This is a genomic window from Streptomyces sp. ME19-01-6 (genome assembly GCF_033793745.1).
In the GTDB taxonomy this organism is placed as follows: domain Bacteria; phylum Actinomycetota; class Actinomycetes; order Streptomycetales; family Streptomycetaceae; genus Streptomyces.
The window spans coordinates 166,969-222,062 of sequence record NZ_JARAXF010000017.1 but is presented as its reverse complement, the minus strand read 5'-3'; the positions used below and the strand labels follow the sequence as shown (position 1 = coordinate 222,062).

The window sequence follows — 55,094 nt, the reverse complement described above, 5'->3', positions numbered from 1 at the left end:
GACGCCGGGGCGGGCACCGGCTACTACCTGTCCGCCGTGCTCGACACCGCCCCCGGCGCGGTCGGCCTGGCGCTGGACACCTCCAAGCACGCGCTGCGGCGCGCCGGGCGGGCCCACCCGCGCGCTGGCGCCGCGCGCTGGGACCTCCGGCGGCCGCTGCCCGTACGGACCGGCTCGGTCGATGTGCTGCTCAATGTGTTCGCGCCGCGCAACGGCGGTGAGTTCCGCCGTGTGCTGCGGCCCGGCGGAGCGCTGCTGGTGGTCACCCCTACGGAGCGTCATCTGGCCGAACTCGAGCCCTCCATGGGCATGCTGTCGGTCGACGCGGCCAAGGAGGCCCGGCTCCGCCGTGCGCTGGACGGCCACTTCCGGCTGGAGCGCACCGCGACCTGTGACCGTACGGTCGCGCTGACCGCCGAAGACGCGGAGAACGCCGTCTCCATGGGGCCCTCGGCCTATCACCTCGACGAGGCCGAGGTACGCCGCCGGGCGGCCCGCCTGCCCACCCCGCTGCGGGTGACCACGTCCTTCCGGCTGGCGGTCTACCGGCCGGGCTGACAGGCCGATGCCATCGACCCGCTCCCTCCAGGAGACCGTTACCCCGGGCGAAAGGTTGCGTCCGGCCGACCTTGTGTCCTTTCTTAACGACTTCTTACGGTCAGGTGAATTCTTGACCGCCGCAGGGAAGTTGGACATGCGCACAGACATACCGCCACTCGCCGAAGTGCGCCGTATCACCGAGAAGAAGCGCGACGCGTGGTGGACCGTCATGCTGGTGGACCCGGTCGCCACGCCGCTGGTCCGCTGGACCGCGATGCACACCCGCCTCACCCCGAACCAGCTCACCTGGGGCGCGTTCCTCGTGGGCCTCGGGTCCGCCGCCTGCTTCGCGCAGGGGGACTGGCGCTGGCTGCTGCTCGGCGCCCTGCTCTACCACGTCAGCTTCATCTTCGACTGCATGGACGGCAAGCTGGCCCGGCTGACCGGCACCGGCTCGGTCTTCGGCGCCTGGCTGGACTTCGTCTTCGACCGGATCCGCGTCGTGGTCTGCGCGGTCGCGCTGATGGGCGGCCAGTACGAGCGCACCGGGGAGGTGCTCTACGTCTGGCTCGCGCTGGCCGTGGCGTCCCTGGACGCGCTGCGCTATATCAACTCGCTCGAGACGTTCAAGATCCGGCACGGGATGCGCGAGCAGATCAAGGCCCGGATGGACGCGGCCCGCGAGGCGCACAACGAGGCCGAACTTGCCTTCATGGAGGACCTGCTCCGGGAGAACCCCGAGGCCGACGCGGAGTACGACCGCGCCGTCGCGGCCGAGGCGGCGCGCGGGACGGCGGCGGAGGCGACGGGGGAGGCGGCGACGAAGACCACCGCGGAGGCGACGGCGGAGACGACCGCGCCGGAGACCTCCGACGGGCCCGTGGTCGTCGATCTGCAGCGGGAGTTCCGCCGCCGCTTCCCCTGGTGGACGCGGTGCCGCTCCTTCCTGACGCGGCACCGCGTCCGCGCTCATCTCATCAGCGGCATCGAGTTTCAGATGGGCGTGTTCATCATCGGACCCGCCCTGGACTCGGTGGTGGCGGGGACCGTCGTATCGGGCGTCCTGCTGCTCGTCTTCGAGCTGGCCATCATCTACAAGCTGCTGCTGTCCACCCGGGACTTCACCCGCACCCTCAACTCCTTCGACACGACCGCCTGAGCACCGGTCAGCCCGGCGTGCCGCTCAACTCCTGGAACAGCACCAGCCACTGCCGTGGCGTCGCGTACGCGACCACGGCGTCCCGGCCGAGCCCCGCCCGCCGGAACGCTCGGTCCAGCCGCCGGGTGGGGTGCGCGCGGCGCAGCGACGCGTACAGCGTGCCGCCGACACCGGAGAAGCCGAGCTCGACCATCCGCGCGTACGCGGCCCGCTCGGCCGCGCCCGTCAGCAGTGGCCGGGGGCGCCGCGTCAGCCGCAGGATCCCGCCGTCGACCCGCGGCACCGGCCGGAAGGCGGCGCGCGGAACCCGCCCGCACAGCTGCCAGTCGACGTCCGGCCAGGTCCGTACGGTCAGCAGGCTCCAGCGGCCGAAGCTCCCGGTGCGCTTGCGGGCGTACTCCAGCTGTGTCAGGAAGGTGGCCGAGGTCAGCCGGGGCGCCCGCAGACACCAGTCGACGATCTCGGCGGTGCGGGCGTAGGGCACATTGCCGACCACCGCGAAGGGTTCGAGCGGGGGCCGCGCGGTCAGGAAGTCCTGGTGCACCACGCGCACATGGGACTGCGCGGCCAGGCGCAGCCGCAGTCCGGGGATGAGATGGCGGTCGATCTCGTAGCCGATGAGTTCGCGGCAGTGCGGCGCGAGCGCTTCGGTGAGCGCTCCCTTGCCCATGCCGACCTCGACCAGCAGCCCGTTAGGGCCAGGCCGCGCGGCCCGTACGACACGGGCGACGGCGCCCGGGTCGACCAGGAAGTTCTGCGAGAGCGTACGGCGTGTCAGATCGCGTTCGGAACAGCGCGGGTTTCGGGATGGATATCGCTTGCGGGCCACAGCCGGCGGTCCTTTCGGAGCCGGGCGGGCGGCAGCAGCGCGGAACGGGCCCTGCCGCCCGTCCCGGAGTGAGTGATTCCTGGACTGGCGGGGGCCCTGGCCGAGGGCGTGCGGAAGCGAGCCGTAAGGCGTCAGGTCGGAAAGCCTTCAAAGCCTCAGCGGCGAGCGGTCATCGAGGGGTGTCGAGCGCTCAGTGACGAGCGGTCAACGGCTCGGGAAGGCGCTGGGCGCGTCCGGGCCGGCCAGGGCACCGGGGCCGCGCCGCGGGCGGCGGGTGAGCAGGACAGAAGCGTTCACACACGCAGCCCGGGCGAGACCCCGGGTGTCGCGGATGAACGCGCCGATCAGAGATCCCATCGGTGAGTGCCTTCCGCGCGTGTGCGTGTGCGTGTCGCGTCTGCGAGTTGCGTGTGTCGTACCTGCTGTCCGTGCCGCCAAAACACGAACCGGCCGCGCGGCACGAGGCCACGCGACCGGCTCACCGTAAGGATCCGCCCTACCGGGTCGCAACCGATTTACGCTCCGGCTCCGCCCCGGCGACCGGCGCCGCCGCCGTGGCCGGCTCGTCGTGCGTGAGGTCCGGCAGCCAGTGCAGCCAGCGCGGCAGGTACCAGTTGCGCTCGCCGAGCAGCGACATCACGGCCGGCAGCAGCACCCCGCGGATCACGGTGGCGTCGATGAGCACCGCGGCCGCGAGGCCCACGCCCATCTGCTTCATGCTCTGCATCGACAGCGTTCCGAAGATCGAGAAGACCGCGACCATGATCACGGCGGCGCTGGTGACCACGCCCGCCGTGGTGACCACGCCGTGCACCACCGCGTCCTTGGTGGTCCGCCCGGCCATCCGCGCCTCGCGGATCCGGGAGACCACGAAGACGTGGTAGTCCATGCTCAGCCCGAACAGGATCACGAAGAGGAACAGCGGCAGCCAGGACACGATCGCCCCGACCCCCTCCGCGCCGACCAGGCCGGCGCCCCAGCCGTGCTGGAAGACGGCGGTGAGGACGCCGTACGCGGCACCCACCGACAGCAGGTTGAGCACGATCGAGGTGATGGCGACCGTCAGCGACCTGAAGGACATCAGCATCAGCAGGAAGGCGAAGACGACGACGAAGGCGAAGACCGGTGTCACGGCCGAGCCGAGTTTGTCGTTGAAGTCCTTGGACATGGCCGTGGAGCCGCCGATCGGGGCGTCGACGATGCCGTCCGCCGCCTCGAGCGTGTCCGGGCGCACCGTGTCGCGCAGGATGTTCAGGCTCTTTTCGCTCTTGGCCTCGTCGGAGCCGCCGGTCAGCGGCACCTCGATGACGGCGAGGTTCTCGCGGTCGTGGTACATCACCTTCACCGGGCCCTTGGAGGCGCCCTTGGCGACGGCCTCGGCGCGGAAGTCCTCGATCGCGGCGCGCACCGGTGCGGCGTTGATGTCATCGGCCTTGACGGCCACCTGGGCCGGGGAGGGCCCGCCGGGGAACGCCTCGTCCATGTGCTTGTACGCGGCCACGATCGGCAGCGAGTTGCCGAACTCCTGGTCCATGGTGAGGTTCGCGGTGTTCATGCCCACGGCCGGGACGGCCACGGCGACCAGCACACCGGTCGCGAGCGCCACCGACAGCTTGGGCTTGCGCAGCACCCGCCCCAGCACCGCACGCCAGAAGCGGCTCTCGCCGTTGCTCTTCTGCTTGACGCGCCCCAGGAACGGCAACCGGCCCTTCTCGACCCGCTCGCCCAGCAGCGACAGCAGCGCCGGGAGCACCGTCACCGAGCCGATCATCGCCACGGCCACCACCAGCAGGGTCGCCAGGCCCATCGCCTTGAACTCGGCGATTCCGGTGAAGAGCATGCCCGCCATCGCCACGATGACGGTGAAGCCCGATACGAGGATGGCCCGGCCGGAGGTGGCGGCGGCTATCAGCAGCGCCGTCTGGGCGTCCCTGCCGGCCGCCCGCTCCTCCCGCTCGCGCCGCAGATAGAACAGGCAGTAGTCCACGCCCACCGCGAGACCCACCAACAGCATCACGGAGTTGGCGGTGTCGCTCATGTGCACGGCGTGGCTGACCACCGCCACCAGACCGGTGGTGGCCAGGAACGCGGTCATCGCCAGCAGGACCGGCAGCAGGGCGGCGACCAGCGCGCCGAAGGCGATCAGCAGGATGCCGAGGGCCACGGGCAGCGCGGAGTACTCGGCCTGCTGGAAGTCGTCGCCGAACGCGTCGTCGAACGCCTTCTGACCGCTCGCGTCGCCGAACTGCTCGATCCGCAGGTCCTTATGGGCGCCCTGGGCCTTCTTCACCGCGTCCAGGACGGGCTGGACATGGTCGGTCGCCTTGCCGGGATCGCCGCGCATATCGAACTGGACGAGCGCGGAGCGCCGGTCCGCGGAGATCGTCTTCGTGTCGTACGGCGAGGTGACGCCGGTGACCTGACCCGTGCCCCGCACGGCCTCGATCACCCCGTCGACCGCGGAGCGGAACGCCGGGTCGGTCGCCGTCACGCCCTTGCTCTTCGCCTGGATGAGCACGGTTTCACCGGCCGGGTCCTCAATGCCGACGTCGTCCAGAAGCTTCGAAACACGCCCGGACTCGCCCGGCATGGACTCGCCGTCCGATACATCCACCCGGCCCGCCATCGACCCGACGGCGAGGGCGAGGATGACGAGCAGCACCCACCCCCCGACCGCGGTCCACCGGTGCCGGGCACTCCAACTGCCCATGCGGGCCGCGATTCCATGCGGCCTGTCCAAGCGGCCTGTGTCCGCCACGACGTCCCCTCTTTCCGGTTTTCCCCAGATCTCCCGGTGGCGGACTCGCTGCCGCCGACCTCGCGTCGACGGTACGGGGCCCGGGGGCGCCCTCCCATCCTGCTGTCCGGTGAACCGTCGGGCGGCCTTCTCCACCGAAAGGAGGGGGGATATCCCTACCCCGGGGAATGAGACCCCTTACACGTAAAAAGCCCGTCACCGCCCCCGCCCTGAGTCGCCAACGCCTTCTGCAGCCAGAGAAGTTGCCTACGTCACACGTGGTCGAGGATCTTGAATTGACCGCGTCAATCAGCCAGGGTTTCCAGTCAGGCCGGAGCGGGTCCCCACCGATGCTCCGGCGCCGTTGCAATGCGAACTTTCCCCCCACATCCACACGAGGAGGATCCCTCGTCATGGCAGTTCACAAGCAATTCAACGCGCGTCGACTCACCTTGGCCACCGCCGTCGCGGCCGCCGTCGCGGCCGGTGCCTTCGCAGCCGTCCCGGCCGGTGCGTCCACCGCCTCCCCGGCCGAGGGCAAGGTCTACGGCACCCAGTCCGCGGACGCCGTCAAGGGCAGCTACGTCGTCCTGCTCAAGGGCGGCAAGAGCATCAAGGCGCAGAGCACAGGCAAGGACCTCGCCCAGCGCTACGGCGGCACCCTGCGCCGCAGCTACGACTCCGCGGTCAACGGCTTCTCCGCGAGCGGCCTGACCCGGACCGAGGCCAAGCGGCTCGCCGCCGACCCGGCCGTCGCCAAGGTCGTCCAGAACCACCGCTTCTCGATCGACGCCACCCAGGACGACCCGCCGTCCTGGGGCCTGGACCGCATCGACCAGGCCGACACCGAGGGCGACAAGAAGTACACCTACCCCGACAGCGCGGGCGAGGGCGTCACCGCGTACGTCATCGACACCGGCGTACGCATCAGCCACAAGGACTTCGGGGGCCGCGCCACCTCCGGCTTCGACGCCATCGACAACGACGACGACGCCGACGACGGCCACGGCCACGGCACCCACGTCGCGGGCACCATCGCCGGCACCGACCACGGCGTCGCCAAGAAGGCCAAGATCGTCGCCGTCCGCGTCCTGGACGACCAGGGCTCCGGCACCACGGAGCAGGTCGTCGCCGGCATCGACTGGGTCACCGAGAACCACCAGGGCCCGTCCGTCGCCAACATGAGCCTCGGCGGCACCGTCGACGAGGCCCTCGACGCGGCTGTCCAGAAGGCCATCGACTCCGGCGTCACCTTCGGCGTCGCGGCCGGCAACGAATCCACCGACGCCGGCCAGGGCTCGCCCGCACGCGTCAAGGACGCGATCACCGTCGCCTCCAGCACGGACGCCGACGAGCAGTCCGACTTCTCCAACTTCGGCGACATCGTCGACATCTACGCCCCCGGCTCGGACATCACCTCCGACTGGAACACCGGCGACGACGCCACCAACACCATCTCCGGCACGTCGATGGCCACCCCGCACGTCGTGGGCGCCGCGGCGGTCTACCTCGCCGGACACCCGGACGCCACCCCGGCGGACGTGGCGAAGGCGCTGACGGAGGGCGCGACCCCGGACAAGATCTCCAACCCGAGCGCGGGCACGCCGAACAAGCTCCTGAAGATAGTCGAGTAGCACACGCATGACCCCGTGGCCGCCGCGCTCGTCCCCCATGGAGCGCGGCGGCCTCGTTCTCCGGTCGGAAATGGCCCACCGGGTGAGGCCGGGAATGGCCCAGGGCGCTGGGCCGCCCTACGGCTAAAGTCCCACGCATGAACACACCTTCGAACGCCGCCGCCACCCCCACCAAGGTCGACCTCTACTTCGATCCGATCTGCCCCTTCGCCTGGATCACTTCACGCTGGATCCTCGAGGTCGAGCGCCGGCGCGACCTCGATCTGCGCTTCCGGGTCATGAGTCTGTCCGTCCTGAACGAAGGCCGCGAAGACCTCCCCGAGCGCTACCGCGACCTGCTGGAGGCGGGCTGGGGCCCCGTCCGCGTCTGCGTCGCCGCCGCGCAGCACCACGGCGAGGAAGTCCTGCGCGACCTCTACACCGCGCTCGGCACCCGCATCCACAACCAGGGCAACGAGGACGCCGAGGCCGTCATCCGCGAAGCCCTCGCCGAAGTCGGCCTCCCCGCCGACCTCGCCTCGGCCGCGACCGGCACCGACTATGACGAGGCCCTCCGCAAGAGCCACCACGAGGGCATGGACCCCGTCGGCGAAGACGTCGGCACGCCAACTCTTCACGTCGACGGCGTCGCCTTCTTCGGCCCGGTGCTCTCCTCCATCCCGCGCGGCGAGGACGCCCTGCGCATCTTCGACGGCGCCCGCCTGCTCGCGAGCTACCCGGACTTCTTCGAGCTCAAGCGGACGCGCACGGGGGGCTTGGACTTCAGCTGAGGTGTTCGAGCGCGCCTGCTTTCACGGTGCGTATGAAGGTGCCGAGGTGAGCTGGGGTCGTGCGGATGGCTGCGGTGGGAGTGTCGCTCTCCCGCAGCCAGACCTTGCCGTCCACGACGGCCAGCTCGACGCAGTTGTCTGCCTCGCCGTGCCCGGAGAACGACGACTTTCGCCAAGCGACGGACTTCGTCATGGTGCTGCCCCTTCAAAGCTCTTGAGCGATGCTGTGGATGAAATCGCGCGACTTCGCGGTGGAGAGTGAGAACGTCGCGGCCTTGTCGAGAAGTGCTCGATAGCGCACGAGCTGTGACTCCGCGTCCAGCATGCCAGGGCCGTGTAGCGCGTCGATGTACACGGTATCGAGTCTCGGTACCGGTCCCGCCGCGTAGAGCAGGGAGTTTCCCGCGCCCCCGAACCTGTCGATATCGAAGGGGACCACCCGGATGGTGATGTTCGGCTGCTCGGACTGCGCCAGAAGGTAGTCGAGCTGCTTGCGCGCGGTATCCCGGGTGGAGACGCGTGTGCGCAGCGCGGCCTCATGAATGACCGCGTGGAATTCGGGCGGCGAGCACTGTGTCAGCACCGCGCGTCGCCGCAGGCGGAAGGCGACCAGCGTCTCCAGGTAGCGTGATGACGGCTGAGGGATGCCGTAACTCATCAGATCGCGCGTGTAATCCTCGATCTGCAAGAGCCCGGGGATGTAGACCCCTTCGAATGTGCTCAGTGAACTGGCCCTGTGCTCCAACTCGGCCAAGTCGAGTGCTCGGTGGGCCAGGACTCCGCGGAACTCCTCCCACCATCCCTTGTCGCGGTCCGTGGCCATGGCGGCCAACTCGGCGATCAGCTCACCGTCGAGGCACGCGTACTGAGTCGCCATCTGCCGAACCCGTTCCGCGCTGATGCCCGCACGCCCCGACTCCACGTGGCTCATCTGGGCCGAGGTGGTGCCGACCCGCTCAGCCGCCTCCCGGGCGGTCATGCCCGCCGCCTCACGCATCTTGCGCAGTTCGGCGCCCAGTCGCGCCTGGAACGCGGTGGGCTGACTTCTCAGTGCCATGCGCCCCTTCCCTCCAATCCGAACGAAAGCCTGACAAGCGCTCGTTCCGCCATCCAATCAGACGACTGAGGCAACGCCACAAACTTGTGGTGCACAAAGTTGTGGCGTACCGTGAGTGACGCGCTCATCACACACTGATGACCGGCGTGAGCCGGAAGCGTGCTGCCCCCACATGCCTGCCGCCCCGGCACCGGCATGCCCGAAGCGGGGGCACGGACACCTCTCGGAGGCACACATGGAGACACCGAACCCCAACAACCCACCGAGCCCGAACCACCCCCCGCTCCCGTTCCCGTGGGCGGACACGTCCCCGGAAGCCTTCGACAAAGAGGTGTGCGATCTAGTCGTCAGCGTCGCGCCCCGCTTCTTCGCTGTCGTCCAGGAATACGAGGTGGACGCGGGCGTGAAGGACGGATGCGTCGCGGCCTGGGGCATGGCCTTCGACGACGGGCCCGTGCGCGTGACCACCATCGACGGCACTCGCCAGTTCGTCCTCAATTCGCCCGAGCGCGCCCTCCGATGGTTCACCCGGAGGGGCGGAGAGGACGAGGTGTCGGCCAGGCTGGTCTGGCTCGGCCCGTGCGAGGTCGCCGACTTCGAACGCGCCGAGGCCGCCTGAGAGCGCACCGGGGAGCGGGGCACGCCGCCCCGCTTCCCGGATCGATAGTGTGCGAAGCATCGCCGGCCCGTCGGCAGGAGGCACACAACGGCTCGGGTAAGACGACGGTGCTGCAGGCAGTGTCGTTGGCGCTGCATGGCCGGCTGTCACCCATACACTGCTCAGGGAGCCCGGCGACTGGGCGACGGGTGAGGCGCGTAAGGCGGTCGTCGACGGCGCAGGCGTTCGAGCTGCGGGGAATTCCCTGCTCGTCGACCCCACGGCGGACGAACCGGCGGACCACTTCCGGCCCGCTCTCGCCAGTGGGGAGTGCCACTGCCTGACGGTTGCGACGGATCGTCGACCGGCCCTCGGCCTCCCTGGTGCTCAGAAACGATGCCGCCCTCGAGGCCCTGCACAGCCTGTACGCACCGCTCACGGCCAAGCCCGTGTTCATCCCCAAACAGGCGCGGCACGAGCCGAACTGCCGGTCGTGGAGGATCGCCGAGACCACCGGGCCGAGTGGTGGTGTCGGAGCCCAAAGTTAGTCTCTGTCGCATGTCTGACCTACCGCTGCTGCTCAGCAGCGACATACCTTCCTCGTGCCCGATCACAGACCTCGTCATGGTCGAGGCGGGGGACGGTCCGCTGGTGGTCTGCGCCGACTTCTACGGGGCCGTGTGGACGTGGAATCCGTTGCGGGACGTGTGGCGCAAGCGGCCGCTCACGTATGCCTTCACTGAGGATCCGCTTGCCGCGCAGTATCCCGACGCCGAGAACGAGATCGACGCGGTGGCCGTGGCCGTCTCCGACGGACGCGTCGTGCTGGCCGGTGGCGGCGATGAACAGGCCCCGGCGATATGGGACTTGGAGAGCGGCGAGCTGCTCCGTGGGGCGACCTATGACGCGCCCTACCTCGGTGCCGTCGCCACCGTACGGGGTGAGGGGCCACCGCGGTTCGTGACGGGCTCGCAATATGCTGGCGAAGTCATGGTGCGTGGTGTGTCCGCCGATGTGGCCCCGGTCGAGCTGCCCAGCGAGGAAGATTACGTCACAAGTCTCGCGACCGCATGGATCGGAGGCCGCTCGCTGGTCGCGGTGGGCGGATCGCAGATAGATGTGTGGGATCTGGCCCGGGCGGAGCGGTTGACGGAGCTCTACCCGTACGACGTGGGGGTCCGGGCTGTCGCCCTGTCACGGCTCGATGTGCGCCCGATTGTGGCGGCGGCCTCCCATTCCGGGGAGGTGTACGTATGGGAGCTGTCAGGGGGAGACGATGGCGAGCCGATCCACGAGCCGATCGCCGGCCACGAGGACCGTGTCTGCGCCATGGACACCGTGGAGGTCGGCGGCCGGACTCTCGCGGTGACCGGGGCCAAGGACGAGACGGTGAGGCTCTGGGACCTGGCCGAGGGAGCGGCTGTCGGCGCGCCGCTGATCGGCCACCGAGGCGGTGTCGAAGCTGTGCTCACCGCCACGCTCCGGGGCCGACAGGTCGTCCTCAGCGCGGGTCGGGACGGGACGATACGGGGCTGGGACCTGGCCGCCTTGCTGCGATAAGGCAGTTGCTCAGCCCGTCAGATCACCGAGCAGCCCGGCGACGTCCAGGTCGACACTGAATTCTCCGGCGACCTGGACGGACTCCCGCCCCGTGACCGTGGCCACCTCGCGGTAGGTGTCGACAGCCAGCTCGTGTACGACCACCCGCACATCCGGCTCCAGCTCAACCCGCCAGTAGGCGGGCACCTTCGCCTGGGCGTAGAGCGCGGGCTTGAGGATACGGTCGGTGGACTGGTTGAACGGCGACACGATTTCCACGAGCAGCAGCACCGCTTCGAGCGGCACGGCCAGCGTCCCGCGCTGGACGGCTGCGCGGTCGACGATGGCGATGTCGGGGATGAACAGTCTGGATTCGCCGGTCACATTGACCGCTTCGGCCGAGATGAACGGCGCGCCGGACCGTGACAGGGCGGCCTTGATCTGGCCGTGCAATTCCGAGGACACAATTTGGTGGTCCCAGGAGGGTGCGGGGGACATCATGAGGACACCGTCCACGAGCTCATATCGGGCGCGTGCCGGGTGCTCCGGGAGTGCAAGGACGTCCTCGACCGTCCAAGGGCCTTCGTGATCGTCGACTCGCGCTTTGGCGACGCTCATGACTGCCATCACCGCCTCCTCGTGTTCCTGGACTCCAGCATGGCACGCAGTTCGGACACTCGCCGAGACTTCCAGCCCAGCCGCCGACGCGCGTCGGAAAAGTGCTCATATCACTCCGCCGAGTGAACCGGTCACCTGCGAGGGCTGCGGTTCGACGTGGCCAGATCGCGACCGGCTCTCGGCCGTCAGCCGCTGATGCAGATGAGGGCCGTGCGTTGTGCCCCGACCAGGAGGAGGCAGGAGTCCTCCTCGCCGGACAGGACCGATTCGAGGGGGAAGTTCTTGGCGTAGGCGAGGACGGGCGGGGTTCCGGATGCCCCGGTGGTCTCGGTGACGATCGTTTCGAGGAGGTCCCGGGCGAGCCAGGAGACCAGCTCGTCGCCGGGGATCTCGGGGGTCGTGGAGTCGAACTCCCAAACCAGGGTCTGGGCCCGGGCCGCCGCGACCATGTTCAGCTCGGACTCGGTCAGCGCGGCTTTCAGAGAGGTGGTGTCCAGTGCCCAGAGGACGTCGTCGGTTTCGTCGTCGTCGTCCTCCTCCGCGATCAGCCAGTGTTCGTCTCCGGCCCAGCCCGCGCGGAAGGCGGCGTCGGGGTCGGCGACGTTCAGGTCGATGTCATGAGTTCCGAAGGTCACCTCGAAGGTGACCGCGTCGGTGTTGTTGATCCGGAGGAATTCGCCGAGCAGTGTCGTGACGCAGGCGATCCGGTACTGGGGCGCGTCGTCGGCCTCGGGGGCGACGGAAGCGGGGGCCAGTGCCAGACGCGTTGTCCTGGTGCCGGAGCGCACCAGCAGCTGCAGTTCATCGTCCAGCGCGGGGCCGCCCGGCTCGGCGGCCACTGTGATCCGGAGCAGGTCCGTACCGTCTGCCGACAGGTAACCGGCCAGGTATCCGGCGAGCGCCCGGCCGCGTCGGTCCAGGCCGTCGGGTCCCGACTCCATTGCTTCGGTGAGCAGCTCGAACGCGCGCTCCGCACCGTCGTCCGGCAGGCCCCACGAGGCGTGCAGGGGGCTGTCCGAGGTCTCGTCCGGGTCTTCGATGTCGAACCGCTCGACGGCCACCGGATGGCGCCGCCCGTCGGAGCCGGCGAAGGTCGACGGGAACGCCCCGTAGTCCGATACCTCGGCCAGGGAGGGCGCGTCGGTCCACTCCTCCTCGTAGTCCGGTGGAGCTTCGCCGCCGACGACCGCCAGGCGCCATCGCGGCAGCCACCGCGCGAACAGGTGCTCCATGGCTTCGAACGGGTCGATGTGGCGAAGCTCCGCGTCCGTCAACGTTCATCCCCCGAGGTCCACGCCGGTGATCGCCAGAAGCCTACCGGGGGCGGACCGCGGCCTTAACGGTTCCCGCGGCCCAGCAACCCCGCCAGCAGCCCCGCGATGTTCCACGCGTCGTCCACGCCCCGGTGGTGCGTGCCCTCGAGGGGAAGCCCGGCGTGGCGGAGGGCGTCGGCCATGCCCAGTTCGCGGTCGAGGGAGTGCATCAGCGAGTACAGATTCTTGACGTTGAGGTGGCGGGTGCCGAACGGATAGCGGGTGTCCGTAGCGACACACTGGCGGCTGAACTGGGCGCGGTCGTACTCGCCCCAGCTCGCCCATACGCGCTGTCCGGCGCCGTGCTGTTCGCGCAGGATCTCGCACGCCTCCGCGAAGCCGATGCCGCCCGCCGCCTGTTCGGGGGTGATGGTGGTCAGCTCGGTGCAGAAGAGACTGACGGTGGAGCGCTCGGGGCGGACCATGAGGGAGCGGCGGGCGGAGCGTTCGCCGGTGGTGACGTCCAGTTCGCACAGGCCGATCTCGATGATCTCGGATTCCATGCCCTCGGGGGTCGGGCCGTTCCAGCAGGTCGCTTCGACGTCCACGACGAGGACGCGGTCGAGTCGCAGTCTTGCCATGCGGGATAGCGAATCACGGGGGCGTGGCGGGAGGCACGCGAATTGTGGTCAGGCGCGGCGTCGGGGTGCCGGTCGGTGGGGTGGCGGCCACGCGACGATGGCGCCGGTGATGCCCCCGCCGAGCAGGGCGAGCGCGAGGGTCCAGGCGATCCAGTGGTGGACCGCCAGGTCGAGGACGCCTTGGTCGAGGGCCCCGGCGGGCTGCGCCTCGTAGGGGTTTACCCGGTCGTAGACGACGGTCGTCGCCACGCGGTCCTCGGCGTCGCGGTCGCCGTGCGGGACGTAGAGCGAGCCGTCGATCGCCGTTTCCGGCGCGGAGATGGAATCGCCGTCGGCATCGGTGAAATCGAGCCACACCGATGACGTCTCGCAGCTGATGCCCCGGCCCTGGGAGCAGGTCGTGGACAGGGACGCCTCGGCCCGTGCGTGCAGCCCGTGGGCGCGCAGCGCGGCCAACTCGGCGTGGCCGTCCCACACGTGCTTGATCTGGCCTGCCAGCAGCAGCGCGCCGATCAGCGCAACGGCCACGGCGGCAGCCGTCGTCCACCATCGGCGCAGCAGACTCTTCACGGGGTCACCATACTGGAGGTGGCCGAAAGTCGTGCTGTCGCACCCTCGGACTAAGGTCCTTGCTCATGGCATACGACAGGCTCCGCCAACTCCTCGCCACCGGATTGATCGACCCCCTCGACGCCCGCGACAAGACGCTGTTGGAGCGTCGCGCGCGGATCAAGGCCAGTGGGGAGGAGCCGTTCCCGCTGGAACCGCGCGGATGGTGGTACGCGGTACCCGGTCCGGCGTACGAGGGGGTGTTCGAGGCGCTGGGGTTGCACGACCGGTTTCCGGTCACGCTGGAGGAGGGCGCCGATGTTGAGGACAAGCCGTGGCGCCGGGGCGCGTTGCCGGTGTTCATCACCCCTGAGCTGGACGGCTGGCGGCTGATCTTCGGCAACCTCGTCGATGTGATCGGCTGGGACTGGGACGAGTGGATGGGCGCGGTCGAGCGGCTGAGTGAGCACTGCGGCGAGGCGCAGATGTTCTTCCAGGACGATGCGGCCGGGTCGGACGTCTGGGTAGTGGCGGAGAAGGGGCGGATCCGGCGGAGTTACGCGGCGGAGAGCGACCCCGAGTGGGTCGGCGAGCCGCTGCCGTGGGAGGACCTGCGGATCGATGACGAGGATTTCGACCCGGAGTACGACGAGGCCGAGCCGAACGAGGGCACGGCGAGGGCGGCCTACGCGTGTGGGCGGCTGTCCGTCGATCCCACGGAGATCGGTCCCGGTACGGACATGCGCGGGCACGGCTGGCTGGCCCTCAACGCGCCGGGGATCGGGCACAAGGGGCTGGACCTGCTCGTGTAGGGGCATGCGGTTCGTGGTGAGTATGGGACAGCGACACGCCGACGCGACGGCGTGTCGCTGTCCCATACTCACCACAAAGTCATCTGCGCACCTGGACCGTGTCGCCCACCGGGCGCTCGCCCGCCGCGTCCGAGGGGGTGTTGACGAGCCTGCCGTCGACGGCCATGGTGCTGGAGCCACCGCCGTCCAGGTTCAGCGCCTGCTCCGCGCCCAGGGAGCGCATGAATTCCGCGCCTTCCGCGAGGGTGAAGCCCTCGCTGACGCCGGGCTGCCGGCCGTCCACGGTGACCAGGAGCAGGCGGCCGCGCTTGTCGATGCCGGCCATGGTGCGGGGCTGCCGTCCGTTGGACCAGGCGTAGCCGAAGGACAGGTCGCGGGGGTCGAGCATGCCCTCGGTGGCGGCGTCGATGGCGGTCCGGCCGTCCTCCACCAGGGTGGGCGCCGCGCTGACGATGCTGTCGTCGGGGCCGAGCTCGACCCGTTGGCCGGCGGTGTCGCGGACGACGTCCTGTACGGCGATCTCTGCGCCCGGGCGGCCGTGGGCCGTCAGCCAGTCGGCGGCGTTGCCGATGCCCTGGAGCACCGAGCCGCCGGGCGGGACCTCTCCGCCGCGCGGGCCGGCGGAGACCACACGGTGGTCGGCGTCGAGCACCACCTGGGCGCCCGGACCGGTGGGCAGGTCGGTGTGGAACGACGGGGTGAACCTGACCAGGTCGTCGGTCTTGGAGCAGGTGAGGTCCTGGCGGGGCAGGTCGGTGGGGGTGGCGCCGGGGCGGCCGCAGTTGCGTACCTTGCCGGGCACCCGGTTGATGCCCTCCACCGCGTAGGTGGCGGACCCGGCCCGCGCGGTGACCGTGGTGGTCAGGTCGGCGATACGGGCGCGCCGGCCGCCGTCGCCGAGGATCAGCGCGGCCCGTGAGCCGGCGGCCATCGACTGCAGCTCGCCGTCGTAGGCGCCGATTCCGGCCATCGTGCCCTGGACGCCGTCGGCGTCGGAGGTGATGAAGAAGCCGCCGTTGACACCGACCAGCGAGCCGGTCTTCGCGGCGACCGAGGAGGTCGTCTCGCGGTCCGCGACATTGCCGTTGTGCGTGGACTCGACGGTGCCGGTGAAGGCGGCCGGGTCGATGACCGCGACGTGCACGCTTTCCCGGCCGGCCGGCTGCTGGCTGTCGTAGCCGGTCCACTCCACGGCCGGCTGGAGGCCGGTCGCGGTCACCTTCGGGCTGGTGCGCTGCGCCTCGGCCGACGTGGCGTACGAGCCCACGCGCACCCGCCAACCCATGGTGTCCTGCGGTGTGTCCGCGTACTCGGGCCAGCGGATCTCCTCCACGCGTGGCTCGAGGCCCGCGTCGCGCAGCCGCCGCGCGGTCTCGTCGGCCCAGGAGCGGGTGGACAGCGGGGCGAAGGCCGGGGCGCCGGTGAGGCGGTTGACGGCGGGGGCCTGGACGGTGACGGTCCAGGTCGGCTTGGCGTCCGGCTGCTGGATGACGCCGGTGCGCAGTTCGACGCCCGGGGCCACCGTCCGTGTCGTCCAGTGGACCTGGGCGGGGGTGGCCGCCTGCGCCGTTCCGGGGACGAGCCAGGGGTTGATGAACGTCAGCGCGACGGCGGATGCCACGGCGACCGCGACGCGCCTGCGGGCGCCACGACGGGTTCTGTCGGCTCCGAGTGTACGAGTGTCGTGTTCGTTGCGCATGGCATCCCCTGGGGGCCTCGGCGTTCTGCGACGTCCTGATGTGTGGAGGCAAGTCCAGCGGCGCCCGGGGGCCGGGCTGACAAGGGAGGGGGAAGGGCGCGGGACGGGGCGTGGAAGGGGTGGTGAACGGTGGGGCGGGGTGGCGGACGTTCGGAGGAGTTCGGATGAGGGGCGTGGTCCGGCCGAGCGGATGAGTAGCAGGATTATCCCCCGGCGGGGGTCATCTCGCGCCTCGTGCGGGGCGGCCGGGTGCGGTCAGGCGGTGAGCGCCGTGAGGTCCCGGGCCCGCGCCTCGGCAGCCTCGTCGTAGCGTTGCAGCAGCAGCCGGGCCAGCTCCGGGGCCGGGCCCAGGACGCCCGCCAGGACATCCGCGCCCGCCTCGCGCGCCCCGTGCGCGATGCGGTCCGGGAGGCGGCCGGGGGCGATGACGTACGGGGCGACGGCCACGCGGCGGGCGCCCTCGGCGCGCAGCGCGCGCACCGCGTCCTGGGTACGGGGGAGGGAAGCGGAGGCGAACGCGGGCCGCACGGCGCACCAACCGGTGTGCCGCCACTCCCGCGCGATTTCTGCGATCACCGCGATCGCCTCCGGGTCGGTGGAGCCCGCCGAGGCCAGGACGACCCCGGTCGAGCGTCGGTCCCCGGGCCGCAGCCCGGCCTCGTACAGGCGCCGCTCCAGGGCCTGGGTCAGCAGCGGCGAGGGGCCCAGGACCCGGCCCTGCCGGACGCGCAGGCCCGGGTGGCGGGCCGTCGCCTCGCGCAGCACCGCCGGGATGTCGGCCTTCGCGTGGAAGGCGCGGGTGAGGAGGAGCGGGAGGGCGACGATGTCGTGGGCCGTCCGGGTGCCCTCGGCCGCCAGGCGGTCCAGGACCTGGCCCACCCTCGGCGCGTTGAAGTCCAGGAACGCCGCCTCCACCCGCAGCCCCGCCCGCAGCGACCGCGCCCGCGCGCACAGCGCGGCGACGGTCGCCGCGTGGCGTGGGTCGCGGCTGCCGTGGGCGATGACCAGCAGGGTGGGAGCGGGGGACGTCACGGGATGCGTTACCGGATTTCCTGGGGGGCAGGGGCGTCAGTGGGTGCTTGCCAACAGGCCGCGGCTGCGCAGTACCCGCCGCTCGATCGGGGCGAAGATCAGCAGCTCGATCGCGATCCCGACGAACAGGATCATGATGATGCCGAGCAGCACCCCCGCCATGTCGGAGTTGTTGCGCTGGTTCTCCAGGTACTGGCCGAGCCCGAGGCCCAGGTCGGGGGACTTGGCGATGATCTCCGCGGCCATCAGTGAGCGCCAGGAGAACGCCCAGCCCTGCTTGAGGCCGGCGACATAGCCGGGCAGCGCGGCGGGCAGCAGGATGTGCCGGGCGCTGACCAGGCCCCGGGCGCCGAGCGTGCGTCCGGCGCGCAGGAACAGCGGGGGCACCTGGTCGATGCCGGCGACCAGGCCGTTGGCGATCGAGGGGACCGCACCGAGCAGGATGACGGCGTACATCATCTTGTCGTTGAGGCCCAGCCAGATCACCGCGGGCGCCACCCAGGCGACCGAGGGCAGCGACTGCAGCCCGGAGAGGATCGGGCCGATCCCGGCGCGGATCAACTTCACCCGGGCGACGATCAGCCCCAGCGGGGTGGCGATCGTCAGCGCGATGAGGAAGCCGAACAGGCCGCGCGAGACGCTGGTCCAGACGATGTCGAACAGCTCGCCCCGGAGCCACAGCTGTTCCAGCGCGTCCCAGACCAGCTTGGGGTCGGGGAGCTTGTAGTCGTCGGTGACCTTCGCCCAGACCAGCACCTTCCATACGGCGAGGATCAGCGCGACCGCCACGATGGGCGGCAGCACCTTCTGGACCAGCACCTCGGCCGGCGATGTGCGCCGGATCTGCACCGCGTCCAGCGCGTCGAGCCCGGCCTCCAGGCCCGCCAGGTCCTGGCTGGTCTGCTTCCGCTGTTCCTTCGCGGGTTCCTCCGTCTTGTCCACGGGGGCCGTCGTCTTCGGCGTCTCGCCGGTGATCTCAGTGCCGGCCATGGCGGCGGATCTCCCCACGCAGTTCTTCGGTGATCTCAATGGACAGGTCCGCGACGGCCGCGTCCTCGATCCGGCGCGGCTGCGGAATGTCGACCGTCCACTCCCGGACGACCCGCCCCGGCCGCGAGGACAGCAGCACCACGCGCTGGGCCAGGCGCACCGCCTCGCGCACGTTGTGCGTGACGAACAGGACCGAGACGCCCGTCTCGCTCCAGATGCGGGTCAGTTCGCCGTGCAGCACATCGCGGGTGATGGCGTCGAGCGCGGCGAACGGCTCGTCCATCAGCAGCACGCTGGAGGCCTGCGCCAGCGCGCGGGCGAGCGCGACGCGCTGCCGCATGCCGCCGGACAGCTCGTGCACCCGCTTCCCGTACGAGCCGCCCAGCCGCACCAGCTCCAGCAGCCGCTCCGCCTCGGGCCTGCGTTCGGCGCGCGGCACGCCGCGCAGCCGCAGCGCCAGCTCGATGTTCTTGCCCGCGGTCAGCCACGGGAAGAGCGCGTGTTCCTGGAACATCAGGGCCGGCCGGCCGCCGGGGACCTCGATGGTCCCGGCGGTCGGCTTGTCCAGATCCGCGACCAGGTTGAGCAGTGTCGACTTGCCGCAGCCCGAGGCGCCCAGGATGCAGACGAACTCGCCGGGGCGCACGTCGAGGTTGATGTCGTCGAGCACGGGCTGTGCGGCGCCGGGGCGGCCGAACGCCTTGTGGACATGGTTGATCCGGACAGCTCCGGAGGGATGCGGCGAGCCTGCCGAGCCTGCCGCGGCCGCGCCCGCCCGGTCGGCCTTGTCGGTGGTCAGTGCCGGGGACATCCGGTCACCTCCTGATGGGTGCGTACGTGCGTATGGGCGTGCGTACGGGGTGCCCGCGCACGCGATGCGCGCGTACGCGGGCGTTCGGCGGCTACTGCGTGCCAAGCCCCGCGGCGGAGACCGTCGGCTTGCCCTCCGCCTTGAGGACCTTGTTGAGCAGCGTCAGGTCGTAGATGCCCTTGAGGTCGGGCTTCTCCAGGAGCCCGGCCTTGACCGCGTGCTCCGCCTCGGTGTTCAGGGTCGAGGCCAGCGGGTCGTCGGTGACCTGGATGCCCTTCCACGCCGGGTCGATCACCTCGGCCGGGAGCGCCTTGCCGGTCTCCGCCTCGAGCGCGGCGTTGGCCTCGGCCTTCGCCTTGTCGGGGTTGGCCTTGATGTACGCGTTGGTCTTCACCGAGCCGCGCAGCACGGCCTCCACGACGTCCGGGTGCTCCTTGAGGAAATCCTGGCGGACGATCACGTTGGTGATGACGAACTTCTTGTCCGGCCACAGGGTGGACTCGTCCAGCAGCACCTTGGCGCCCTCGGCGACCAGCTTGGAGGCGGTCGGCTCGGGCACCCAGGCGCCGTCGATCGAGCCGGACTTGTAGGCGTCGGGGGTCACCTTGTTGTCCGTGCGGACCACGGAGACATCGCCCTTGCCGCTCTGGGCGTCGACCTTCCAGCCCTTCTCGGCGATCCAGTTGAGGAACGCCACGTCCTGGGTGTTGCCCAGCTGCGGGGTGGCGATCTTCTTGCCCTTGACGTCGTCGAGCGTCTTGATCTTCTTCGGATTGACGACGAGCTTCACCCCACCGGAGGCGGAACCCGAGATGATCTTGAGGTTCTTGCCGTGGGCCTTCACATAGCCGTTGATGGACGGCGAGGGGCCGATCCAGCCGATGTCGATGGAGTTCGCGTTGAGCGCCTCGATCTCGGACGGGCCCGCGTTGAAGACGTACGGCTTGATCTCGGTGCCGCCCAGCTCCTTCTGGATCGGCCCGCCGTCGCGCAGACCCACCAGCGCGGTGGCGTGCGTGAGGTTGGCGAAGTAGCCGATCTTCACCTGATCCAGGCCGTCGATCTTCTTGCCGCCCGCGGCGGGGACTGCCTTGGTTCCCGTGTCGTCCTTCTTGGAGCCGTAGCCGCAGGCGCCCAGCGCGCCGATCAGCAGCGGGAGGGCGGCGGCTGCCGCGAGGAGGCGGGTGCGTCGGCGGAAGGGCGGTCGTGGGTGCGTGGTGCGGTCGACGGACACGGGAGGTGTTCCTCTCGGAGGGCCGGGGACAGCGTCAGGGGACGCCCGGCAGTTCGGCTGGTCTTCGGTTGCGGTGGGGCAGGGGGACGGGAAGCGCACAGGTCAGCTGGCACATCGGCCGACCCCTCCCTGGCCACTGCCGAGGGCGCCGCTGCCGACGCGGCCGCCCTCCTTCGCGAAGGTGGAGAAGACATCACCGGACATGGTCAGAAGTCCCATCCGTCGTCATCGGTCTGGTCGTCCTTGGCGGGGACAGGGGTCGCGAACGAGTCGCCCACCATGCCCGCCGTCAGCGTGGTGCCGTCGGCCGGGTCGATCAGGATGAACGAGCCGGTGCGGCGCGAGTCGGCGTAGGAGTCCACCGGCAGCGGCTCGGCGGTACGGACCTTCACCCGGCCGATGTCGTTGGCGACGAGCTGCTCCGGATGCGGGTGCAGGGACAGGTCGTCGAGCGTCAGCCGGGACGGGATGTCCTTGACGATGGCCTTCACGGTGCGGGTGCCGTGCTTGAGCAGCACGCGGTGGCCGACCGTCAGCGGCTGGTCCGCGACGTGGCAGACCGTCGCCTCGATCTCCTGCGTGGCCTGCGGCGCGTCCTTGCTCGGCACGATCAGGTCACCGCGCGAGACGTCGATGTCGTCCGCCAGCAGCACGGTCACCGACTGCGTCGTCCAGGCCACGTCGACCGGCTTGCCCAGCAGGTCGATGGCGGAGATCGTGCTCGTACGGCCGGACGGCAGCACCGTGACCCGCTCGCCGATGCGGAACGAGCCGGCCGCGATCTGGCCCGCGTACCCCCGGTAGTCCGGGTGCTCGGCGGTCTGCGGACGGATCACGAACTGCACGGGCAGCCGCGCGTGGCAGTGCGCCAGGTCGTGGCTGACCGGGACGGTCTCCAGGTGCTCCAGGACGGTCGGGCCGCCGTACCAGTCCATGGTCGCGGACGGCTCCACCACGTTGTCGCCGGCCAGCGCAGAGATCGGGATGGCGGTGACATCAGGGACGCCGAGCTCGGTGGCGTACGCCGTGAACTCCTCGGCGATGGCCGCGAAGACGGCCTCCCGGTAGTCGACCAGGTCCATCTTGTTGACCGCGAGGACCACGTGGGGCACGCGCAGGAGCGCCGCGATCGCGGCGTGGCGGCGGGTCTGCTCGACGACGCCGTTGCGGGCGTCGACCAGGATGACCGTGAGCTCGGCGGTGGACGCGCCGGTGACCATGTTGCGGGTGTACTGCACATGGCCGGGCGTGTCGGCGAGGATGAACCGGCGCCGGGGCGTGGCGAAGTAGCGGTACGCCACGTCGATGGTGATGCCCTGCTCGCGCTCGGCGCGCAGGCCGTCGGTGAGCAGCGCGAGGTCCGGGCCCTCCTGGCCCCGGCTCGCCGACGCGCGCTCCACGGCCTCCAGCTGGTCGGCGAGGACCGACTTGGAGTCGTGCAGGAGACGGCCGACGAGGGTGGACTTGCCGTCGTCGACCGAACCGGCGGTGGCGAACCGCAGGAGGGTGGTCTCGGAGAGTTCCGTGGTCGTGGTCATGCTTAGAAGTACCCCTCGCGCTTGCGGTCCTCCATGGCGGCCTCGGACAGCTTGTCGTCGGCGCGGGTGGCACCGCGCTCGGTGAGCCGGGAGGCGGCGATCTCGGCGATGACGGCGTCCAGCGTGGTGGCGTCGGAGTCGACGGCCCCGGTGCAGGACATGTCGCCGACGGTGCGGTAGCGAACCTGCCGCTTCTCGACCGTCTCGCCGTCCTTGGGCCCGCCCCACTCGCCGGCGGTCAGCCACATGCCGCCGCGCTGGAAGACCTCGCGCTCATGGGCGAAGTAGATCTGAGGCAGTTCGATGTTCTCGCGGGCGATGTACTGCCACACGTCCAGCTCGGTCCAGTTGGACAGCGGGAAGACGCGGACGTGCTCGCCCGGCGCGTGGCGGCCGTTGTACAGGTTCCACAGCTCGGGGCGCTGGCGGCGCGGGTCCCACTGCGAGAACTCGTCCCGCAGTGAGAAGACGCGCTCCTTGGCGCGGGCCTTCTCCTCGTCGCGGCGGCCGCCACCGAAGACCGCGTCGAACCGCTCGGACTGGATCTTCTCCGTCAGCGGGAGGGTCTGCAGCGGGTTGCGGGTGCCGTCCGGGCGCTCCTTGAGCACTCCGCGGTCGATGTAGTCCTGTACGGAGGCCACATGGAGGCGCAGCCCATGGGCCGCCACCACACGGTCCCGGTACTCGAGGACCTCGGGGAAGTTGTGCCCGGTGTCGACGTGCAGCAGCGAGAAGGGCACCGGCGCCGGGGTGAACGCCTTGAGCGCCAGGTGCAGCATGAGGATGGAGTCCTTGCCGCCGGAGAAAAGGATCACCGGCCGCTCGAACTCGCCCGCCACCTCGCGGAGGATGTGCACCGCCTCGGACTCCAGCGCGTCCAGGTGCGTCAGCGCGTAGAGGTCGTCGCCGCCCCCTTCCGAGCCGGGTCCGGTCCCGTTGATGTGAGCCACGGTCGTCTGCGGCCCGGCGTCCCGCCCGTCTCCCGCCACCGCCCTCAAACGGCTGCGCTGCGCGCCGGCAGCTTCCATGCGTGCGTCGCTCACGCCAGTCCCCTCTCGCTCAGCAGCGCCCGCAGCGCCGCGGCGGACTCCTGCACGCCCTGCTGATGCGTCTCGATGCGCAGGTCCGGGGTGTCGGGGGCCTCGTACGGGTCGTCGACCCCGGTCAGCCCCGAGATCTCGCCCGCGGCCTGCTTGGCGTACAGCCCCTTCACGTCCCGCTCGGCGCACACCTCCACCGGCGTGGCGACATGCACCTCCAGATACGCCGTGCCCTCGGTCTGGTGGCGCTTGCGGACCGCCTCGCGGCTGTCCGCGTACGGGGCGATCACCGGCACCAGGACCTTGACGCCGTTGGAGGCCAGCAGCTCGGCCACGAAGCCGATCCGCTGGACGTTGGTGTCCCGGTCGGCACGGGTGAAGCCGAGGCCGAAGGAGAGGAACTCGCGGATCTCGTCGCCGTCCAGCACCTCCACCCGGTGGCCCTCGCCGCGCAGCCGCTCGGCCAGCGCGTAGGCGATCGTGGTCTTGCCCGCGCTGGGCAGCCCGGTGAGCCATACCGTGGCGCCCTGTTGTGTCACGCTCATCTGGTTCTCCTGGTCAGCCATCAGCCGTGCAGCCCGCACTCGGTCTTCGCGCGGCCCGCCCAGCGGCCGGCCCTTGCGTCCTCGCCCTCCAATACCCGCCGGGTGCAGGGCGCGCACCCCACCGACGCGTATCCGTCCATCAGCAGGGGGTTGGTGAGCACACCGTGTTCGTCGACGTACGCGTCCACGTCCGCCTGCGTCCAGCGGGCGATCGGGGAGACCTTGACCTTGCCCCGCTTGGGGTCCCAGCCGACCACCGGGGTGTTCGCGCGGGTCGGGGACTCGTCGCGGCGCAGCCCGGTCGCCCAGGCGTCGTAGCCGTGCAGCCCCTCCTCCAGCGGCTTGACCTTGCGCAGTGCGCAGCACAGGTCCGGGTTCCGGTCGTGCAACTTCGGGCCGTACTCGGCGTCCTGCTCGGCGACGCTCTGGCGGGGGGTGAGCGTGATGACGTTGACGTCCATCACGGCCGCCACCGCGTCGCGGGTGCCGATGGTCTCCGGGAAGTGGTAGCCGGTGTCGAGGAACACGACATCGACGCCGGGCAGCACACGGGAGGCCAGATGCGCCACCACCGCGTCCTCCATCGAGGAGGTGACGCAGAAGCGCGGCCCGAAGGTGTCGGCCGCCCAGCGCAGGATCTCCAGCGCCGGGGCGTCCTCCAGCTCGCGCCCCGCGCGCTCGGCCAGTTCTTCCAGGTTCTGCGGAGTGTTCTGCCGCTGCTCGGTCATATCGCCGTGCCCCCTTCGCCGTGGTCGCGCCGCAGGCCCTTGGCCAGCAGCCCGAGGAACGACAGCCGGAACGCGCGGTTGCAGGACGCGCATTCCCACGCGCCGTGGCCTTCCTCGGAGGGGCGCAGGTCCTCGTCCCCGCAGTACGGGCAGTAAAAAGGCGCCGCACGCTCGCTCACAGCGCCTCCTTGTTCGCCCCGCCGCGGCAGCGGCTGCTCGTCACATCAGCGGCTCCGCCGCGGGTACTGTCGCCCACGCGGCGCAGAGGTGCGGCTTTCGTAGTCGTCTGCGGCCCGGCGTCCCGCCCGTCGCCCGCCACCGCCCTCAAGCGGCTGCGCTGCGCGCAGGCAGCTTGCATGCGTGCGTCGCTCACGACAACGCCTCCTCACTCGCCCGCGACGCCCACGTCGCGAACCGCTCGCTTTCTTCCCGCTCTTCCTGGAAGCGGCGCAGCACGCGCTCGACGTAGTCGGGGAGTTCGGCGGAGGTGACCTTCAGGCCGCGCACCTTGCGGCCGAAGCCTGCCTCCAGGCCCAGCGCGCCGCCCAGGTGGACCTGGTAGCCCTCGACCTGGTCGCCGTTCTCGTCCATGACCAGCTGGCCCTTGAGGCCGATGTCGGCGACCTGGATGCGGGCGCAGGCGTTCGGGCAGCCGTTGAGGTTGATGGTGATGGGCTCGTCGAAGTCGGGCAGGCGGCGCTCCAGCTCGTCGATCAGCGCGGAGCCGCGCGCCTTGGTCTCGACGATCGCGAGCTTGCAGAACTCGATGCCGGTGCAGGCCATCGTGCCGCGCCGGAACGTCGACGGGTTGACCTGAAGGTCCAGCGCCTCCAGACCGGCGACGAGCGAGTCGACCCGGTCCTGCTCGACGTCGAGCACGATCAGCTTCTGCTCGACGGTGGTGCGGAGCCGGCCGGAGCCGTGTGCCTCGGCCAGTTCGGCGATCTTGGTGAGGGTGGCCCCGTCCACGCGGCCGACGCGCGGCGCGAAGCCGACGTAGTAGCGGCCGTCCTGCTGGCGGTGTACGCCGATGTGGTCGCGCCACCGCTGCACGGGCTGCTCCGGCGCGGGGCCGTCGACCAGCTTGTGCTTCAGGTACTCGTCCTCCAGCACCTGGCGGAACTTCTCCGCTCCCCAGTCGGCGACCAGGTACTTCAGCCGGGCGCGGTTGCGCAGCCGCCGGTAGCCGTAGTCGCGGAAGATGCTGATGACCCCCGCCCAGACCTCCGGGACCTCGTCCAGCGGGACCCAGGCGCCCAGGCGGATGCCGATCTTCGGGTTGGTGGACAGCCCGCCGCCGACCCACAGGTCGAAGCCGGGGCCGTGCTCGGGGTGGCGCACGCCGACGAACGCGACGTCGTTGATCTCGTGCACGACGTCGAGCAGCGGCGAGCCGGAGATGGCCGTCTTGAACTTGCGCGGCAGGTTGGAGAACTCCTTGCTGCCGATGAAGCGGCTGTGGATCTCCTCGATGGCCGGGGTGCCGTCGATGATCTCGTCCTCGGCGATCCCGGCGACGGGCGAGCCGATGATGACGCGCGGGGTGTCGCCGCACGCCTCGGTGGTCGACAGGCCCACGCCCTCCAGCCGCCGCCAGATCTCGGGCATGTCCTCGATCCGGATCCAGTGGTACTGGATGTTCTGCCGGTCGGTGATGTCGGCCGTGCCGCGCGCGAACTCCTGCGAGATCTCGCCGATGACCCGCAGCTGCTCGGTGGTCAGCCGCCCGCCGTCCACGCGGACGCGCAACATGAAGTACTCGTCGTCCAGCTCCTCCGGCTCCAGGATGGCGGTCTTGCCGCCGTCGATGCCGGGCTTGCGCTGGGTGTACAGACCCCACCAGCGCATGCGTCCGCGCAGGTCGGCGCCGTCGATGGCGTCGAAGCCACGGTGAGCGTAGATCGTCTCAATGCGTGTCCGCACATTGAGACCGTCGTCGTCCTTCTTGAACTGCTCATTGGCGTTGAGGGGCGTGAAGTGACCCGCGGCCCACTGGCCCTCGCCGCGGTGGCGTCCGGCCTTGCGGCGGGGCGTGGCTGCGCTGGGGCGGTCCGGGGTGGCGGCCATGGCGGTGTGTGTCCTTCTGGGCGGCTCTGGGTGCGGCGGACGGTGCTCGGTGATGCACGCCCTCGGTGACCTGCGCGTTTCAACAGGCGGGCAGGGCAATGCGGCAGAGGGTGGGCTGCGGTGGCTGGGGAGATCGAGGCGTGCGTGGTCGCCCACGTCGTCGGGGGCGGCGGGGAATGCGGCGGTGCCGGCGGTGCTTTCCGGGGCCGGGGCCCGCCTACGGGTACAGCCTCAGCCGGCTGGACAGATCGCGCTGGACATGCGGCCGAGATCGACGTGGCGCCGACTCACCAAGGCAATTCCAGCTCGAGACATGAGGGAAGCGTGGCATGGGGGTCTTGGGGCAGTCCACCGTCATCCAATATGTGGACAACTATGTCCCGCATCGTGGGATGCTGTGTCCTTGGTCACCTGTCGCGTCACTTGCGGTCCGGACGGTCCGCTCACTCGGCCTCGTGGTCGAGCTTGGTGTCGAAGACCCGGAACCCGCGCCGCCGGTAGTTGTCCAGCGCGTACGGTCCGTCCTTGCTGCAGGTGTGCACCCACACCCGCTTGGTCGGCGGCCGCCCGGCCCACCGCTCGGCCAGGTCCCAGGCGCGGGCGGTGCCCCAGGTCAGCAGGTGCCCGCCGATGCGCCGCCCCCGGAAGGCGGGCAGCAGCCCGAAGTACGTGATCTCCACCACGCCCTCGTCCTGCGCGTCCAGCTCGATGTACCCCGCCGGGGTGCCGCGCTCATACGCGACCCAGGTCTCCACCCCGGGCCGCTCCAGGAACTCCCGCCACTGCTCGACGGTCCACCCCAGCCGGTCCGTCCAGGCCACATCCGCGCCGATGGCCGTGTAGAGGAAGCGGTTGAACTCCGGGCAGGGGATCTCGGCCCGTACGATCCGCACCCCCGCGGAGGCGGGGGGCTGCTGCGCCGGGGTGAGGTCCGCGGGCGAGGTCTGCTCCAGGGACCAGGTGGTGACCGTGATGCTCATGCGGCCCATCCCATCATGACCACGGCCGGCGGCTGCAACGCCGCGCAACCTTTGCGCATGGCTGTACCCGGCCCGGACAGTGGGCGTGGCGGAGGGCGGTACCGAGTCGGCGCGGCATCCCCTCCGCCCTTTTCGAGGGCTCGCGCCCGGCCTGGTCACCGGCTGGTCACGGAGGGAAACACCGGACGGCGTCGGGCACCCCGAGGCGGATACCGTGAGAAGGTGCAGCCAGGGAAAGAACCGTCGAAGCCGTCCGGCCGGCTCCACAAGGCCCGCGCCTTGTACCGCAACGTATCCAAGCGCAGGATGGCCTGGCTGCTGCTGAAGGACACCGTCCACTCCTGCATGGAGTACCGGGTCACCGGGCTGGCCGCCGAGGCCGCCTTCTTCACCCTGCTGTCGCTGCCGCCGCTGCTGCTCGGCCTGATCGGGCTCCTCGGCTACTTCGACGCGTGGACCGACACCGACACCGTGGCCACCATCCGGCAGAACATCCTCAACGCCTCGGGGACCGTGCTGTCCGACAAGGGGGTCAGGGAGATCGCCCGGCCGCTCCTGGACGAGGTCATCAAGGGCGGCCGCCCGGACGTCATCTCGCTCGGCTTCGGCATCGCCCTGTGGTCCGGCTCCCGCGCGGTCAACGTCTTCGTCGACACCATCACCATCATGTACGGGCTCGAAGGCCGCCGCGGGATCGTCAGGACCCGGCTGCTGGCCTTCCTCCTCTACCTGGTCGCGCTGATCATCGGGGCGGTGGCGCTGCCCCTGATGGTGATCGGCCCGGAGACCGTCGTGGACCTGGTGCCCGCGAGCGGCGACCTCGTACGGATCCTGTACTGGCCCGTGGTGATCCTGCTGTCCGTCGCCTTCCTCACCACCCTCTACCACGTCTCCGTGCCGGTGCGCTCGCCCTGGCGGGAGGACATCCCCGGCGCGCTCGTCGCGCTGACGATGTGGGTGCTCGGCAGCTTCCTGCTGCGCATCTACCTGCTCCACACCGTCGAGGGACCGACGATCTACGGCTCGCTGGCCGCGCCCGTCGCCGTGCTGCTGTGGATCGGTGTGTCCGCCTTCGCGGTGCTCGTCGGCGCGGCCGTCAACGCCGCGATCGACCGGGTCTGGCCGTCGGTCGCCACCGCCGCCGGGCGCGCCGAGACGGCCGCCCGGACCCGGGAGGAGTCGGCCAGGCTGCGGGCCTGGCAGCAGCGCACCGCGGACGACGGGGCAGCGGAGATCACCCCGCCTTCGGAGTTCCCCGAGCGTTGGGCGCAGTTCCTGCCGCATGCCGACGTACGCTCCCGGCTGCACCACAGGCGCGCCCCGCGGCCGGAGCCGAAAACGCCGGAGCCGAAAACGCCGGAGCCGAAAACGCCGGAGCCCAGAACGCCGGAGAACGGCGGGCCGAAGAAAACCGCGGCGGAGGACGGCGCGTCGCAGGACTCCCGGCCGGGGGACCTCCGGCCGAGGGAGCCCCGGCCGCAGGCATCCCCGTCCGACGGCCAGACCGACGCCGCCGGGAACCCGGTGCGCAGCGCCACGGGCGGATCAGTGCCAGATGCGGGAGGCCAGTAGCCCCAGCCCGGCCTCGGCCGTCTCCCGCCACACCCGCAGCGGCCCGTCGAGGAGCGCCTCGGCCTCCTTCTCGCCCGGCCAGTCGTCGATCCGGGCGACCGCCCGCTCGCGCTCCGCCCCGGACACGGCGAGCGCGGCCTCGGCCGCCGGAAGCCGGCGGCGCACCTCCTCGGCGGAGAACACGGCGTCACCTGCCCAGCCGGGCAGCATCCCCGCGCGCTCGGGGCCCAGGCCGTGGAAGAGGGAGGCCACGGGGTTGTCCTTCCGCACGGACTCGACGAACGGCTGGACCGCGTCGCTGTCGATCCGGTCCCACCAGTTCATGACGTGGAGCTTCCCCGAGGTGTCCATGGCGTCGAAGGCCGAGTCGTTGACCATGGTGTACAGGTGCAGCGCCTCCTCGGTGTTGTAGCCGTCCTCGCGCCACACCGGTACCGCGCCACCGCCGCGCGCCGCGTCGCGCTCCCAGCGCGACCAGGCCCCCACCGCCGACGACCGCGCCGCCGTGGCCTCGATGGCGGGCACCGCGAGCGGGGCGAGCTCCGCGACCTCCGCGTCGCCCAGCGCCCCCACCAGCCAGATGCTGGACATCCCCATGCCGGGCCCCTCCGTACTCACCGCTACTACTCGCTACTACTCGCTGCCTTCGAACGGAAGTTCAGGGTGTCATGGCCCACCGGCAGCCCGGTTGGGCCCATCAGGTGACAGGCGCGTACCAGGTGGCGCATATGCCGCCGGGGGTGCTCGACCTGCCCCTGCTCGGATGACACCGTCCAGACATGGACCACAGCGCTCGAACGCGGAACCTGCGCCCGAGGCTGGTGCTCGCCAGCGCCACCATGCTCTTCGTGGAGCTGGCGTTGATCAGGTGGACCGGCGCCAACGTCGTCCACCTCAGCTACTTCTCGAACTTCATCCTGCTGGGCTCGTTCCTCGGGATCGGCCTGGGGTTCCTGATCCCGGCCGGGCGCGGGCAGTGGCTCACCCGCTGGGCGCCCGTGCCGCTCGCCGTCCTCGTCATCCTGGTGCGGGAGTTCCCCGTACAGGTGCGGCAGACCAGCGGCGAGGTCATCTACTTCACGGCCGTGAAGACCACCGGACTGCCCCAGTGGGTGACCCTCCCCATCCTGTTCGGCCTCGCCGCGCTCATCATGGCGGCGATCGGCAAGATGACGGCGGACCTGTTCCGCCAGCTGCCGTCGCTGGACGCCTACCGCTACGACCTGCTGGGCTCGCTGGCCGGCTCGCTCTCGTTCGCCGCGCTGTCCTGGCTGCGCGCCCCGTCGGTGGTGTGGGGGGTCCTCGCCGCGGTGGCGCTGCTGACGCTGGGCGGGCGCCGCAACACCGTCCGGTACGCGGTGCCGCTGGCCGTGGTGGTGGCGGCGCTGACGCTGGAGTCGCTGGCGAGCGGCATCTCCTGGTCCCCGTACTACAAGATCGAGCTCAAGCGTGCGACCTCGGGCAGCCGGGACTACAAGATCTCCGCCAACGGAGTTCCGCACCAGAGCATCGCACCGCTGAAGGTGCTGCGGCGCCCCGACTCCCCGTACGAGGAGCCGTACCGGGAGACCCCGGCCAACCCCCACCGCCGCGTCCTGGTCATCGGCGCCGGCAACGGCAATGACGTCGCCGTCGCGCTCGCCCACGGCGCCCGGCGGGTGGACGCCGTCGAGATCGACCCCAGGCTCCGGCAGATCGGCGCCGACCTGCACCCCGACCGGCCCTACGACGACCCCCGGGTGCATGTCCACATCGACGACGGGCGGGCCTTCCTGGAGCGCACGGACGCCCGCTACGACCTGGTGGTCCTCGCGCTGCCGGACTCCCTGACCCTGGTGTCCGGCGCCAGCAACCTCCGCCTGGAGAGCTATCTGTTCACCCGGCAGGCGTTCGAGGCGGCACACCGCCACCTGGCCCCCGGCGGCGCGTTCGCGATGTACAACTACTACCGGCAGAACTGGCTCATCGACCGCTACGGCTCCACCCTCACCTCGGTCTTCGGACACGCGCCCTGCATCACCCACTACGGCGGCAAGAAGGCCGCCATCCTCGTCGCCGGCGCCACCCCCGGCGACCAGCGGTGCGCCACCGCCTGGCGGCCCTCGGGCGCGGTGCCCGCCGCCGCCACCGACGACCACCCCTTCCCGTATCTGCTGCACCGCACCATCCCCAGCCTCTACCTCTGGGTGCTCGGCGCGATCCTGCTGGTGACCGTGGTGTCGGTGCGGCTGACCGGGGTCCGCGTCCGACGCACCGTCAGGTACGCCGACATGTTCCTGCTCGGCGCCGCCTTCATGCTGCTCGAGACCAAGAACGTGATCGGGTTCGCCCTCTACTTCGGCACCACCTGGCTGGTCAACGCCATCGTCTTCGCCGGCGTCCTGCTGGCCGTCCTCGGCGCCGTCGAGACCCGGCGCCGGATGCGCCGCGTCAACCAGTCCGTCCTGCAGCTGCTGCTGTTCGCCACCCTGGCCACCTCCTGGATCGTCCCGACCCACCTGGTGCTCGGGCTGCCCTTCGCGGCGCGCCTGGCCGCGGCGATCGCCCTGGCCTTCGCCCCGATCTTCTGCGCCAACCTCATCTTCTCCGACCGCCTGGCGGCGGCCCCCGACCCCACGGCCGCCTTCGGAGCCAACCTCCTGGGCGCCCTCACCGGCGGCACGCTCGAATACCTCGCCCTCGTCACCGGCTACCACGCGCTGCTTCTCGTCGTCGCCGGGCTGTACGCGGGCGCGTGTGTCGCGATGCGCTTCACCCGCCGTGCCCAGGGCCCGGCGGAGCCGGTCGAACGGGTCACGGTCGAGCCCACCGCACGCCCCTGACCACTGCCGCACACCCCGTCAGGCCCCCGATTCCACCGGGGGCCTGACGATTTGACGGCGGTCGTCCCGATGACCGCGATCTTCCCGACCAGAAGCGAGTTGGGGGTGGGCTGTGGAGCCGTTCACGATGGCGGCGGTGGCTTCGGCGGTCACCACGGTGACCTCGGGTGCCCTGTCGGGGGCGGGCGGGGAGATGGGGCGGCGGAGCTCGGAGGCGCTGGCCGGGCTCGTACGGAGGATGCGGCGCCGGGACGCGGCCCCCGGCACCGAGCCGTCGGACACCGAGCCGACAGGCCCGGACGGCCACGCGGACGAGCCGCCCCTGCTGCCCGCCACCGACGAGGAGCGGCGCGAGCTCGCCCGGCAGCTGTGGGAAGGCTCCCGCGCCTCGCCCGGCTTCGCCCGAGACGTGACGGCCTGGCTGTGGGCGACCGGGTGGCTGGGGGCCCGCACCATCCCCGCAATCGCCCCCGGGGCGTCCCGCCCGCGGATGCTGCCGCCCGCGAACGCCGCCTTCACCGACCGCGAGTCGCTGCCCGAGCGGATCGCCCGGGTGCTGGACGGCGAGGGCAGGGCCGTCGGCGTGCCGTCGGTCGTGGTGCTGGTCGGACCCGGCGGCATCGGGAAGACCGCGGCGGCCGTGCACTGCGCGCATCTGCTCAAGGAGCGCTTTCCCGACGGCCAGCTCTACATCGACCTGGAGGGGCAGTCCGCGACGACGGCGCTGCCCCCTCCGAGGCGCTGGTCCGCCTTCTGGACGCGCTGGAGGTGCCGACCGGTCGGCTGCCCGCCGACGAACAGCGGCTGAGCGAGCTCTACCGGGACTGCGCGGCCGAGCGGCGCATGGTCGTCCTGCTGGACAATGCCCACTCCGAGCGGCAGGTCAGGCCGCTGCTGACCGCCGCCCCGGAATCCCTGGTCATCATCACCAGCCGCTACCGACTCGACCGGCTCGCGGCCGATCCGGGCGCCAAGGTGATCAGGCTCGGCCCGCTCACCACCGCCGACTCGGTCCGGCTCCTGACCCGCATCGTGGGCCATGACGAGATGGCCGGACGGGGGCCCGGGGCCGCGGCGGTCGCGGAGCGGTGCGGCGGGATTCCGCTCGCGCTGTGCGAGACGGGCGCCCGCGTCGCCGTACGGGAACACCTCACCTGGGACACCGTCAACGCCGGGGCCGCTCTTGTGAAGGGTTCCCCTTGAATTTCTCTTCTCTTCTCGCTCCTTACGGCTGGGACGAAGCGTGGGAGGCCGAGTTCGCCCCGTATGCCGACCAGGGCCTGGTATCCGGGCGTGTTGTGCGGGTCGACCGGGGCCTGTGCGACCTCGTCACCCCCGACGGCGGCGTACGCGCCGGGGGAGAGGGCCGGGGGTTGCTGGGACTGGTGTCCGGCAACACCCCTGAAGCCCGGGGGCGCGTGCTTCGCGCGTCAGGACCTGCGTGCCATCGCACGGGCTGCCACAGGATCGCACGTCGTGCTCGCGCTCCCTGAGAACCTCGACGCCGTGCCGTTTCTGGCCGAGCTGCGGCGGGCCCGGTGGGCGGGACACCCCTGTCGGACCTCTGCGACCTGGCGCCGATCGCCGTCGGTGTCGACGTCGGCCGGCTGCTGAGCGGCCTGGGCTGTGTGCACCGTGCCGTCCACGTCTTCGCTGACCGTCCGCACGCCGTGCCCCCCACGGTTGCCGAGGCCGCCGCCCGGCAAGTGGAGGCCGCCCAGGTGATGGTTTTGCACGATGGACGACGGGAGGATGGCGGCCGCCGGGAAGGCTCCCGCGCCCTGCTCCTCCATCTCAACCCGCCGGCGACTGTCCTCCTCGACGCGGAAGACCGTGACAGCACCTCGCTGACGAATCTGACCCGGCCCGATCCCGGGTGGGCCGCAGCAGGACCGGCAGACCGGCTCGACATCGCCGCCCCCGTCGTACACCGCCGCGGCATCGACCACGGTGTGACCTCGGTGCTGTGGCGCTCCCGACGTCCGCTGCACCCCGAGCGGCTGGCGGAGAGCCTGCCCCAGGTCATGCCCGCGGTGGTGCGCAGCCGGGGGCACCTGTGGATGGCGACCCACCTCGGCAGGTCGGTCAGTTCGGTTTCGGGCTGAATGGTGGTGAGGTAGCCGTCCGCGTCACGGCGCGTCGGTGTCCTGAAGGTCCTGGTCCGCCCGGCGGGTGCTGCCGCCCCGGCGGCGACGGGGCGGCCGGACGCGTCGATCCGGACGGCGAGTACCCGTGGGTGCCGGTCGTCGGTGAATCGGCGCCCGGGTCGGCGGCCATCAGGCGCTGGTCAGCGGTGTGGGGAACCGTCGGCGCCCGCGGCACCGGTCGGAGCGGAGGGCAGGAGGGTGGCCGCGGCGGGCCGTGGCCCGCGCCGCCGTGGTGAGTCTGAGCACGAGTGCCGACAGTGCACGTCAGCCGAGGGGGCCGTCGATACATGTGAACGGCGAGGAGTTCGGGGCCGCTGCGCGGACACCGCGTGCCGGAGCGCGATGTGCGGTGTCCGCCCGTGTCCGTCGATCCGGACGGGGTTCACCAGCTGCTCTTGGTCACCCCCGGAAGCTCACCCGCGTGTGCCATCTCGCGCAGTCGGATGCGGGACAGGCCGAAGGCGCGCAGATGGCCGCGGGGCCGGCCGTCGATGGAGTCGCGGTTGCGTACGCGGGTGGGGCTGGCGTCGCGGGGCTGGCGGCGGAGTTCGCGCTGGGCGTCGAGGCGTTCCTGGTCCGGGGTCCGGGGGTCGGCGATGATCGCCTTGAGCTCGGCGCGGCGCTTGGCGTGGCGGGCCACGATCACGCGCCGCTGTTCGTTCTTGATGATCTTACTTTTCTTCGCCATCAGACCTTCTCTCCCCGGGCGCGGATGCGGGCCACGGCGGCTTCGACGCCGATCGCGTCGACGGTCTTGATGGCCTTGGCGCTGAGGGTGAGCCGGACGTGGCGTCCCTCGCTCGGCAGCCAGTAACGCTTGCGCTGGATGTTGGGGTCGAAACGGCGCTTGGTGCGGCGGTGGGAGTGGGAGACGTGATGGCCGAAGCCGGGTTGCCGGCCGGTGAGCTGACAGTGGGCGGGCATGGCTCCTCCTGTTTTCTCGTTGCTCTGAGGAGGCAGCACCGTACACCTTGATGAAAATGAAAACCAACTCCATGTATGCTGTCGGTCATGGCACGGAACGAACTACGTCCGATCATCAAGCTGAGGTCCACCGCCGGCACCGGCTACACCTATGTGACCCGCAAGAACCGGCGGAACGACCCCGACCGGCTGATCCTGCGCAAGTACGACCCGCTCGTCGGCCGCCACGTCGACTTCCGTGAGGAGCGCTGATCGTCATGAAGCCCGGTATTCATCCCGCGTACCGTCCAGTCGTCTTCCGCGACCGGTCCGCCGACTTCGCCTTCCTCACCCGCTCCGCCGCCACCAGCGACAAGACCGTGGAGTGGGAGGACGGCAACACATACCCGGTCATCGACGTCGAGATCTCCTCGGCGAGCCACCCCTTCTATACCGGCACCCAGCGCGTCGTGGACACCGCGGGCCGCGTCGAGCGCTTCGAGCGGCGCTACGGACGCGGCCGGAGGGGCCGGTGAACCCGGGCGAGGCCCGGCTGGCCGTCGCGATCGTCGCCGGGCTGCACGCCGACGCCCGCCGCGCCGCCGTCGAAGAGATCCTGCGCACGGTGCCCGGCTCCGTCGCCCTGCACCACGACCTGTCCGCCGCCACCGGCCGCGCCGTGCGCCGCACCGTACGAGACGCCACAGGCCCGCTCGACAGCGGAGAGGCGCCGCTGGTGAACGACTGTGCGTGCTGCGCGCTGCGTGAGGACATGGTCCCCGAGCTGCTGCGCCTGGCCACGGGCGGCGGGCACCGGCTGGCGGTCGTGGAACTGTGGGACTCGGTCGAGCCCCAGGCCATGGCTGCCGTCATCGCGGCCGAGGGCGCGCCCCTGGCGCTGACCGGTGTGGCCACCGTGATCGACCCGGCCATGATGGTGCCGTATCTCGCCAATGGCGACGACCTGGCCGACGTCGGTCTCGCCGCGGCCCCGACCGACCGGCGCACCGTCGCCGACACCTTCGCCCGGCAGCTGGAGTACCCCACACTGATCGCTGTCACCGACGACACCACCTGCGACGAGCCCGCCGACGACGGCGACCTCGCCCTGCTGACCCAACTCACCCCGGGCGCACGGCAGGTACGTCTCGACGGTGGCGCCCTGGGGCCGGCCCTGCTCGAGGGATTCGACGTCGAGGCGGCGGCCATCCGTCAGCATCCGGCGTGCCCCCTCCTGCCGCAGGACAGCGACGAACACGGCGTGAGCACACTCGTCTGGCGCCGCGAACGGCCTTTCCACCCAGGCCGTCTCCACGCCGCACTGGAGGATCTGGCCTGTGCCGCCGCCCGCAGCCGCGGCCGCTTCTGGCTGGCCGACCGGCCCGACACCTTGCTGTCGTGGGACGCGGCGGGCGGCGCGCTGTGCGTGGAGTCCGCCGGACCCTGGCTGGCCGCCCTCCCGGACGCCGCATGGGAGATGGTCCCCGCCGAACGCCGCGTCGCCGCCTCCCTCGACTGGCACCCCACCCACGGCGACCGCTGCCAGCACTTCACCTTCACCTCCCCCGGCCTCGATCGCGACAACCTGCTCGCGCTGCTCGACTCATGCCTGCTCACCGACGCCGAGTACACGGCGGGTCCGGCCGGCTGGAAGCACCTCTCCCACGCCTTCGACGACCTCCTCGACCCCGTGGTGTGAGCCGAGCCCGAGCATCGTAAGAAAAGGACCCATCATGTCCCGACGAATCGGCGCCAGGCGCCAGGACACCAAGCGCCGCCGCGTCAACCCCCTCGACGCCGCCGGCATCACGTACGTCGACTACAAAAACACCGACCTGCTGCGGAAGTTCATCTCCGACCGTGGAAAGATCCGCAGCCGCCGGGTGACCCATGTGACCCGCCAACAACAGCGCCAAATCGCCTGCGCCATCAAGAACGCCCGCGAAATGGCCCTGCTTCCCTACAGCTCCCGATAGCCCCCGTGGAGGAGCCTTGTGTGGCGCATGGAACATACGGTCGTCCGAACCGCCCCTTCATGCTCGCCGTCTGCGTCAGCGTGGTCGGACCCGGGGTGCGGCTCGGCCCGATTGTCACCGATGCCGACGTCGAGGCGCTGAGCAGGTGGCTACGGGGAGGCATGCCGGACGACGGCACGCTGCCTGATCGGCTGCGTGCGGCCCCTGCTCCGCCGCATGCCGCCCACCTCGACTAACGGGCCTTACCTGCCCGGCAGGGGTGCTCTGCCACCGGTCGCCTCCAGATCCCGCAGGACACGGTAGACCGTGGTCGGCTTCTCATACGTGGTGTCGTGTTTGTCCTCCCTCTGCCGCCGCTAGGGTGAGCCCGGATGCCGCCGTGACGAAAAGCCGTGTGGGGAGACGAATGGACAGTGATGTCGACATAGCGCCGCTGCCGCGCGAGGGCAGCGGCAGCAGCCGGACACTGTCCCGGCGCCCTGACGGAGCGGCCGGGATCGACGAGGCCGGAGGGCTGCGCACCGCGGTACGCGTCAGCTCTCACGCGCTGATCGCGAGCCTTCCGGTGGCGCTGCTCGGCGGTGTCGCCGTCGTGCTCGGGCCCGAGATCACCGCCGCGCTCGACCGCCCCGCGGTGGCGGCGTGGCGGACGGTGTTCACCGCGATCGTCATCCAGGGGGTGCCGTTCCTGTTGCTCGGCACTTTGGTCTCGGCCGCGATCAGCGCGTTCGTACCGGCTTGGGTGTTCACGCGGGTGCTGCCTCGCAACCCGGTGCTCGCCGTACCCGTGGCGGGCGCCGCCGGGGCGGTGCTGCCGGGATGTGAGTGCGCGTCGGTGCCCGTGGCCGGCAGTCTGATGAGGCGTGGGGTGGCCCCGGCGGCGGCGCTGGCCTTCCTGCTGTCGGCCCCGGCCATCAACCCGATCGTGCTGGTCGCCACCTATGTGGCCTTCCCCGGAACCCCCTGGATGGTCGCGGCCCGGCTGGTCGCCTCGCTGTTCACCTCCGTCGCCATGGGCTGGTTGTGGATCCGGGCGGGCCGGGAGGAGTGGCTGCGCCTGCCGAAGGGGCCCACCGGGCACACCCCCGGCGCGAGCCGCGCGGAGGAGTTCCGGGTCGCGCTCCAGCACGACTTCCTGCACGCCGGGGGATTCCTGGTGGTGGGCGCGGCGGCCGCGGCCACCTTCAACGTCGCGGTGCCGCACTCCGTACTGCGGGCCTTCTCCGACTCCCTGTGGCTGTCGCTGCCCATGCTGGGGCTGCTCGCGGTGATCCTCGCGGTGTGCTCGGAGGCCGACGCGTTCGTCGCCGCCTCGCTCACCGGGTTCTCGCCCACCGCCCGGCTCGCCTTCATGGTGGTGGGCCCCATGGTCGACCTGAAACTGATCGCCCTGCAGTCGGGCACCTTCGGGCGAGCTTTCGCGCTGCGCTTCTCGTCGGCCACCTGGGTCGTGGCGGTGCTGTGCAGCGCACTGGTGGGGTGGTGGCTGCTGTGAAGCGCAACATGCAGGTGCTGCTGCTCCTCTTCCTCGGCGTCGGCCTGCTGCACATCTGTCTGCTGACCGACCTGTATCTGCGCTATGTGCGCCCGGGCCTGCGGCCCGCACTCATCGCCTCCGGCGTGGTGCTGATCGCGCTCGGCGCGGCCGGTGCCGCACGCGACGGCTTTCCCTTCAACCGCCCCCGCACGAACGGCGCCCAGAGCCACGGGCATCACCACGGCCACGCGGACGGTCCGAAGGTCGCCTGGCTGCTGTACGTACCGGCCCTGACCATCCTGTTCCTGGCGCCGCCCGCCCTCGGCTCGTACACCGCCTCACGGGACGACGCCGAAACTCCCAAGGCCCCAGCCTTCGCCCCCGGCGACAGCCTCTTCCCCGCCCTCCCCGGTAAGGAGGTGGTCGAGATGTCGCTGAACGACTTCAGCTCCCGTGCGGTCTGGGACACCGGAGGCACTCTCCAGGGCCACACCGTGCGCCTCACCGGATTCGTCACCCCCGGCCGTCACGGCACCTGGTACGTCAGCCGGCTGATCATCAGCTGCTGCGCCGCGGACGCCCAGGTGCGCAAGGTACGGGTACACGGAGCGTCGGCGCCGCCGCCCGCCGACGCCTGGGTGACCGTCACCGGCACCTGGCACCCCACCGGAAAGGTCGGCACGGACGACGCGAGCCCGGCCCTGGACGCCACCGCCGTCAGGCGTGTCCCCACGCCCCAGGACCCTTACAACGATGTGGTGGCCACCGGAGCCGGTGGCTGAGGCCGGGCCGCATGTGCAGGGGACCCAGGCCGCCTGCTCCGGCCTGGGGCTGCCCCGGGACTCGAGCGTTCCGGTGGATGATCGCGAAATGTCAGCAGTCGCGGAACTCGGGCGACTGGTTGCGGATCTGGGACCGGGTGGAGATGAACTTCCCGTAGCTCGCACCTCCTTCGGCGCCGGGCCGGAACGCCGCCACCCGGTGGCAGTTCATGAAGGCCAGGGTGACGCCGAAATGCCGTTCCAGGCTGCCGCGGATGGCGTCGCTGGCCGGCGCGCGCAGCAACTGCCCGCCGCCGATCTGGTCGGGCAGCATCACGCCCGGCGGTGAGCCGAGCCCGAGCGGGCAGGAGCCCGGGGGAGCCCAGCAGGGATCTCACCCTCGGCGACACGCGTGGTTCCAGGTACAAGGCGCCGCTCATCCCGAGGCCACAGGGGTGTGGAATCCATGTGCGAGTGGCTCGTCACGTCATCGTGGTGGTCGTCGAGCAGCGCGATCGCCAGGTCCGCATAGGTGCTCCGGCCGGCCAGGTCGCCATGCTCGGCGATCCGATACCGGCCAGTGCGCGTGCCCTTCGGCTTCGTCGCACCTTCTCACTCCGTACGGCGGGGACGACGGCTGGGAGTCGGAGTTCGCTCCGTACGCCGAGCAGGGCCTCATGGCCCGGCCGCGTCGTACGGGCCGACCGAGGCCAGTGCGACGTCGTCACCCCGGTCGGCACCGTGCGCGCCGACACCGAGTTCGTCGTTCCCCGTGACCCCGATGAAGGTCGTGTGCACGGGGGACCCATGACCTGCTCGAGCGGTGAGGCACTGCTGCACAAACCTTCGGAACTCCTGGCCACCGACGACTTCGACCGGTTCTTCACTGCTCGTAAGACCGCGCTGCTCCGCAGCATCTCGGCCGCGATGGGTAAGGCAATCCTGGACGAAGAATCGCCTTCGGGTGATCCGGGGATCAGCCTCGACGTGGCGGACGACACCGACGATATGTGATCACTGCGGGGTGGATCACTGTCCTGATCCAGGCATGAATGGGATTGAATCGGCCGAATTTGGCGGAGAGTGGAGCGAGAGCGCTGACCCTGCGGGCGCGCTTGCCCTCCCGGCGCCAGCCAGGATCGTCCACGACCGGCGGCACACCGAGGTTCTCGAGATCTCCACGGCCCTGCCAGGGGTTGCAGTCGTGGTGCTACACGGCCACGAGGCGCACCTTGTCGCCGCAGAGCTTTGTCATGTCGTCGATGTCCGAGGTGAGAACGACGACTGGGCGGCGTTGCCGCAGTGCCATCTCGGCTACGGCGGCGTCGATCGCGTACTTGTGGCCGTGCAATCCGGCGTTGATCAGCATGGCCGATGCGGTCTTGGCCTCCTCGTCGCCGATGTGCACGATCCGCATACCGGACAGGATCCAGGCGAGCCGAGCCTTGTCGGTACGTCGATGCGCGGCCTCGATGATGGTCAGGGCGCTGATTACTACTTCCATGCCTCGGTTGCGGGCTTCTGCAACCAGGGCGACGACGGGTTCGTGATCGTTGACGAGCCTGGACAGGCCCTCGCAGTCGAGCACGATGGTGCCTTCGTGGCTCAGCTTGCGGCGGGCCACTGGCCCTCCTCGGCGAACACCTCGTCGAAGACCCGGCGCGCCCGCTCTTGCTCCTGCTCGGAGACCGGTCCCCTGCGGCGTTCGTAGTCCGCCAGGTACTCGTCCAGGATCTGACCGCGCAGCTCACGTTCGACGGCTGCGGTGATGAACGCGGAGAACTCACGCTTGCCCACCCGCTGACGAATCGCCTCTGCCGTCCCTTCAGGGAGGGAGAGGCTCACTCGGGTCGCCGGCCCCTCTCCGACGCTGTACGGAATCTCAGCCATGGCATAACTTTATCAAAAGAGTAGGAATCTCGTCGCTGTGGTGACGACGACGCCGTGATGCAGCCTGCAAAGTCTTCGGCCGCGCCCGGTGCCTAATTCGATGGCGTCGCGGCCCGCGTATCTCTAAAGTCGGAGTCGTTCGCGAGCGGCGACCGGGGGTTGCCGCGGGTGACTTGGCTTGGGAGGTGTGACCGATGGCTGTCTCCGTGATGGGCGCTGCCCGCATCCAGAAGTTCATCAGGTCCACCTCCGTGGTCTCCGGCTGACCTCTTCTCTTCCCGCGCCAGTGAGCGCGGTGCCGGGGGCCACCCTTGTGAAGGGTCACCCCTTGTCTTTCTCCTCCTTTCAGCTTCCTGCTTCGCATCCTCTCGCCCTGTACGGCTGGGACGCGGACTGGGAGGCCGAGTTCGCCCCGTACGCGGAGCAGGGTCTGCTGCCCGGTCGTGTCGTACGGGTCGACCGCGGTCAGTGCGATGTCGTCACTCCGGCAGGTGTCATTCGTGCTGACACCGAGTTCGTTGTGCCCCGTGATCCGATGAAGGTCGTGTGCACGGGTGACTGGGTCGCCGTCGACCCCGAAGGTGACGATCCGCGGTATGTGCGGACGCTGTTGCCTCGCCGCACCGCCTTCGTACGCTCGACCTCGTCGAAGCGCTCCGAGGGTCAGGTGCTGGCCACTAACATCGATTACGTCGTCATCTGCGTGTCGCTCGCGCTTGAGTTGGACCTTGGGCGGATCGAGCGGTTCCTCGCGCTTGCGATGTCCTGTTCGAGTGGTGAGGCACTGCTGCACAAGTCGGCACTCTCCTGGGAGAGCGGCGCCCAGCCGCTGGTCGCCCTGACCAAGGCGGACCTGGTGCCCGACCCGGTGGTGCTGGGCCACCTCCTGACGGACGTCCAGACCGCCGCGCCCGGCGTTCAGGTGCTGACCGTCAGCTCCGCGACCGGCGAGGGCCTGGACGTGCTCGGCGCCGTACTCTCCTCGGGCACCTCGGTGCTGCTCGGGCAGTCCGGCGCGGGCAAGTCGACGCTCGCCAACGCTCTGCTGGGCGAGGCCGCGCAGGACGTGCACGAGGTCCGGGACAGCGACGGCAAGGGGCGGCACACCACGACCACTCGCGACCTGCTGCGGCTGCCGTGGGGCGGGGTCCTCATCGACACGCCCGGCGTGCGCGGGGTCGGGCTGTGGGACGCCGGAGAAGGCGTCGCGCAGGCGTTCTCCGAGATCGAGGCGCTGGCCGAGGAGTGCCGCTTCCACGACTGCGCACACCAGGCCGAGCCGGGCTGCGCGGTGCTCGCCGCGATCGAGGACGGCACACTGCCCGAGCGCCGCCTCGACAGCTACCGCAAGCTGCTGCGCGAGAACGAACGTCTCGCCGCGCGCACCGACGACCGGCTGCGGGCCGAGTTGCGGCGGACCTTCAAACAGCGGCAGGCCCTCGGCCGCCACATGATGGAACGCAAGCGGGGGCCGATGCGCAAGCCGTGACGCCGCCGCGGCGCCGTGACTCGTGTGGTCTCCATCGGTTCCTTGGGGCGATGATGCCCCAAGGAACCGAAAGCCCGGCCACACGCCGGAGCCGGGCAGAGAGCGAGTTGCGATGATGGCCGCCACGGAGGAGTACGACGTCGTCGTCCTGGGCGCGGGTCCGGTCGGTGAGAACGTCGCGGACCGGGTCCGCGCGGGAGGGCTGTCCGCGGTGATCGTGGAGAGCGAACTGGTCGGCGGCGAGTGCTCGTACTGGGCCTGCATCCCCAGCAAGGCGTTGCTGCGCCCGGCCATCGCGCGCGCCGACGCGCGGCGCATGCCCGGGCTGCGCCAAGCGGTGGGCGGGCCGCTGGAGGCCCCGGCCGTCTTCGCGCGCCGCGACGAGTACGTCGCGCGCTGGAAGGACGACGGTCAGGTCGGCTGGCTGGAGTCGGCAGGCATCGACCTCGTCCGCGGGCACGGCCGGCTGGTGGGCGAGAAGCGGGTCGCGGTCTCGGACGCGGACGGGCGGGAGCGCCACCTCACCGCCCGGCACGCGGTCGCCGTGTGCACCGGGAGCAGCGCCGCGCTGCCCGGCCTGCCGGGCCTGGCCGACATCCGCCCGTGGACCAGCCGCGAGGCGACGAGCGCGTCCGCCGCCCCCAGGCGGCTGGCCGTGGTGGGCGGCGGCGTGGTCGCCACCGAGATGGCCACCGCCTGGCAGGCGCTCGGCTCGGAGGTCACCGTGCTGGTCCGGGGCTCCGGCCTGCTGGAGCGCATGGAGCCGTTCGTGGGCGAGCTCGTCGCCAAGTCGCTGACCGAGGCCGGGGCACAGGTCCGCACCGGCACTTCCGTGACCGGCGTACGGCGGGCCGAGCCGGGCGGCCCGGCGGGCTCCGGCTCCGGCGCCGGACCGGTGACGCTCACCCTCGCGGACGGGGAGCGGCTGGAGGCGGACGAGGTGCTGTTCGCCACCGGGCGCACCCCGCGCACCGACGACATCGGCCTGGAGACGGTCGGCCTCGAACCGGGCAGCTGGCTGCGGGTGGACGACAGCTGCCGGGTGGTGGACGTGGAGGGCGGCTGGCTGTACGCCGTCGGCGACGTCAACCGCCGCGCGCTGCTCACCCACCAGGGCAAGTACCAGGCGCGCATCGCGGGCGCCGCGATCGGCGCCCGGGCCCAGGGAGCGCCGCTCCTGGAGACGGACCGGTGGGGCGTCCACGCGGCCACCGCCGACATCGCGGCGGTGCCGCAGGTGGTGTTCACCGACCCCGAGGTCGCCGCGGTCGGCCTCACCGCGGCGCAGGCGGAGGCCGAGGGCCGCCGGGTCCGGGTCGTCGACTACGACCTCGCGCACGTCTCCGGCGCCGGGCTGTACGCCGACGGCTACCGCGGCCAGGCCCGCATGGTCGTCGACCTGGACCGGGGCCACCTGATCGGCGTGACCTTCGTGGGCCCGGGCGTCGGCGAGCTGCTGCACTCGGCCACGGTGGCGGTCGCGGGCGAGGTCCCCGTGGAACGGCTGTGGCACGCGGTCCCCGCGTTCCCGACGATCAGCGAGGTGTGGCTGCGGCTGCTGGAGACCTACCGCGGCTGAACCCTCTTGATGTGCGGCTCCGCCGCCGTGGCCGGCGCAGGCGGTGTTCCGTGCGGGGCCCGCTGGGGAAACAATGAACGGCATGAGCCAGCAGGGGGACGGGCACCGTCACGAGGACGACTGGTGGGGCGAGTTGTACCGCCGGGACACCGGCGACGTAGGACCCGCCTCCGCGGCGGACTCCGTCGACGACCGGTTCGACTCCGCCTCGCGCACGGTCGGCGGCGGCCCGCCGCCGCCCGGGGCCCCGCCGCCCGGCTCCGCACCGGCCGCCGGAGCCCCCTGGGGCCCGCGGCCACCGGACGAGTCGGGGCCACCGGACGAGTCGGGCAAGCCGACCCGGTCGGGTGAGGCCTTCAGGTGGTTCTCCGGCCGTAAGGAGCCCGGTCCCGGACCTGGCGGGGGATCAGGTGCGGGGCCCGGCGAAGGATCCGGCGCGGGATCGGGATCAGGCGAAGGACCTGGCGGGGGATCAGACGCTGGGCCCGGCGGGGGATCAGGCGCGGGGCCCGGCGAAGGACCCGGCGGGGGATCAGGTGTGGCGTCGCAGAGGCGCCCCGGCCCAGGACCTGGTGTGGGGCCCGGCGTGGGGCCTGGCACAGGGCCTGGTGCGGGACCCGGTGCAGGATCAGGCGCGGGACCCGGCGCGGGGGAGCAGTCACTGCGAGGGCGGGCGTCCGCGGCGCGGCCGTCTGCGTACGACGACGAGCCGGTCGAGCTGCCTCCCGCCGACCCGTACGAGCTGGCCGACCTCGTACCCGACACCGTGCTGGACGGCGCCCGCTGCGGAGTCGCCACGCTGCGCGCCGTCTCCTCCCGCGGCGAGTCGGCCCGACGGCGCGGGGAACCGCGGCGGGACGCGATGCTCACGGCGCGGTTCGGGGCCGGCCCCGGCGCGCTGCTGCTGGTGGTGCTGGCGAGTGGGGCGGGGGCGGCGGAGGGGGCGCACCGGGCGGCGCGTGAGCTGTGTGAGTGGATCGGCGGCGCGGTGGGCCGCAGCCATGAGCGGTTAGTGGACGACATACGCACCGGAAACCGCGGCGCCCTCAAGTCCGGGCTGCATCGGCTCACCGACCGCGGCCTGGGCCGCCTGCGGGCCCGCGCGGCCGAGCTGGGTGTGGATCCGGCCGAGTACACCGCCGCGCCGCGCTGTCTGCTGCTGCCGGCTGACCCCGACTGCCGTACCCGGGTGTTCTTCGGCGCGGGCGAGGGCGGCGTCTTCCGGCTGCGGGCGGGCGCCTGGCAGGACCTGGAGCCGACCGGGCCGGAACCGGACACCGTGGGCGGCCCCGTGGTCGGGTTCGGCGGCGCGGCACAGCCCCCGGCACAGGCAGCGGAGGTGCCTGGGACGATGCGCCTCGGGATCGCCGTGCCGGGCACCGGCCCCGCCGCCGCCCCGTTCCGCTTCCGGGCCTCCGTAGCCCGGCCGGGCGATGTGCTGCTGATGTCCGGTGGCGGGCTCGCCGCGCCGCTGCGCGGCCGGCCCGAGCTCGCCGGACATCTGGCGGAACGCTGGGCACAAAGCGGACCGCCGGGGCTCGCCGCGTTTCTCGCGGACACCCGGACGCGGGTGAACGGGTACGCCGACGACCGTACGGCGGCCGCTGTCTGGGAGGCGTGAGCGCGCGGTCCATGGGTTGATGGAGCTGCGTATCCATTCCCGGCATACGCAGCCACCCCGGGCGGAAGGGCGCGTGTGATGGGCAAGCAGACCGTGGCCGAGCAGTTCGTGGACCTCCTGGCGCGCGCCGGGGTGCGCCGGCTGTACGGGGTCGTCGGGGACAGCCTCAACCCGGTCGTGGACGCGGTTCGCCGCAACGCGGCCATCGACTGGATCCAGGTCCGCCACGAGGAGTCCGCCGCCTTCGCCGCCGGGGCCGAGGCCCAGCTCACCGGCCGCCTCGCGGCCTGCGCCGGCTCCTGCGGCCCCGGCAATCTGCATCTGATCAACGGGCTGTACGACGCCCACCGCTCGATGGCCCCGGTCCTCGCCCTGGCCTCGCACATCCCCAGCAGCGAGATCGGCAGCGGCTACTTCCAGGAGACCCACCCCGACCGGCTGTTCGGGGAGTGCAGCCACTACTGCGAGCTGATCTCCAGCCCGCGGCAGATGCCGCGCGTGCCGCAGACCGCGATCCAGCACGCCATCGGCCGCAGCGGCGTCAGCGTGGTGGCATTGCCCGGCGACATCGCGGCGCTCCCGGCGCCCGAGCGCGCCGAGGAGCACGCCCTGGTCACCGCCCGCCCCTCGGTGCGCCCCGGCGACGCGGAGATCGACGAGCTCGCCCGGATGGTGGACGCGGCCGAGCGGGTGACGCTGTTCTGCGGCAGCGGCACCGCCGGGGCGCACGCCGAGGTGATGGCCTTCGCCGAGCGGGTGAAGGCCCCGGTGGGGCATGCGCTGCGCGGCAAGGAATGGATCCAGTACGACAATCCGTACGACGTCGGTATGAGCGGGCTGCTCGGCTACGGCGCGGCGTACGAGGCAACCCACGAGTGCGACCTGCTGATCCTGCTGGGCACCGACTTCCCGTACAACGCCTTCCTGCCCGACGACGTGAAGACCGTGCAGGTCGACGTCCGGCCCGAGCACCTGGGCCGGCGCTCCAAGCTCGACCTGGCCGTGTGGGGCGATGTGCGCGAGACGCTGCGCTGCCTGACGCCGAAGGTGCGCGCCAAGACCGACCGCACATTCCTGGACCGGATGCTGAGGAAGCACGCGGACGCGCTGGAGGGTGTGGTCAGGGCGTACACCCGCCGGGTGGACAAGCACATCCCCATCCATCCGGAGTATGTGGCGGCGGTGCTGGACGAGGAGGCGGCCCCGGACGCGGTCTTCACCGTGGACACCGGCATGTGCAACGTGTGGGCGGCCCGCTATCTGACCCCCAACGGCCGCCGCCGCGTGATCGGCTCGTTCACCCACGGTTCGATGGCCAACGCGGTGCCGCAGGCGATCGGCGCCCAGTTCCTCGACCGCCGCCGCCAGGTCGTCTCGATGTCCGGCGACGGCGGTTTCGCCATGCTGATGGGTGACTTCCTCACCCTCGTCCAGTACGACCTGCCGGTGAAGGTGGTGCTCTTCAACAACTCCTCGCTCGGCATGGTCGAGCTGGAGATGATGGTCTCGGGCCTGCCCGCGTACGGCACCACCAACCTCAACCCCGACTTCGCGGAGATCGCCCGCGCCGCCGGGGCGTACGGCGAGCGCGTGGAGAAGCCCAAGCACCTGCGGGCGGCGCTGCGGACCGCCCTGCGCTACAAGGGACCCGCGCTGGTGGACGTGGTCACCGATCCCAACGCGCTGTCCATCCCGCCGAAGATCCGCGCGGAGATGGTGACCGGCTTCGCGCTGTCCGCGAGCAAGATCGTGCTGGACGGCGGGGTGGGCCGGATGGTGCAACTGGCCCGGTCCAATCTGCGGAACCTGCCCCGGCCCTGACGACCTGGGGTGCGCACCCCAGGTCGTCACCCCGCCGCCCCGCGGCAGCCCTACGCGGGCGTGAGCCTGACGGTGAGGATCTCGTGCGGGCGCAGGCTCAGGGCCAGCCCGCCCTCGCCGGTGGCCGCCTCGTGCAGCGGCCGCTCCAGCAGGTCCGTCACCTGGGCGCTCACCACCGGGAACCCGGTGGTGAGCGTGGCGGACGCCCGCCCGCCGCGCGACTCGTACAGCCGCACCACCACATCGCCGCCGCGGTCCTCCGCCAGCTTGACGGACTCGATGGTGATCGCCGGGTTGTCGACGCTGATCAGCGAGGGGAGCACCGGGCCGGCGGGGAGGGCGCGCGGCGGCAGGTTGAGCGCCAGGCCCTCGGCGACCGCGTCGCCCACCTCGGCGCCGGGCAGCAGCGCGTAGCTGAAGCGGTGGGCGCCGAGGTCGGTCTCCGGGTCGGGGCTGTGCGGGGCGCGCAGCAGGGTCAGCCGGACGGTGGTGCCCAGCACCTTGCCCGCGTCCGTGTCATGCGCCGTACGGGTCACATCGTGGCCGTACGTCGAGTCGTTGAGCAGCGCCGCGCCGTAGCCGGGCTCGGCGACCCGCAGCCAGCGGTGGGCGCAGATCTCGAACCGGGCCGCGTCCCAGCTGGTGTTGGTGTGCGTGGCGCGGTCCACATGCCCGAACTGGATCTCGGAGGTGGACACCTTGGCGTGGATGTCCAGCGGGAACGCGGCCTTGAGGACCTTCTCCGACTCCTGCCAGTCCACCTCGGTGGTGATGTCCAGGCGGCGGCTGCCCCGGCTGAGCCGGATCTCCTGGGTGACGCGGGAGGCTCCCGACGCGCCGAAGGCGCGCACCACCCGGACCGCGGCGCGCAGCGGTCCGGACTCGACCAGCTCGACGGACTCGGCGTCGGCGAGGTCGGTGTGGGCCCGGCGGTAGTGCCGGTCGATGTCCCAGGCGTCCCACTCGTTGGGGTGGTCGGGGTGCAGCTGGAGGAGGTTGCCGCGGGCGCCGGGCGCGATCAGCTCCCGGTCGGCCGTGAGGTCCCGTACGGAGGTGAGCAGCCCGTCGCCGTCGATGACCACCCGCAGCAGGTCGTTGTCCAGCACGATGGTGCGCCCGTCGCTCAGCGCGCTGACCGGCGCCTCGGGCGTGGTCGTGCCCGGCGTGTCGGCCCGCACGGCCGCCGCGCCCAGCGCGGGCAGCCGCACCGCGACCGCGGCGCGCCCGTCCTCCAGCGGCTGAACAGACATGCCCTCGGGTAGGGCCGCCGCCGTCGGCGCGTCGAGGGTGACGACCTCGCCGCGCTCGTACGGGGACGCGTTCAGCACCACCGGCCCGTCCTGCGAGGCGCCGTCGGGCGAACCGCCAAGGGCACTGACCGCCGCCGCGACGATCTGCTCCAGCTCGGCGCCGACCCGCCCATAGGTGTCGCGCGCCTCGCGGTGCACCCAGGCGATCGAGGAGCCCGGCAGAATGTCATGGAACTGGTGCAGCAGCACCGTCTTCCAGATCCGGTCCAGCTCGTCGTACGGGTAGGCGTACCCGGGGGCACGCAGCGCGGCGGCCGTCGCCCACAGCTCCGCCTCCCGCAGCAGATGCTCGCTGCGCCGGTTGCCCTGCTTGGTCTTGGCCTGGGTGGTGTACGTCGCCCGGTGCAGCTCCAGATACAGCTCGCCCGACCACACCGGCGCCTTGGCCGCGTACTCCCGCTCCGCCTCCGCGAAGAACGCCGACGGCCGCTCGATCTCCACCCGCGGCGAGCCCTCCAGCGACTTCAGCCGCCGCGCCTTCTCCAGCATCTCGCGAGTAGGGCCGCCCCCGCCGTCGCCCCAGCCGAAGGGGACGAGGGAGCGGGTGGCCAGCCCCTTGTCGGCGAAGTTCCGCTCGGCGTGGGCGAGTTCGCTCGCGTGGAACTGGGCGTTGTAGGTGTCCACCGGCGGGAAGTGGGTGAACACCCGGGTGCCGTCGATGCCCTCCCACCAGAAGGTGTGGTGCGGCATCTTGTTCGACTGGTTCCAGGACAGCTTCTGGGTGAGGAACCACCGCACCCCCGCGAGCTTCGCCAGCTGCGGGAAGGCGGCCGTGTAGCCGAAGGAGTCCGGCAGCCAGATCTCCTCGGTGTCCACCCCCAGCTCCTCCAGGAAGAACCGCTTGCCGTGCACGATCTGCCGGGCCAGCGCCTCGCCGCCGGGCATGTTGGCGTCCGACTCGACCCACATCGAGCCGACCGGGACCCAGTTGCCGTCCGCCACCGCCTTCTTGATCCGCTCCCAGATGTGCGGCTGGTTCTCCTTCACCCAGGCGTACTGCTGCGCCTGCGAACAGGCGAAGATCAGCTCGGGGTAGTCGCCCGCGAGCGCGGTGACATTGGCGAAGGTACGGGACGCCTTGCGGACGGTCTCGCGCAGCGGCCACAGCCACGCCGAGTCGATATGGGCGTGTCCGGCCGCCGACACGCGGTGTGCGCTGGCGTTGGCCGGGCGGCTGAGCACCTCGGTCAGCGCGGCGCGCCCGGCCGCGGCGGTGCCCGGTACGTCATGGAGGTCCAGCGCGTCCAGCATGTTCTCCAGCGCGCGCAGTATCTCGTGGCGCCGCGGCCGGTCCGCGGGAAGTTCGCGCATCAGCTCCGACAGCACCTCGATGTCCAGCACCAGGTGCCAGACCTCCTCGTTCAGCACGGCGAGGTCGGCCGAGGCGAAGCGGTACAGCGGCCGGTCCCCGGCGGTCAGCACATCGCCGAGGCGGGTCGGCTCGAAGCCGTCGCGCAGCACGGCCGGGTTGGCGGCCGCCTCCAGCAGCAGCCGCACCGGCTCGCCGCCCGCCGCCGGGGCGGCGACGGGGATATGGCGGTTGCGCGGGTGGATGCCCTTGATCGGCACCCCCTCCGCGTCGTACACCAGCCCCTCGGCCTGGAAGCCGGGCCCGTCACCGGTGAAGCCCGGGTCGAGGACGGCCTCCACCCGCCGCCCCGCCCACTCCTGCGGCACCTCGCCCTCCAGCCGGAACCACCAGGTCGACCACGGCGAGCCCCAGTCGGTGCCGGTCTCGAAGGGCTCGTACGTCCCCTTCAGCGCGTCGCCCACCGGCACCGGCTCGCCGGGGGTGCGCCACGCGGACAGCGTGAGCGGGGCGCGCGCCGTGTACTGGGCGGGCCTGATGAACTGGCGCAGCGCCCGGTCAAGGCGCCCTTCCACCAGCGATCGGTCGTCGTGCATGCGCGGCTCTCCTCGGGATCGGCGCTCGTGCTGCTCGGTTTCTCCCCCAGCTACGGCTGGGAGGTGCCCCCGACCTCGGGGCGACTCCCCGATCATTTCCCGCGGTGTGTGGGCGCCCACACGCGGGAATGCATTGGGTGAGCGTGTTCGACGGCATTTCGACGCTGGCCGCGCCAGGTGCGGCCGGGGCGGGGGAGGATGAAGCGTCAGCCTTCATGGCGAGGCGGGACGGCCGGGCGGCCGGAAGCGGGGGCGGTGGCCATCGAGAGCGAGCGGGGCCCGGCCCTCAGCAAGCGATTACACAGCGGCGAGCTGTCCCGGGTGGCGGATGTCCGTGCGGGCCTGCGCGACCTGCTGCGGTACTGGGGCGAGCCGGGCAGGAGGGACCTGGCCGAGCTGCTCACCAGCGAGCTGGTCACCAACGCGCTGGTGCACACCGACCGTGGGGCACACATCACGGCAAAGCTCGGCGACGGGCCCGGCGCGCTGGTCGGCGGGCGATTACGAGTCGAGGTGCGGGACTTCGTCTCCCGGCATCCGACGCTGCGTACGCACGCGGCCGAGGAGGGCACGTCCGGGCGTGGACTGCTGCTGGTGCACACGCTCGCCGACGCGTGGGGGGTGCGGGCCCACGTCGTGGGGAAGGCAATCTGGTTCGAGCTCGACGCGCGCTGCGGGTGAAACGCGGGGCGGGGGCGGGAGAGGAGACCGGCTCCTCGTCCCGCCCACCCGGACGAAGGGGCGCGCCGCTGTCGAAAGGGAGAGCGCGCGGAGGCCCTGAGGTACGAAGGGCCGAGCGCGGTCGACTGTCGACAGGGGCTGCAGCGCCCCGGAGGCAAAACCGAGCAGCACGTCAGCCGAAGGCTCGCTCGATCTGCGCGAGCTTCTCCTCGAGGGAGTCGAGCCGCGGCATGGTCAGCGTGTCGTCCTCGGCGGTGAGGTCGATGGTGTGCGGGCGGTCGGCCTCGCGGTCACCCAGGCCGGCGGAGGCGCCTTCACGGTCGCTCGCGGACCGCAGGGCGGGCCGGGACGCGGGCGCGGGCAGCTGCCCCTTTTCCAGCGAGGAAGAGTTTTCCAGCGAGTTCTCCGGTATGGCAGGCTCCGATGTGAGCGCCGGCTGCGGGGAGGAACCGGTGACCTCCACCTGACGGCCGCCGCGCCGCCCCCATGTGCGGTGCTGCCGGTTCAGCGCCCGGATCCTGGCCCGGTCCAGCCTCTCCTGCTCCCGCCTGCGGTGCCGGTTGTGCTCCTTCTCCTTGCGGTCCTCGCGCACCTCCTCGACGGCCTCGTCCAGCGTGCGGACGCCCTCGAGCAGCATCAGCGACCAGGCGGCGAAGGTCTCGCGGGGCGCGCGCAGCCAGCGCACGATGCGGATCTGCGGCAGCGGCCGCGGCACCAAACCCTGCTCGCGCAGCGCCGCCCGGCGGGTCTGCTTGAGCGCGCGGTCGAAGAGGACCGCCGCCGACAGCGACATGCCGGCGAAGAACTGCGGTGCGCCCGCGTGGCCCATGCCACGCGGCGCGTGGACCCAGTTGAACCAGGCAGCGGCGCCCGCGAACAGCCACACCAGCAGGCGGGAGCCGAGCGCGGCGTCGCCGTGGCTGGCCTCGCGCACCGCGAGCACCGAGCAGAACATGGCGGCGCCGTCGAGCCCGAACGGCACCAGGTACTCCCAGCCGTTCGTCAGGGCGAGGTTCTCCCGTCCGAAGCCCACCAGGCCCTGGAAGGAGAGCGCGGCCGCCACTCCGGCGCAGCAGAACAGCAGCACATACGAGGCCATCCCGTAGATGGCCTCCTTGCGCCGCCGCCGCTCCTCGCTGCGCTCCCAGGAGTCGGTGTTGTTGTCGTCCTTGGAGTTGCGGCCGCGCGCGAGCACTGTCACCGCTCCCACGACGCCGACGAGCACCACGACGGCCGGGAGGCCCCAGCTCGATATGTCGGTCAGTCTCATCCGGTGTCCCTTGCCTCGCTTCCGTGAAGTTCTGGCCGTAGTACCCGGCCTACTCGCGCGACATCTTGGCGGAAAGCCGGCTTGTCCCGAGCGGTTTCTGGACAAGAGGGCGCCAAATCGGCGGGGGGACACGCGGATAGGTGCGATACGGTTCGAACGCTCGCGCTGTGCAAGCGGCTTGCATTCTATTCATGGAACCCGATCGAGCGTAAACAGACTGCTGAGCTTGCGTCAGGACGTTCGATGTGGTCCGTTCCGTTAGGGTTGCCTTAAATACGGCGTCCGAGGGGTTTGACCTCGCGCGGCCTCCGCATATCGTTTCAGGCGGACGTCAGGAGGAGCCGAGGTGGAGCAGGCCAGAGCCGAAACGGCGGCGGAGCCGCCCCCGGGTCCCGGCATCCCCGGCCCCGGCGGGCCCGCCTCACGGAAGCCGCCCCGGCGCCACTCGGTGCGTGGACAGATCCTGGACGCCCTCAGGGACGCGCTGGTCGGCGGCGACCTCGCCCCCGGCGAGGTCTACTCCGCACCGGCCCTCGCCGAGCGCTTCGGCGTGTCGGCCACGCCCGTACGTGAGGCCATGCAGCAGCTCGCCGGGGAAGGCGCCGTCGAGGTGGTGCCGAACCGGGGGTTCCGGGTGGCCCGGCGCAGCGCGCGCGAGCTGGCCGAGCTGGCCGAGGTCCGGGCCCTGCTGGAGGTCCCCGTGATGCTCAGCCTGGCCGAGGCGATCGCGCCCGAGCGGTGGGCGGGGCTGCGGCCCTTCGCGGAGGCGACGGCTGCGGCGGCGGCGAAGGGCGACCGCGCGGCGTATCTGGAATCGGACCGCACATTCCACCAGGCGGTGCTCAGCCTGGCCGGAAATCAGCAATTGGTCGTCGTGGCCGACGAACTGCACCGGCGGGCGCAGTGGCCGCTGGCCGGCGGCCAGATCGTGCGCACCGCCGACCTCGTCGCCGACGCGGCCGAGCACATGGCCCTGCTCGACGCCCTGGCCACGCGGGATCTCGACACCGTCGAGTCCCTGGTACGCGACCACTTCAACGGCGGGGCGTAAGCAGCCGTCTCCGATCCTCGCCCCCGTGCGCCCCTGAGGCCCGCCCGGTGTCACACACCGTGCGGGCCTCAGGGGCGGGTCGGTCCAGCGGCTGCGGAAGGAAGCTCCCGCGCTACGCCGTCGCGGTCGGCGCCTGTCTTAACTGCTCCGCGAGCCACACCGGTACGCCGCCCAGCAGCCGCACCAGACGGACCGCCTCCGTGCGCAGCCGGGTCGCCTCCGGCTCCTCCTCCACCTCGGCCAGCGCCGCGAGCGCAGGGGCGATGCCGATCAGATAGCCCAGCTCCTCCCGGATGCGCAGCGATTCGGCGAAGCCGCGCCGCGCCTCGGCCAGGTCGCCCTCCTGCTCCGCCATCGCGGCCAGATGGCGCCAGGTGCACGAGAGCAGCAGCTCGTCGCCGTGGGTCGTGGCCCCGGCGTGTGCGCGCTGGAAGGCGACCTGGGCGCCGGTGGGGTTCTGCGCGAGGTGCTGGGCGATCAGTCCGCGGCGGAAGTCCAGCAGCGGGCGGGTCCGCGAGCCGGGGCCCAGCAGCGCGGCGGCGCGCCCGAGCGCGGTCCGCGCCTCGTCGGCCCGGTCGCGCACCCCGAGCAGCGTGGAGGCGTAGGCGAGGTAGCCGCGTTCGCAGGCCGTGGCGCCCCGCTCGTCGTCGGTGAGCGCGAGCGCCTCCGCCGCCCGCAGGGCGTCCTCGGCCGCCTCCCACCCCTCGGAGGTGAACATGCAGCGCTCGGTCAGTACCGCGGTTCGCTTGAGCGCGGCCGAGGCGTCGCCCGCCGCGCGCGGTGTGAGCAGGGCGGCGGCGTCGTGCCAACAGCCGCGCGAGCGCAGCCGCCACACCGCCGTGTCCACGGGGTCGTCCACACGATTCGGGCGGAGATCCGAATCGGAATCCGATGATCCAGGTGGTGACATGGCGGTGTCCGCCACATTGCCCTCCCCAAGCGCGCCATCGAGCCGGAAGCTGTGATCCGAATCTCAGCATGAATGCGCGGGCGCGGCCAAGAGGTCGGTGTGAATGAATTCACAAACAGCCAGGGAAAGTCGACTACCCTCTGCTGTAGCGAAGGGCTTGCGCAGCGGGCATCACTGGCGGTGGCGCTACGCTTGCGTCCAGCCCCAGCCCGGGATTGCGGGGTGGGGCGGGGGCCGTTGACTGGGCCCCGCGTCGCCACGACTGCCGCGCTCTGGCGCGGATGTTGCGGGAGCCGTTCCGGTCGGCGTGATCAACGAATCCGCAGGACCGGCACGCGAACCAGGCCTGGCTCACCCGGTTCGCCTTGTCGATGTGGCCGCATTCGGACCCAGGCGGCCGCCTCGTTGCAGGTTTCAGCTCCGTACGCCGGTCACCCGCACGTGCGATGCAACCGCGCACACGTTCGCCCTCCCCGGCTCCGCCGGGCTGCGATGGGGGTGCTCCGCAC

General features: G+C 71.3%; 57 protein-coding genes and 3 pseudogenes (1 of these 60 running past the window's edge). 28 read left to right on the top strand and 32 right to left on the bottom strand.

The window, feature by feature from the left end:
- Positions 1 to 558, top strand: the 3' portion of a protein-coding gene (locus tag PV419_RS31880; RefSeq protein ID WP_319694850.1) for a putative RNA methyltransferase. The gene continues 276 nt to the left of window position 1, outside the view; 558 of the gene's 834 nt are visible here — the last part of the coding sequence; its start codon lies off the left edge, out of view; the stop codon is at positions 556 to 558.
- Positions 559 to 694: 136 nt separating this feature from the next.
- Positions 695 to 1,699, top strand: a complete 1,005-nt coding sequence (locus PV419_RS31875) for a CDP-alcohol phosphatidyltransferase family protein (protein WP_319694849.1) — start codon at positions 695 to 697, stop codon at positions 1,697 to 1,699.
- Positions 1,700 to 1,706: 7 nt separating this feature from the next.
- On the opposite strand, the gene erm is transcribed toward PV419_RS31875, so the two are convergent.
- The gene (gene erm, locus PV419_RS31870) at positions 1,707 to 2,477 is read right to left on the bottom strand and encodes an ErmE/ErmH/ErmO/ErmR family 23S rRNA (adenine(2058)-N(6))-methyltransferase (protein WP_319694865.1); all 771 of its coding nucleotides are present in this window, start codon (positions 2,475 to 2,477) and stop codon (positions 1,707 to 1,709) included.
- Positions 2,478 to 3,024: 547 nt separating this feature from the next.
- Positions 3,025 to 5,238 (bottom strand): MMPL family transporter, encoded by a 2,214-nt coding sequence (locus PV419_RS31865; protein ID WP_319694848.1) that lies wholly within the window; start codon positions 5,236 to 5,238, stop codon positions 3,025 to 3,027.
- Between the two features lie 440 nt (positions 5,239 to 5,678).
- On the opposite strand from PV419_RS31865, the gene PV419_RS31860 reads away from it, so the two are divergent.
- Both PV419_RS31860 and PV419_RS31855 read left to right on the top strand, forming a co-directional pair.
- Positions 5,679 to 6,899 carry a S8 family peptidase gene (locus tag PV419_RS31860; RefSeq protein WP_319694846.1) on the top strand — a complete coding sequence of 407 codons (1,221 nt, stop codon included), beginning with the start codon at positions 5,679 to 5,681 and terminating at the stop codon, positions 6,897 to 6,899.
- Positions 6,900 to 7,036: 137 nt separating this feature from the next.
- Positions 7,037 to 7,669 carry a disulfide bond formation protein DsbA gene (locus tag PV419_RS31855; protein WP_319694845.1) on the top strand — a complete coding sequence of 211 codons (633 nt, stop codon included), beginning with the start codon at positions 7,037 to 7,039 and terminating at the stop codon, positions 7,667 to 7,669.
- On the opposite strand, the gene PV419_RS31850 is transcribed toward PV419_RS31855, so the two are convergent.
- Together PV419_RS31850 and PV419_RS31845 are read right to left on the bottom strand one after the other, a co-directional pair.
- A complete protein-coding gene (locus tag PV419_RS31850) occupies positions 7,662 to 7,862 on the bottom strand; it encodes a DUF397 domain-containing protein (RefSeq protein ID WP_319694843.1) in 201 nt (66 codons plus the stop codon). The two genes, PV419_RS31855 and PV419_RS31850, sit on opposite strands and share 8 nt — an antisense overlap.
- A gap of 12 nt (positions 7,863 to 7,874) precedes the next feature.
- Positions 7,875 to 8,726 carry a helix-turn-helix transcriptional regulator gene (locus PV419_RS31845; RefSeq protein WP_319694841.1) on the bottom strand — a complete coding sequence of 284 codons (852 nt, stop codon included), beginning with the start codon at positions 8,724 to 8,726 and terminating at the stop codon, positions 7,875 to 7,877.
- Positions 8,727 to 8,961: 235 nt separating this feature from the next.
- Between PV419_RS31845 and PV419_RS31840 the strand changes: the two genes are divergently transcribed.
- A complete protein-coding gene (locus tag PV419_RS31840) occupies positions 8,962 to 9,345 on the top strand; it encodes a hypothetical protein (RefSeq protein ID WP_319694839.1) in 384 nt (127 codons plus the stop codon).
- 537 nt (positions 9,346 to 9,882) lie between these two features.
- A complete protein-coding gene (locus PV419_RS31835) occupies positions 9,883 to 10,884 on the top strand; it encodes a hypothetical protein (RefSeq protein ID WP_319694837.1) in 1,002 nt (333 codons plus the stop codon).
- Positions 10,885 to 10,893: 9 nt separating this feature from the next.
- On the opposite strand, the gene PV419_RS31830 is transcribed toward PV419_RS31835, so the two are convergent.
- From PV419_RS31830 to PV419_RS31815, 4 genes are all read right to left on the bottom strand, one after another.
- Entirely contained in the window at positions 10,894 to 11,490 is a 597-nt protein-coding gene (locus PV419_RS31830; protein ID WP_319694835.1) for a Uma2 family endonuclease, read from the bottom strand.
- Between the two features lie 176 nt (positions 11,491 to 11,666).
- On the bottom strand, positions 11,667 to 12,755 hold the full coding sequence (locus PV419_RS31825) for a hypothetical protein (RefSeq protein WP_319694833.1): 1,089 nt from the start codon (positions 12,753 to 12,755) through the stop codon (positions 11,667 to 11,669).
- 62 nt (positions 12,756 to 12,817) lie between these two features.
- Positions 12,818 to 13,375 (bottom strand): 3'-5' exonuclease, encoded by a 558-nt coding sequence (locus PV419_RS31820; protein ID WP_319694832.1) that lies wholly within the window; start codon positions 13,373 to 13,375, stop codon positions 12,818 to 12,820.
- 48 nt (positions 13,376 to 13,423) lie between these two features.
- On the bottom strand, positions 13,424 to 13,945 hold the full coding sequence (locus tag PV419_RS31815; protein WP_319694831.1) for a hypothetical protein: 522 nt from the start codon (positions 13,943 to 13,945) through the stop codon (positions 13,424 to 13,426).
- Positions 13,946 to 14,010: 65 nt separating this feature from the next.
- On the opposite strand from PV419_RS31815, the gene PV419_RS31810 reads away from it, so the two are divergent.
- Positions 14,011 to 14,736, top strand: coding sequence for a hypothetical protein (locus PV419_RS31810; RefSeq protein ID WP_319694830.1), 726 nt, complete (start codon positions 14,011 to 14,013; stop codon positions 14,734 to 14,736).
- 79 nt (positions 14,737 to 14,815) lie between these two features.
- Here the strand turns inward: PV419_RS31810 and PV419_RS31805 are convergent, their stop codons facing one another.
- The 14 genes from PV419_RS31805 to PV419_RS31740 all read right to left on the bottom strand — a co-directional run bounded on the left by PV419_RS31805 (position 14,816) and on the right by PV419_RS31740 (position 27,400).
- On the bottom strand, positions 14,816 to 16,357 hold the full coding sequence (locus PV419_RS31805; protein WP_319694828.1) for a phosphodiester glycosidase family protein: 1,542 nt from the start codon (positions 16,355 to 16,357) through the stop codon (positions 14,816 to 14,818).
- 333 nt (positions 16,358 to 16,690) lie between these two features.
- Complete coding sequence (locus PV419_RS31800) at positions 16,691 to 17,467, bottom strand: sirohydrochlorin chelatase (RefSeq protein WP_319694826.1); 777 nt, start codon at positions 17,465 to 17,467, stop codon at positions 16,691 to 16,693.
- Between the two features lie 36 nt (positions 17,468 to 17,503).
- The gene (locus PV419_RS31795; RefSeq protein WP_319694825.1) at positions 17,504 to 18,457 is read right to left on the bottom strand and encodes an ABC transporter permease; all 954 of its coding nucleotides are present in this window, start codon (positions 18,455 to 18,457) and stop codon (positions 17,504 to 17,506) included.
- Positions 18,444 to 19,268, bottom strand: coding sequence for an ABC transporter ATP-binding protein (locus PV419_RS31790; RefSeq protein ID WP_319694824.1), 825 nt, complete (start codon positions 19,266 to 19,268; stop codon positions 18,444 to 18,446). The genes PV419_RS31795 and PV419_RS31790 overlap by 14 nt, the downstream gene beginning before the upstream one ends.
- A gap of 91 nt (positions 19,269 to 19,359) precedes the next feature.
- The gene (locus PV419_RS31785; protein ID WP_319694823.1) at positions 19,360 to 20,502 is read right to left on the bottom strand and encodes an aliphatic sulfonate ABC transporter substrate-binding protein; all 1,143 of its coding nucleotides are present in this window, start codon (positions 20,500 to 20,502) and stop codon (positions 19,360 to 19,362) included.
- Positions 20,503 to 20,708: 206 nt separating this feature from the next.
- A complete protein-coding gene (locus tag PV419_RS31780) occupies positions 20,709 to 22,040 on the bottom strand; it encodes a sulfate adenylyltransferase subunit 1 (RefSeq protein WP_319694822.1) in 1,332 nt (443 codons plus the stop codon).
- Between the two features lie 2 nt (positions 22,041 to 22,042).
- Positions 22,043 to 23,068, bottom strand: coding sequence for a sulfate adenylyltransferase subunit CysD (gene cysD, locus PV419_RS31775; protein ID WP_415925416.1), 1,026 nt, complete (start codon positions 23,066 to 23,068; stop codon positions 22,043 to 22,045).
- A gap of 11 nt (positions 23,069 to 23,079) precedes the next feature.
- Entirely contained in the window at positions 23,080 to 23,646 is a 567-nt protein-coding gene (gene cysC, locus PV419_RS31770) for an adenylyl-sulfate kinase (protein ID WP_319694820.1), read from the bottom strand.
- The gene (locus PV419_RS31765; protein ID WP_319694818.1) at positions 23,646 to 24,353 is read right to left on the bottom strand and encodes a phosphoadenylyl-sulfate reductase; all 708 of its coding nucleotides are present in this window, start codon (positions 24,351 to 24,353) and stop codon (positions 23,646 to 23,648) included. Before PV419_RS31765 ends, cysC begins: the two co-directional genes overlap by 1 nt.
- A complete protein-coding gene (locus tag PV419_RS31760) occupies positions 24,350 to 24,532 on the bottom strand; it encodes a hypothetical protein (protein ID WP_319694816.1) in 183 nt (60 codons plus the stop codon). Before PV419_RS31760 ends, PV419_RS31765 begins: the two co-directional genes overlap by 4 nt.
- Positions 24,529 to 24,726 (bottom strand): hypothetical protein, encoded by a 198-nt coding sequence (locus PV419_RS31755; protein WP_319694814.1) that lies wholly within the window; start codon positions 24,724 to 24,726, stop codon positions 24,529 to 24,531. The genes PV419_RS31760 and PV419_RS31755 overlap by 4 nt, the downstream gene beginning before the upstream one ends.
- Positions 24,723 to 26,420, bottom strand: coding sequence for a nitrite/sulfite reductase (locus tag PV419_RS31750; RefSeq protein WP_319694813.1), 1,698 nt, complete (start codon positions 26,418 to 26,420; stop codon positions 24,723 to 24,725). The genes PV419_RS31755 and PV419_RS31750 overlap by 4 nt, the downstream gene beginning before the upstream one ends.
- 231 nt (positions 26,421 to 26,651) lie before the next feature.
- Positions 26,652 to 26,735, bottom strand: a complete 84-nt coding sequence (locus tag PV419_RS31745; RefSeq protein ID WP_309471194.1) for a putative leader peptide — start codon at positions 26,733 to 26,735, stop codon at positions 26,652 to 26,654.
- Between the two features lie 128 nt (positions 26,736 to 26,863).
- Complete coding sequence (locus tag PV419_RS31740) at positions 26,864 to 27,400, bottom strand: GNAT family N-acetyltransferase (protein ID WP_319694811.1); 537 nt, start codon at positions 27,398 to 27,400, stop codon at positions 26,864 to 26,866.
- Between the two features lie 222 nt (positions 27,401 to 27,622).
- On the opposite strand from PV419_RS31740, the gene PV419_RS31735 reads away from it, so the two are divergent.
- Positions 27,623 to 28,972, top strand: a complete 1,350-nt coding sequence (locus PV419_RS31735; RefSeq protein ID WP_319694809.1) for a YhjD/YihY/BrkB family envelope integrity protein — start codon at positions 27,623 to 27,625, stop codon at positions 28,970 to 28,972.
- On the opposite strand, the gene PV419_RS31730 is transcribed toward PV419_RS31735, so the two are convergent.
- On the bottom strand, positions 28,946 to 29,569 hold the full coding sequence (locus PV419_RS31730) for a hypothetical protein (RefSeq protein ID WP_319694808.1): 624 nt from the start codon (positions 29,567 to 29,569) through the stop codon (positions 28,946 to 28,948). The two genes, PV419_RS31735 and PV419_RS31730, sit on opposite strands and share 27 nt — an antisense overlap.
- Positions 29,570 to 29,751: 182 nt before the next feature.
- Here PV419_RS31730 and PV419_RS31725 point away from each other — a divergent pair, with 182 nt between their 5' ends.
- The 5 genes and pseudogenes from PV419_RS31725 (at position 29,752) to PV419_RS31705 (ending at position 33,899) form a co-directional block, all read left to right on the top strand.
- Entirely contained in the window at positions 29,752 to 31,794 is a 2,043-nt protein-coding gene (locus tag PV419_RS31725) for a spermidine synthase (protein WP_319694806.1), read from the top strand.
- Between the two features lie 136 nt (positions 31,795 to 31,930).
- Positions 31,931 to 32,602, top strand: a complete 672-nt coding sequence (locus tag PV419_RS31720) for a hypothetical protein (RefSeq protein ID WP_319694804.1) — start codon at positions 31,931 to 31,933, stop codon at positions 32,600 to 32,602.
- Positions 32,563 to 32,997 carry a hypothetical protein gene (locus PV419_RS31715; protein WP_319694802.1) on the top strand — a complete coding sequence of 145 codons (435 nt, stop codon included), beginning with the start codon at positions 32,563 to 32,565 and terminating at the stop codon, positions 32,995 to 32,997. Before PV419_RS31720 ends, PV419_RS31715 begins: the two co-directional genes overlap by 40 nt.
- Positions 32,994 to 33,149: pseudogene (locus PV419_RS31710) on the top strand (GTPase RsgA); the annotation flags it as partial. The gene PV419_RS31715 and the pseudogene PV419_RS31710, both read left to right, overlap by 4 nt.
- Positions 33,150 to 33,332: 183 nt before the next feature.
- On the top strand, positions 33,333 to 33,899 hold the full coding sequence (locus PV419_RS31705) for a GTP-binding protein (protein ID WP_319694800.1): 567 nt from the start codon (positions 33,333 to 33,335) through the stop codon (positions 33,897 to 33,899).
- A gap of 424 nt (positions 33,900 to 34,323) precedes the next feature.
- Here the strand turns inward: PV419_RS31705 and rpsN are convergent, their stop codons facing one another.
- Together rpsN and rpmB are read right to left on the bottom strand one after the other, a co-directional pair.
- The gene (gene rpsN / locus PV419_RS31700) at positions 34,324 to 34,629 is read right to left on the bottom strand and encodes a 30S ribosomal protein S14 (protein ID WP_319694798.1); all 306 of its coding nucleotides are present in this window, start codon (positions 34,627 to 34,629) and stop codon (positions 34,324 to 34,326) included.
- Positions 34,629 to 34,865, bottom strand: a complete 237-nt coding sequence (gene rpmB / locus PV419_RS31695; RefSeq protein ID WP_319694796.1) for a 50S ribosomal protein L28 — start codon at positions 34,863 to 34,865, stop codon at positions 34,629 to 34,631. Before rpmB ends, rpsN begins: the two co-directional genes overlap by 1 nt.
- Positions 34,866 to 34,952: 87 nt before the next feature.
- On the opposite strand from rpmB, the gene rpmG reads away from it, so the two are divergent.
- The 7 genes from rpmG (at position 34,953) to PV419_RS31660 (ending at position 39,079) form a co-directional block, all read left to right on the top strand.
- Positions 34,953 to 35,117, top strand: coding sequence for a 50S ribosomal protein L33 (gene rpmG / locus PV419_RS31690; RefSeq protein ID WP_319694793.1), 165 nt, complete (start codon positions 34,953 to 34,955; stop codon positions 35,115 to 35,117).
- A 5-nt stretch (positions 35,118 to 35,122) separates the two neighbouring features.
- A complete protein-coding gene (locus PV419_RS31685; RefSeq protein WP_319694792.1) occupies positions 35,123 to 35,380 on the top strand; it encodes a type B 50S ribosomal protein L31 in 258 nt (85 codons plus the stop codon).
- Positions 35,377 to 36,543, top strand: coding sequence for a GTP-binding protein (locus PV419_RS31680; RefSeq protein ID WP_319694790.1), 1,167 nt, complete (start codon positions 35,377 to 35,379; stop codon positions 36,541 to 36,543). The genes PV419_RS31685 and PV419_RS31680 overlap by 4 nt, the downstream gene beginning before the upstream one ends.
- A gap of 34 nt (positions 36,544 to 36,577) precedes the next feature.
- Positions 36,578 to 36,820, top strand: coding sequence for a 30S ribosomal protein S18 (gene rpsR / locus PV419_RS31675; RefSeq protein WP_319694788.1), 243 nt, complete (start codon positions 36,578 to 36,580; stop codon positions 36,818 to 36,820).
- Between the two features lie 20 nt (positions 36,821 to 36,840).
- Positions 36,841 to 37,056, top strand: a complete 216-nt coding sequence (locus PV419_RS31670; RefSeq protein WP_319694786.1) for a hypothetical protein — start codon at positions 36,841 to 36,843, stop codon at positions 37,054 to 37,056.
- A 170-nt stretch (positions 37,057 to 37,226) separates the two neighbouring features.
- Positions 37,227 to 38,315, top strand: a complete 1,089-nt coding sequence (locus PV419_RS31665) for a permease (protein WP_319694785.1) — start codon at positions 37,227 to 37,229, stop codon at positions 38,313 to 38,315.
- Entirely contained in the window at positions 38,312 to 39,079 is a 768-nt protein-coding gene (locus PV419_RS31660) for a TIGR03943 family putative permease subunit (RefSeq protein WP_319694783.1), read from the top strand. The genes PV419_RS31665 and PV419_RS31660 overlap by 4 nt, the downstream gene beginning before the upstream one ends.
- A gap of 91 nt (positions 39,080 to 39,170) precedes the next feature.
- Here PV419_RS31660 and PV419_RS31655 read toward each other — a convergent pair.
- Positions 39,171 to 39,386: pseudogene (locus PV419_RS31655) on the bottom strand (SCO5389 family protein); the annotation flags it as partial.
- Positions 39,387 to 39,654: 268 nt separating this feature from the next.
- Here PV419_RS31655 and PV419_RS31650 point away from each other — a divergent pair.
- Together PV419_RS31650 and PV419_RS31645 are read left to right on the top strand one after the other, a co-directional pair.
- Positions 39,655 to 39,863 (top strand): annotated as a pseudogene (locus PV419_RS31650) (GTPase RsgA); the annotation flags it as partial.
- A 2-nt stretch (positions 39,864 to 39,865) separates the two neighbouring features.
- On the top strand, positions 39,866 to 40,072 hold the full coding sequence (locus PV419_RS31645; protein WP_319694782.1) for a hypothetical protein: 207 nt from the start codon (positions 39,866 to 39,868) through the stop codon (positions 40,070 to 40,072).
- 196 nt (positions 40,073 to 40,268) lie between these two features.
- Here the strand turns inward: PV419_RS31645 and PV419_RS31640 are convergent, their stop codons facing one another.
- Both PV419_RS31640 and PV419_RS31635 read right to left on the bottom strand, forming a co-directional pair.
- A complete protein-coding gene (locus PV419_RS31640) occupies positions 40,269 to 40,682 on the bottom strand; it encodes a DNA-binding protein (protein WP_319694780.1) in 414 nt (137 codons plus the stop codon).
- On the bottom strand, positions 40,664 to 40,948 hold the full coding sequence (locus PV419_RS31635; RefSeq protein ID WP_319694778.1) for a hypothetical protein: 285 nt from the start codon (positions 40,946 to 40,948) through the stop codon (positions 40,664 to 40,666). The genes PV419_RS31640 and PV419_RS31635 overlap by 19 nt, the downstream gene beginning before the upstream one ends.
- A 328-nt stretch (positions 40,949 to 41,276) precedes the next feature.
- Here PV419_RS31635 and rsgA point away from each other — a divergent pair, with 328 nt between their 5' ends.
- The 4 genes from rsgA to PV419_RS31615 all read left to right on the top strand — a co-directional run bounded on the left by rsgA (position 41,277) and on the right by PV419_RS31615 (position 47,458).
- On the top strand, positions 41,277 to 42,437 hold the full coding sequence (rsgA, locus tag PV419_RS31630) for a ribosome small subunit-dependent GTPase A (protein ID WP_319694777.1): 1,161 nt from the start codon (positions 41,277 to 41,279) through the stop codon (positions 42,435 to 42,437).
- Between the two features lie 112 nt (positions 42,438 to 42,549).
- Positions 42,550 to 44,016: an NAD(P)/FAD-dependent oxidoreductase gene (locus PV419_RS31625; RefSeq protein ID WP_319694776.1), complete on the top strand. Its 1,467-nt coding sequence runs from the start codon at positions 42,550 to 42,552 to the stop codon at positions 44,014 to 44,016.
- 82 nt (positions 44,017 to 44,098) lie between these two features.
- Positions 44,099 to 45,637, top strand: a complete 1,539-nt coding sequence (locus PV419_RS31620; RefSeq protein ID WP_415925414.1) for a protein phosphatase 2C domain-containing protein — start codon at positions 44,099 to 44,101, stop codon at positions 45,635 to 45,637.
- 78 nt (positions 45,638 to 45,715) lie between these two features.
- A complete protein-coding gene (locus PV419_RS31615; protein ID WP_319694773.1) occupies positions 45,716 to 47,458 on the top strand; it encodes a pyruvate dehydrogenase in 1,743 nt (580 codons plus the stop codon).
- Between the two features lie 50 nt (positions 47,459 to 47,508).
- On the opposite strand, the gene PV419_RS31610 is transcribed toward PV419_RS31615, so the two are convergent.
- Positions 47,509 to 50,673 (bottom strand): alpha-mannosidase, encoded by a 3,165-nt coding sequence (locus PV419_RS31610; RefSeq protein WP_319694772.1) that lies wholly within the window; start codon positions 50,671 to 50,673, stop codon positions 47,509 to 47,511.
- Between the two features lie 198 nt (positions 50,674 to 50,871).
- On the opposite strand from PV419_RS31610, the gene PV419_RS31605 reads away from it, so the two are divergent.
- On the top strand, positions 50,872 to 51,354 hold the full coding sequence (locus PV419_RS31605; RefSeq protein WP_319694771.1) for an ATP-binding protein: 483 nt from the start codon (positions 50,872 to 50,874) through the stop codon (positions 51,352 to 51,354).
- A 172-nt stretch (positions 51,355 to 51,526) separates the two neighbouring features.
- Here the strand turns inward: PV419_RS31605 and PV419_RS31600 are convergent, their stop codons facing one another.
- A complete protein-coding gene (locus PV419_RS31600; RefSeq protein ID WP_319694769.1) occupies positions 51,527 to 52,624 on the bottom strand; it encodes a DUF2637 domain-containing protein in 1,098 nt (365 codons plus the stop codon).
- Between the two features lie 346 nt (positions 52,625 to 52,970).
- Between PV419_RS31600 and PV419_RS31595 the strand changes: the two genes are divergently transcribed.
- On the top strand, positions 52,971 to 53,675 hold the full coding sequence (locus PV419_RS31595) for a GntR family transcriptional regulator (RefSeq protein ID WP_319694767.1): 705 nt from the start codon (positions 52,971 to 52,973) through the stop codon (positions 53,673 to 53,675).
- Between the two features lie 112 nt (positions 53,676 to 53,787).
- Here PV419_RS31595 and PV419_RS31590 read toward each other — a convergent pair whose 3' ends face one another.
- Positions 53,788 to 54,585 (bottom strand): hypothetical protein, encoded by a 798-nt coding sequence (locus PV419_RS31590; protein ID WP_319694765.1) that lies wholly within the window; start codon positions 54,583 to 54,585, stop codon positions 53,788 to 53,790.
- A gap of 133 nt (positions 54,586 to 54,718) precedes the next feature.
- The gene (locus PV419_RS31585) at positions 54,719 to 54,940 is read right to left on the bottom strand and encodes a zinc ribbon domain-containing protein (RefSeq protein WP_415925413.1); all 222 of its coding nucleotides are present in this window, start codon (positions 54,938 to 54,940) and stop codon (positions 54,719 to 54,721) included.
- Between the last annotated feature and the right edge of the window lie 154 nt (positions 54,941 to 55,094).

Bases quoted from the DNA above. Each gene is read 5' to 3' on its own strand.
- PV419_RS31875 (WP_319694849.1), top strand. From the start codon at position 695: ATGCGCACAGACATACCGCCACTCGCCGAAGTGCGCCGTATCACCGAG.
- PV419_RS31865 (WP_319694848.1), bottom strand. From the start codon at position 5,238: ATGGGCAGTTGGAGTGCCCGGCACCGGTGGACCGCGGTCGGGGGGTGG.
- PV419_RS31860 (WP_319694846.1), top strand. From the start codon at position 5,679: ATGGCAGTTCACAAGCAATTCAACGCGCGTCGACTCACCTTGGCCACC.
- PV419_RS31855 (WP_319694845.1), top strand. From the start codon at position 7,037: ATGAACACACCTTCGAACGCCGCCGCCACCCCCACCAAGGTCGACCTC.
- PV419_RS31850 (WP_319694843.1), bottom strand. From the start codon at position 7,862: ATGACGAAGTCCGTCGCTTGGCGAAAGTCGTCGTTCTCCGGGCACGGC.
- PV419_RS31845 (WP_319694841.1), bottom strand. From the start codon at position 8,726: ATGGCACTGAGAAGTCAGCCCACCGCGTTCCAGGCGCGACTGGGCGCC.
- PV419_RS31840 (WP_319694839.1), top strand. From the start codon at position 8,962: ATGGAGACACCGAACCCCAACAACCCACCGAGCCCGAACCACCCCCCG.
- PV419_RS31835 (WP_319694837.1), top strand. From the start codon at position 9,883: ATGTCTGACCTACCGCTGCTGCTCAGCAGCGACATACCTTCCTCGTGC.
- PV419_RS31830 (WP_319694835.1), bottom strand. From the start codon at position 11,490: ATGGCAGTCATGAGCGTCGCCAAAGCGCGAGTCGACGATCACGAAGGC.
- PV419_RS31820 (WP_319694832.1), bottom strand. From the start codon at position 13,375: ATGGCAAGACTGCGACTCGACCGCGTCCTCGTCGTGGACGTCGAAGCG.
- PV419_RS31810 (WP_319694830.1), top strand. From the start codon at position 14,011: ATGGCATACGACAGGCTCCGCCAACTCCTCGCCACCGGATTGATCGAC.
- PV419_RS31795 (WP_319694825.1), bottom strand. From the start codon at position 18,457: ATGGCCGGCACTGAGATCACCGGCGAGACGCCGAAGACGACGGCCCCC.
- PV419_RS31790 (WP_319694824.1), bottom strand. From the start codon at position 19,268: ATGTCCCCGGCACTGACCACCGACAAGGCCGACCGGGCGGGCGCGGCC.
- PV419_RS31780 (WP_319694822.1), bottom strand. From the start codon at position 22,040: ATGACCACGACCACGGAACTCTCCGAGACCACCCTCCTGCGGTTCGCC.
- cysD (WP_415925416.1), bottom strand. From the start codon at position 23,068: ATGGAAGCTGCCGGCGCGCAGCGCAGCCGTTTGAGGGCGGTGGCGGGA.
- cysC (WP_319694820.1), bottom strand. From the start codon at position 23,646: ATGGCTGACCAGGAGAACCAGATGAGCGTGACACAACAGGGCGCCACG.
- PV419_RS31765 (WP_319694818.1), bottom strand. From the start codon at position 24,353: ATGACCGAGCAGCGGCAGAACACTCCGCAGAACCTGGAAGAACTGGCC.
- PV419_RS31750 (WP_319694813.1), bottom strand. From the start codon at position 26,420: ATGGCCGCCACCCCGGACCGCCCCAGCGCAGCCACGCCCCGCCGCAAG.
- PV419_RS31745 (WP_309471194.1), bottom strand. From the start codon at position 26,735: ATGTCTCGAGCTGGAATTGCCTTGGTGAGTCGGCGCCACGTCGATCTC.
- PV419_RS31740 (WP_319694811.1), bottom strand. From the start codon at position 27,400: ATGAGCATCACGGTCACCACCTGGTCCCTGGAGCAGACCTCGCCCGCG.
- PV419_RS31730 (WP_319694808.1), bottom strand. From the start codon at position 29,569: ATGGGGATGTCCAGCATCTGGCTGGTGGGGGCGCTGGGCGACGCGGAG.
- PV419_RS31725 (WP_319694806.1), top strand. From the start codon at position 29,752: ATGGACCACAGCGCTCGAACGCGGAACCTGCGCCCGAGGCTGGTGCTC.
- rpsN (WP_319694798.1), bottom strand. From the start codon at position 34,629: ATGGCGAAGAAAAGTAAGATCATCAAGAACGAACAGCGGCGCGTGATC.
- rpmB (WP_319694796.1), bottom strand. From the start codon at position 34,865: ATGCCCGCCCACTGTCAGCTCACCGGCCGGCAACCCGGCTTCGGCCAT.
- rpmG (WP_319694793.1), top strand. From the start codon at position 34,953: ATGGCACGGAACGAACTACGTCCGATCATCAAGCTGAGGTCCACCGCC.
- PV419_RS31685 (WP_319694792.1), top strand. From the start codon at position 35,123: ATGAAGCCCGGTATTCATCCCGCGTACCGTCCAGTCGTCTTCCGCGAC.
- rpsR (WP_319694788.1), top strand. From the start codon at position 36,578: ATGTCCCGACGAATCGGCGCCAGGCGCCAGGACACCAAGCGCCGCCGC.
- PV419_RS31665 (WP_319694785.1), top strand. From the start codon at position 37,227: ATGGACAGTGATGTCGACATAGCGCCGCTGCCGCGCGAGGGCAGCGGC.
- PV419_RS31645 (WP_319694782.1), top strand. From the start codon at position 39,866: ATGACCTGCTCGAGCGGTGAGGCACTGCTGCACAAACCTTCGGAACTC.
- PV419_RS31635 (WP_319694778.1), bottom strand. From the start codon at position 40,948: ATGGCTGAGATTCCGTACAGCGTCGGAGAGGGGCCGGCGACCCGAGTG.
- PV419_RS31625 (WP_319694776.1), top strand. From the start codon at position 42,550: ATGATGGCCGCCACGGAGGAGTACGACGTCGTCGTCCTGGGCGCGGGT.
- PV419_RS31620 (WP_415925414.1), top strand. From the start codon at position 44,099: ATGAGCCAGCAGGGGGACGGGCACCGTCACGAGGACGACTGGTGGGGC.
- PV419_RS31615 (WP_319694773.1), top strand. From the start codon at position 45,716: ATGGGCAAGCAGACCGTGGCCGAGCAGTTCGTGGACCTCCTGGCGCGC.
- PV419_RS31610 (WP_319694772.1), bottom strand. From the start codon at position 50,673: ATGCACGACGACCGATCGCTGGTGGAAGGGCGCCTTGACCGGGCGCTG.
- PV419_RS31605 (WP_319694771.1), top strand. From the start codon at position 50,872: ATGAAGCGTCAGCCTTCATGGCGAGGCGGGACGGCCGGGCGGCCGGAA.
- PV419_RS31600 (WP_319694769.1), bottom strand. From the start codon at position 52,624: ATGAGACTGACCGACATATCGAGCTGGGGCCTCCCGGCCGTCGTGGTG.
- PV419_RS31590 (WP_319694765.1), bottom strand. From the start codon at position 54,585: ATGTCACCACCTGGATCATCGGATTCCGATTCGGATCTCCGCCCGAAT.